This window comes from Dactylosporangium sp. CA-139114 (genome assembly GCF_050955725.1).
Lineage (GTDB): Bacteria > Actinomycetota > Actinomycetes > Mycobacteriales > Micromonosporaceae > Dactylosporangium.
This window is the reverse complement of record NZ_CP192080.1, coordinates 3,980,950-4,036,372: the sequence shown is the minus strand read 5'-3', so window position 1 is coordinate 4,036,372 and position 55,423 is coordinate 3,980,950. Positions and strand designations below refer to the sequence as shown.

The 55,423-nt window shown below is 74.0% G+C and carries 55 protein-coding genes (2 of these 55 running past the window's edge); 23 read left to right on the top strand and 32 right to left on the bottom strand.

Going from position 1 to position 55,423, the window contains the following annotated elements:
• Together ACQP2P_RS18385 and ACQP2P_RS18380 are read right to left on the bottom strand one after the other, a co-directional pair.
• On the bottom strand, nt 1-57 hold the beginning of the coding sequence (locus ACQP2P_RS18385; protein WP_433617574.1) for a hypothetical protein. It extends 216 nt beyond the left edge of the window; only the first 57 of its 273 coding nucleotides appear in the window; the start codon lies at nt 55-57; its stop codon lies beyond the left edge, outside the window.
• A gap of 43 nt (nt 58-100) precedes the next feature.
• Nucleotides 101-382 carry a hypothetical protein gene (locus ACQP2P_RS18380; RefSeq protein WP_433617572.1) on the bottom strand — a complete coding sequence of 94 codons (282 nt, stop codon included), beginning with the start codon at nt 380-382 and terminating at the stop codon, nt 101-103.
• 191 nt (nt 383-573) lie between these two features.
• Here ACQP2P_RS18380 and ACQP2P_RS18375 point away from each other — a divergent pair, with 191 nt between their 5' ends.
• Both ACQP2P_RS18375 and ACQP2P_RS18370 read left to right on the top strand, forming a co-directional pair.
• A complete protein-coding gene (locus tag ACQP2P_RS18375; RefSeq protein WP_433617571.1) occupies nt 574-1,134 on the top strand; it encodes a helix-turn-helix domain-containing protein in 561 nt (186 codons plus the stop codon).
• 11 nt (nt 1,135-1,145) lie between these two features.
• Nucleotides 1,146-1,664, top strand: coding sequence for an N-acetyltransferase family protein (locus ACQP2P_RS18370; RefSeq protein ID WP_433617570.1), 519 nt, complete (start codon nt 1,146-1,148; stop codon nt 1,662-1,664).
• Here the strand turns inward: ACQP2P_RS18370 and ACQP2P_RS18365 are convergent.
• The 4 genes from ACQP2P_RS18365 to ACQP2P_RS18350 all read right to left on the bottom strand — a co-directional run bounded on the left by ACQP2P_RS18365 (nt 1,648) and on the right by ACQP2P_RS18350 (nt 5,248).
• A complete protein-coding gene (locus ACQP2P_RS18365) occupies nt 1,648-2,205 on the bottom strand; it encodes a hypothetical protein (RefSeq protein ID WP_433617568.1) in 558 nt (185 codons plus the stop codon). The two genes, ACQP2P_RS18370 and ACQP2P_RS18365, sit on opposite strands and share 17 nt — an antisense overlap.
• Nucleotides 2,206-2,287: 82 nt before the next feature.
• Nucleotides 2,288-3,208: a serine hydrolase domain-containing protein gene (locus ACQP2P_RS18360; RefSeq protein ID WP_433617566.1), complete on the bottom strand. Its 921-nt coding sequence runs from the start codon at nt 3,206-3,208 to the stop codon at nt 2,288-2,290.
• 1 nt (nt 3,209) lies between these two features.
• Nucleotides 3,210-3,986 carry a hypothetical protein gene (locus ACQP2P_RS18355; protein WP_433617564.1) on the bottom strand — a complete coding sequence of 259 codons (777 nt, stop codon included), beginning with the start codon at nt 3,984-3,986 and terminating at the stop codon, nt 3,210-3,212.
• 83 nt (nt 3,987-4,069) lie between these two features.
• Nucleotides 4,070-5,248, bottom strand: coding sequence for an FAD-dependent monooxygenase (locus tag ACQP2P_RS18350; protein ID WP_433617562.1), 1,179 nt, complete (start codon nt 5,246-5,248; stop codon nt 4,070-4,072).
• 226 nt (nt 5,249-5,474) lie between these two features.
• Between ACQP2P_RS18350 and ACQP2P_RS18345 the strand changes: the two genes are divergently transcribed.
• From ACQP2P_RS18345 to ACQP2P_RS18335, 3 genes are all read left to right on the top strand, one after another.
• Entirely contained in the window at nt 5,475-7,379 is a 1,905-nt protein-coding gene (locus ACQP2P_RS18345) for a lytic polysaccharide monooxygenase (protein WP_433617561.1), read from the top strand.
• 144 nt (nt 7,380-7,523) lie between these two features.
• On the top strand, nt 7,524-8,027 hold the full coding sequence (locus ACQP2P_RS18340; RefSeq protein WP_433617559.1) for an FBP domain-containing protein: 504 nt from the start codon (nt 7,524-7,526) through the stop codon (nt 8,025-8,027).
• A 102-nt stretch (nt 8,028-8,129) separates the two neighbouring features.
• Entirely contained in the window at nt 8,130-8,534 is a 405-nt protein-coding gene (locus ACQP2P_RS18335; protein ID WP_433617557.1) for a hypothetical protein, read from the top strand.
• 22 nt (nt 8,535-8,556) lie between these two features.
• Here ACQP2P_RS18335 and ACQP2P_RS18330 read toward each other — a convergent pair whose 3' ends face one another.
• Both ACQP2P_RS18330 and ACQP2P_RS18325 read right to left on the bottom strand, forming a co-directional pair.
• Nucleotides 8,557-9,525, bottom strand: a complete 969-nt coding sequence (locus ACQP2P_RS18330) for a helix-turn-helix transcriptional regulator (protein WP_433617555.1) — start codon at nt 9,523-9,525, stop codon at nt 8,557-8,559.
• A 3-nt stretch (nt 9,526-9,528) separates the two neighbouring features.
• The gene (locus tag ACQP2P_RS18325) at nt 9,529-10,419 is read right to left on the bottom strand and encodes an SDR family oxidoreductase (protein ID WP_433617553.1); all 891 of its coding nucleotides are present in this window, start codon (nt 10,417-10,419) and stop codon (nt 9,529-9,531) included.
• A 153-nt stretch (nt 10,420-10,572) separates the two neighbouring features.
• Between ACQP2P_RS18325 and ACQP2P_RS18320 the strand changes: the two genes are divergently transcribed.
• The 3 genes from ACQP2P_RS18320 to ACQP2P_RS18310 all read left to right on the top strand — a co-directional run bounded on the left by ACQP2P_RS18320 (nt 10,573) and on the right by ACQP2P_RS18310 (nt 12,321).
• Nucleotides 10,573-10,911, top strand: a complete 339-nt coding sequence (locus ACQP2P_RS18320; protein ID WP_433617551.1) for a hypothetical protein — start codon at nt 10,573-10,575, stop codon at nt 10,909-10,911.
• Between the two features lie 65 nt (nt 10,912-10,976).
• Nucleotides 10,977-11,189 (top strand): hypothetical protein, encoded by a 213-nt coding sequence (locus ACQP2P_RS18315; protein ID WP_433075955.1) that lies wholly within the window; start codon nt 10,977-10,979, stop codon nt 11,187-11,189.
• A gap of 28 nt (nt 11,190-11,217) precedes the next feature.
• On the top strand, nt 11,218-12,321 hold the full coding sequence (locus ACQP2P_RS18310; protein WP_433617549.1) for a hypothetical protein: 1,104 nt from the start codon (nt 11,218-11,220) through the stop codon (nt 12,319-12,321).
• On the opposite strand, the gene ACQP2P_RS18305 is transcribed toward ACQP2P_RS18310, so the two are convergent.
• Nucleotides 12,306-13,553, bottom strand: coding sequence for an MFS transporter (locus tag ACQP2P_RS18305; RefSeq protein WP_433617547.1), 1,248 nt, complete (start codon nt 13,551-13,553; stop codon nt 12,306-12,308). The two genes, ACQP2P_RS18310 and ACQP2P_RS18305, sit on opposite strands and share 16 nt — an antisense overlap.
• A 42-nt stretch (nt 13,554-13,595) precedes the next feature.
• Between ACQP2P_RS18305 and ACQP2P_RS18300 the strand changes: the two genes are divergently transcribed.
• Nucleotides 13,596-14,699, top strand: a complete 1,104-nt coding sequence (locus ACQP2P_RS18300) for an ROK family protein (RefSeq protein WP_433617546.1) — start codon at nt 13,596-13,598, stop codon at nt 14,697-14,699.
• Here ACQP2P_RS18300 and ACQP2P_RS18295 read toward each other — a convergent pair.
• Nucleotides 14,676-15,056, bottom strand: a complete 381-nt coding sequence (locus ACQP2P_RS18295) for an STAS domain-containing protein (RefSeq protein WP_433617545.1) — start codon at nt 15,054-15,056, stop codon at nt 14,676-14,678. The genes ACQP2P_RS18300 and ACQP2P_RS18295 overlap by 24 nt on opposite strands.
• Before the next feature lie 64 nt (nt 15,057-15,120).
• On the bottom strand, nt 15,121-15,591 hold the full coding sequence (locus ACQP2P_RS18290) for an ATP-binding protein (RefSeq protein WP_433075963.1): 471 nt from the start codon (nt 15,589-15,591) through the stop codon (nt 15,121-15,123).
• A gap of 395 nt (nt 15,592-15,986) precedes the next feature.
• On the opposite strand from ACQP2P_RS18290, the gene ACQP2P_RS18285 reads away from it, so the two are divergent.
• Nucleotides 15,987-16,529 (top strand): DUF6939 family protein, encoded by a 543-nt coding sequence (locus ACQP2P_RS18285; protein ID WP_433617543.1) that lies wholly within the window; start codon nt 15,987-15,989, stop codon nt 16,527-16,529.
• Between the two features lie 133 nt (nt 16,530-16,662).
• On the opposite strand, the gene ACQP2P_RS18280 is transcribed toward ACQP2P_RS18285, so the two are convergent.
• The 6 genes from ACQP2P_RS18280 to ACQP2P_RS18255 form a co-directional block, all read right to left on the bottom strand.
• The gene (locus ACQP2P_RS18280; protein ID WP_433617541.1) at nt 16,663-18,045 is read right to left on the bottom strand and encodes a hypothetical protein; all 1,383 of its coding nucleotides are present in this window, start codon (nt 18,043-18,045) and stop codon (nt 16,663-16,665) included.
• 130 nt (nt 18,046-18,175) lie between these two features.
• A complete protein-coding gene (locus ACQP2P_RS18275) occupies nt 18,176-20,356 on the bottom strand; it encodes a heavy metal translocating P-type ATPase (protein WP_433617539.1) in 2,181 nt (726 codons plus the stop codon).
• The gene (locus ACQP2P_RS18270; protein WP_433617537.1) at nt 20,353-21,189 is read right to left on the bottom strand and encodes a hypothetical protein; all 837 of its coding nucleotides are present in this window, start codon (nt 21,187-21,189) and stop codon (nt 20,353-20,355) included. The genes ACQP2P_RS18275 and ACQP2P_RS18270 overlap by 4 nt, the downstream gene beginning before the upstream one ends.
• Nucleotides 21,190-21,192: 3 nt before the next feature.
• A complete protein-coding gene (locus tag ACQP2P_RS18265; protein WP_433075971.1) occupies nt 21,193-21,396 on the bottom strand; it encodes a heavy-metal-associated domain-containing protein in 204 nt (67 codons plus the stop codon).
• Between the two features lie 91 nt (nt 21,397-21,487).
• Nucleotides 21,488-22,558 carry an aminoglycoside phosphotransferase family protein gene (locus ACQP2P_RS18260; protein ID WP_433617535.1) on the bottom strand — a complete coding sequence of 357 codons (1,071 nt, stop codon included), beginning with the start codon at nt 22,556-22,558 and terminating at the stop codon, nt 21,488-21,490.
• Between the two features lie 23 nt (nt 22,559-22,581).
• Nucleotides 22,582-24,465, bottom strand: coding sequence for a SpoIIE family protein phosphatase (locus ACQP2P_RS18255; RefSeq protein WP_433617533.1), 1,884 nt, complete (start codon nt 24,463-24,465; stop codon nt 22,582-22,584).
• A gap of 137 nt (nt 24,466-24,602) precedes the next feature.
• Between ACQP2P_RS18255 and ACQP2P_RS18250 the strand changes: the two genes are divergently transcribed.
• From ACQP2P_RS18250 to ACQP2P_RS18235, 4 genes are all read left to right on the top strand, one after another.
• Complete coding sequence (locus tag ACQP2P_RS18250; RefSeq protein ID WP_433617532.1) at nt 24,603-24,815, top strand: PspC domain-containing protein; 213 nt, start codon at nt 24,603-24,605, stop codon at nt 24,813-24,815.
• Between the two features lie 13 nt (nt 24,816-24,828).
• Nucleotides 24,829-25,131 (top strand): hypothetical protein, encoded by a 303-nt coding sequence (locus ACQP2P_RS18245; RefSeq protein ID WP_433617530.1) that lies wholly within the window; start codon nt 24,829-24,831, stop codon nt 25,129-25,131.
• 435 nt (nt 25,132-25,566) lie between these two features.
• The gene (locus tag ACQP2P_RS18240; RefSeq protein WP_433617529.1) at nt 25,567-26,409 is read left to right on the top strand and encodes a YunG family protein; all 843 of its coding nucleotides are present in this window, start codon (nt 25,567-25,569) and stop codon (nt 26,407-26,409) included.
• Between the two features lie 917 nt (nt 26,410-27,326).
• Complete coding sequence (locus tag ACQP2P_RS18235; protein ID WP_433617528.1) at nt 27,327-29,183, top strand: DNA polymerase ligase N-terminal domain-containing protein; 1,857 nt, start codon at nt 27,327-27,329, stop codon at nt 29,181-29,183.
• A gap of 2 nt (nt 29,184-29,185) precedes the next feature.
• Here the strand turns inward: ACQP2P_RS18235 and ACQP2P_RS18230 are convergent, their stop codons facing one another.
• The 4 genes from ACQP2P_RS18230 to ACQP2P_RS18215 all read right to left on the bottom strand — a co-directional run bounded on the left by ACQP2P_RS18230 (nt 29,186) and on the right by ACQP2P_RS18215 (nt 34,340).
• On the bottom strand, nt 29,186-29,728 hold the full coding sequence (locus tag ACQP2P_RS18230; protein ID WP_433617526.1) for a GNAT family N-acetyltransferase: 543 nt from the start codon (nt 29,726-29,728) through the stop codon (nt 29,186-29,188).
• A 79-nt stretch (nt 29,729-29,807) separates the two neighbouring features.
• Nucleotides 29,808-30,086 (bottom strand): GlsB/YeaQ/YmgE family stress response membrane protein, encoded by a 279-nt coding sequence (locus ACQP2P_RS18225; protein WP_433617524.1) that lies wholly within the window; start codon nt 30,084-30,086, stop codon nt 29,808-29,810.
• Nucleotides 30,087-30,487: 401 nt separating this feature from the next.
• Nucleotides 30,488-32,392: an RICIN domain-containing protein gene (locus tag ACQP2P_RS18220; RefSeq protein WP_433617523.1), complete on the bottom strand. Its 1,905-nt coding sequence runs from the start codon at nt 32,390-32,392 to the stop codon at nt 30,488-30,490.
• Nucleotides 32,393-32,423: 31 nt separating this feature from the next.
• Nucleotides 32,424-34,340 (bottom strand): discoidin domain-containing protein, encoded by a 1,917-nt coding sequence (locus ACQP2P_RS18215; RefSeq protein WP_433617522.1) that lies wholly within the window; start codon nt 34,338-34,340, stop codon nt 32,424-32,426.
• A gap of 287 nt (nt 34,341-34,627) precedes the next feature.
• On the opposite strand from ACQP2P_RS18215, the gene ACQP2P_RS18210 reads away from it, so the two are divergent.
• Both ACQP2P_RS18210 and ACQP2P_RS18205 read left to right on the top strand, forming a co-directional pair.
• Entirely contained in the window at nt 34,628-35,287 is a 660-nt protein-coding gene (locus tag ACQP2P_RS18210) for a maleylpyruvate isomerase N-terminal domain-containing protein (RefSeq protein WP_433617520.1), read from the top strand.
• 13 nt (nt 35,288-35,300) lie between these two features.
• Entirely contained in the window at nt 35,301-35,534 is a 234-nt protein-coding gene (locus ACQP2P_RS18205) for an SCO4848 family membrane protein (RefSeq protein WP_433617518.1), read from the top strand.
• 47 nt (nt 35,535-35,581) lie between these two features.
• Here ACQP2P_RS18205 and ACQP2P_RS18200 read toward each other — a convergent pair whose 3' ends face one another.
• Nucleotides 35,582-36,121 (bottom strand): DUF4232 domain-containing protein, encoded by a 540-nt coding sequence (locus ACQP2P_RS18200; RefSeq protein WP_433617516.1) that lies wholly within the window; start codon nt 36,119-36,121, stop codon nt 35,582-35,584.
• Nucleotides 36,118-37,398 carry an alpha-hydroxy-acid oxidizing protein gene (locus ACQP2P_RS18195; protein WP_433617514.1) on the bottom strand — a complete coding sequence of 427 codons (1,281 nt, stop codon included), beginning with the start codon at nt 37,396-37,398 and terminating at the stop codon, nt 36,118-36,120. The genes ACQP2P_RS18200 and ACQP2P_RS18195 overlap by 4 nt, the downstream gene beginning before the upstream one ends.
• 24 nt (nt 37,399-37,422) lie before the next feature.
• Between ACQP2P_RS18195 and ACQP2P_RS18190 the strand changes: the two genes are divergently transcribed.
• From ACQP2P_RS18190 to ACQP2P_RS18180, 3 genes are read left to right on the top strand one after another with little or no spacing between them, the layout of a single operon-like run.
• Nucleotides 37,423-37,878 (top strand): hypothetical protein, encoded by a 456-nt coding sequence (locus ACQP2P_RS18190; RefSeq protein WP_433617513.1) that lies wholly within the window; start codon nt 37,423-37,425, stop codon nt 37,876-37,878.
• 42 nt (nt 37,879-37,920) lie between these two features.
• On the top strand, nt 37,921-38,322 hold the full coding sequence (locus ACQP2P_RS18185) for an HIT family protein (RefSeq protein ID WP_433617512.1): 402 nt from the start codon (nt 37,921-37,923) through the stop codon (nt 38,320-38,322).
• A gap of 33 nt (nt 38,323-38,355) precedes the next feature.
• Nucleotides 38,356-38,979 carry a hypothetical protein gene (locus tag ACQP2P_RS18180; RefSeq protein WP_433617510.1) on the top strand — a complete coding sequence of 208 codons (624 nt, stop codon included), beginning with the start codon at nt 38,356-38,358 and terminating at the stop codon, nt 38,977-38,979.
• A 118-nt stretch (nt 38,980-39,097) separates the two neighbouring features.
• Here the strand turns inward: ACQP2P_RS18180 and ACQP2P_RS18175 are convergent, their stop codons facing one another.
• The 4 genes from ACQP2P_RS18175 to ACQP2P_RS18160 form a co-directional block, all read right to left on the bottom strand.
• A complete protein-coding gene (locus tag ACQP2P_RS18175; protein ID WP_433617508.1) occupies nt 39,098-39,952 on the bottom strand; it encodes an alpha/beta hydrolase family protein in 855 nt (284 codons plus the stop codon).
• Between the two features lie 52 nt (nt 39,953-40,004).
• Entirely contained in the window at nt 40,005-41,444 is a 1,440-nt protein-coding gene (locus ACQP2P_RS18170) for a hypothetical protein (protein WP_433617506.1), read from the bottom strand.
• A gap of 1 nt (nt 41,445) precedes the next feature.
• Complete coding sequence (locus ACQP2P_RS18165) at nt 41,446-42,108, bottom strand: zinc ribbon domain-containing protein (RefSeq protein ID WP_433076014.1); 663 nt, start codon at nt 42,106-42,108, stop codon at nt 41,446-41,448.
• A 225-nt stretch (nt 42,109-42,333) separates the two neighbouring features.
• Complete coding sequence (locus ACQP2P_RS18160; RefSeq protein WP_433617505.1) at nt 42,334-42,498, bottom strand: hypothetical protein; 165 nt, start codon at nt 42,496-42,498, stop codon at nt 42,334-42,336.
• 65 nt (nt 42,499-42,563) lie between these two features.
• Here ACQP2P_RS18160 and ACQP2P_RS18155 point away from each other — a divergent pair, with 65 nt between their 5' ends.
• Complete coding sequence (locus ACQP2P_RS18155) at nt 42,564-43,607, top strand: LLM class flavin-dependent oxidoreductase (protein WP_433617503.1); 1,044 nt, start codon at nt 42,564-42,566, stop codon at nt 43,605-43,607.
• Between the two features lie 90 nt (nt 43,608-43,697).
• Here ACQP2P_RS18155 and ACQP2P_RS18150 read toward each other — a convergent pair whose 3' ends face one another.
• Nucleotides 43,698-44,357, bottom strand: a complete 660-nt coding sequence (locus ACQP2P_RS18150) for a methyltransferase (RefSeq protein WP_433619182.1) — start codon at nt 44,355-44,357, stop codon at nt 43,698-43,700.
• 184 nt (nt 44,358-44,541) lie between these two features.
• On the opposite strand from ACQP2P_RS18150, the gene ACQP2P_RS18145 reads away from it, so the two are divergent.
• Nucleotides 44,542-46,662: a hypothetical protein gene (locus ACQP2P_RS18145; RefSeq protein ID WP_433617502.1), complete on the top strand. Its 2,121-nt coding sequence runs from the start codon at nt 44,542-44,544 to the stop codon at nt 46,660-46,662.
• Nucleotides 46,663-47,119: 457 nt separating this feature from the next.
• Here the strand turns inward: ACQP2P_RS18145 and ACQP2P_RS18140 are convergent, their stop codons facing one another.
• On the bottom strand, nt 47,120-47,509 hold the full coding sequence (locus ACQP2P_RS18140) for a VOC family protein (RefSeq protein ID WP_433617500.1): 390 nt from the start codon (nt 47,507-47,509) through the stop codon (nt 47,120-47,122).
• Between the two features lie 748 nt (nt 47,510-48,257).
• Nucleotides 48,258-50,369, bottom strand: coding sequence for an NAD-dependent DNA ligase LigA (ligA, locus tag ACQP2P_RS18135; protein WP_433617498.1), 2,112 nt, complete (start codon nt 50,367-50,369; stop codon nt 48,258-48,260).
• A 331-nt stretch (nt 50,370-50,700) separates the two neighbouring features.
• Between ligA and ACQP2P_RS18130 the strand changes: the two genes are divergently transcribed.
• Entirely contained in the window at nt 50,701-51,801 is a 1,101-nt protein-coding gene (locus ACQP2P_RS18130) for a glycoside hydrolase family 53 protein (RefSeq protein ID WP_433617496.1), read from the top strand.
• Nucleotides 51,802-51,804: 3 nt separating this feature from the next.
• Here the strand turns inward: ACQP2P_RS18130 and ACQP2P_RS18125 are convergent, their stop codons facing one another.
• Nucleotides 51,805-52,371: a hypothetical protein gene (locus ACQP2P_RS18125; protein ID WP_433617495.1), complete on the bottom strand. Its 567-nt coding sequence runs from the start codon at nt 52,369-52,371 to the stop codon at nt 51,805-51,807.
• 99 nt (nt 52,372-52,470) lie between these two features.
• Nucleotides 52,471-54,402: a beta-galactosidase gene (locus tag ACQP2P_RS18120; RefSeq protein ID WP_433617494.1), complete on the bottom strand. Its 1,932-nt coding sequence runs from the start codon at nt 54,400-54,402 to the stop codon at nt 52,471-52,473.
• A gap of 199 nt (nt 54,403-54,601) precedes the next feature.
• On the opposite strand from ACQP2P_RS18120, the gene ACQP2P_RS18115 reads away from it, so the two are divergent.
• On the top strand, nt 54,602-55,423 hold the 5' portion of the coding sequence (locus tag ACQP2P_RS18115; protein ID WP_433617492.1) for a LacI family DNA-binding transcriptional regulator. The gene runs 213 nt beyond the window's last position; the window shows 822 of its 1,035 coding nt (coding positions 1-822); its start codon is at nt 54,602-54,604; its stop codon lies off the right edge, out of view.

The following is a 55,423-nucleotide window of genomic DNA, read 5'->3' as shown; positions in this document are numbered from 1 at the left end:
GCCGTGGGGCGCCCGGCCGGCGTCGTTGAGGATGTCGCGGATCAGCTCGTCGATCATGCCCTCGCCCGGCCCGTGACCCCCGTTCTCGTCGCCGGCCATCTCAGTGGCGCGCCAGCAGGGCCGCGAGCAGCAGCGGGTTCTCGATCCCCTCGTGCTCCTCGTCGCGGCGGTTCATGAGCATCGCCAGCAGCAGCGGGTGCTCGATGCCGGAGCGCCGGCCGCGGCGGCGGCGGGCGAGCGCGGCGAGCATCAGCGGGTGCTCGATCATGCTCTCGTGCTCGTCGCGGCGGGACATGAGCGCGGCGAGCACCAGCGGGTGCTCGATGCCCTGGCCGTGATGCTCGGTGCCGATGTCCTGGCGCTCGTCGGTCGCACTGGTCATGGAAGTCTCCTCGCGTCGGCGTGTGTCCCGGCTGCTGCCGGTACGAGATCCACGCTCGCCGGGGCGGGCGTGAGGCGCCGTCACCCGCACGGCGTGAACGAGCCGGGCGCCGGCGGCGGCGCGATCCCACCGCCGATGTCACGCCGCGGTCACACTGGCTTGCGTCCCAGATATGAGATACTGTCCCGGACATGGGAGACGAGCTGGAGGCGCGGCTGGCCGGCCGCCTGGCCGAGCTGCGCGCCGAGCGGGGCTGGTCGCTCGACGATCTCGCCGGGCGGGCCGGGGTGAGCCGCTCGACGCTGTCGCGGCTCGAACGCGGCGAGATCAGCCCGACGGCGGCGCTGCTGGGCCGGCTGTGCTCGGCGTACGGCCGGCCGATGTCCCGCCTGCTCGCCGAGGTCGAGCCGGAGCCCCCGCAGCTCGTGCGGGCCGCCGCCCAGCCGGTGTGGCGGGACCGGGCGACCGGGTTCACCCGCCGCTCGGTCTCCCCGCCGCACCCGGGGCTGCGGGGCGAGGTGGTCGAGGCGGTGCTGGAGCCCGGGGCCGACATCGCCTACGAGGAGCCGCCGGTCGCGGGCCTCGAACACCACCTGTGGGTGCTCGAGGGCGGCCTCGAGCTCGGCGTCGGCGGCGCCGTGCACGCCGTCGGGGCCGGGGACTGCCTGCGGTACCGCCTGTGGGGCCCGTCCCGCTTCGTCAACCCGGGGCCGGCGGCGGCCCGCTACGTCCTGCTCATCGTCCTGCCCTGAGGATGGCTGCGATGCCCACGATCACGCGACTGACCCCGCCGGCGTACCCCGGCCACGTCGACGCCCTCGCCGAGGTCCTCGCCGACGCCGTCGCGCACGGCGCCTCGGTCGGCTTCCGCTCCCCGTTCGGCCCCGCCGAGGCCGCCGCGTGGTGGCGCACCCGCGAGCCGGCCGTGCGCGACGGCTCGCTGCACGTCTGGGCGGCGGTTGCCGAGGACGCCGTCATCGGGACCGTCAGCCTCGCGCTGGAACCCAAGCCGAACGGCCGGCACCGGGCCGAGGTGCTCAAGCTCATGGTGCACAGCCGGGCGCGCGGCCGCGGCCTGGGCCGCGCGCTGCTGGCCACCGCCGAGTCGGCGGCCGCCGGCTCCGGCGCGACGCTGCTGCTGCTCGACACCGCTACCGGGAGCCCCGCCGAGCGGCTCTACGCGTCGGCGGGCTGGACGCGCTACGGCGTCGTCCCCGGCTATGCCACCGACCCGGCCGGGACCTTGGAGGACTGCAGCTTCTTCTTCAAGCGGCTGCGCTGAGCCGCGCCCGGCCGCCGGCCAGCGGCAGCAGGCCGGCGAACAGCAGCACCGCGGCGGCCGGGATCAGGTCGAGGCTCACCGGGATCAGCAGGAACGCGAACAGCACCGCGACCGGGCTCCAGGCGGGCAGCCGGTGCGCGCGGACGAGCTGGACCAGCAGGGTCAGCAGGCCCAGCACGAAGACCGCGTTGCCGGCGACCGGCAGCGGGCCGGGCAGCGGGGCGGCGTCGGCGAACGACGGCACGAGGTCGCCGGCGATGACCCACAGGAACGCGGCCACCCCGGCGAGCGCCCCGACGACGGCCAGGTTGGCGGCCAGCCGGTTGCCGAAGTCGCGCGACGGCAGCATCCGGCGGGCGCCGACGGCGAGCGCGCCGAGCAGCACCATCGCGGCGAAGAACATGACGTGGCCGGCGTTCCACATCCAGGCGCCCTTGTCGCGGTGCCCGTCGAGACCGTCGATGAGCCGCAGCACGCCGTAGCCGAACAGCAGCACCGGCGCCGTGACGGCCGCGGTGCGCACGAGCGGGGAGGAGGTCATGCCACGAGCGTGGCCGCCCGGGCCGACCCGGACATCCGGGCGAAACCCGGACGCGACCCGGAACCGGCACCCCGAGGACGGTTCAGCGCGGGCCGGCGGCGGCCCGGGTGCACAGTTCGTCGCACCACCGCGCGAACGGGCGGCGGTCCCCGCGGGCCGGGTGGACGCGGTTGCTGAGCACGACCAGGCCGTAGCCGCGCGACGGCTCGAACCAGATCCGGTTGCCGACGAACCCGGAGGCGCCGTAGCCGTCCGGCCCGGCGCCGGGGCCGCCGATGCCCCGCGCCGGGTGCAGCCACCACCCGGCCGCGAACCGCTCCCCCGCCGGGTTCGCGGCCAGGCACGGCGGCGTGGGCCCGAAGGCGGCGCGGGCCGCGGCGGTCACCAGCTCGAGGGTGCCGAACGCGCCCGCGTGGCCGCCGTGGCCGCCCATCGCCGCCGCGTTCTCGTCGTGCACCTCCCCGCAGACGAGCCGGCCCCGCCACGGGCAGCGCTCGGTGGCGACCGCGGGCTCGACCGGGCCGCCGAGGCGCAGGCCGCCGCCGTCGAGCGGGCGTCCCGTGAGGTCCTCGACGAGGGCGCCGAGGATGATGTACCCGAGGTCGCTGTAGACCGGATGCGGCTCGCACGGCTCGGTGGCAAGGGCCGCGTCGACGATCGCGGGCCCGCGCAGGGTCTCGTAGAAGCGCACCGTGGCGGGCAGGCCGGCGCGGTGCGCGAGCAGGTCGTCGATGCTCGCCCGGCCCGCCGGCGTCCCCGCGGCGCGCGGCCACAGCCGGCCGATCGGCCGGTCCCGGGGCAGCCCGAGCGCGAGCACGGCGGGCAGGGTGACGAGCACCTTGGTGAGGCTCGCGAGGTCCCACCAGCACTCGGGCGTGGCCGGGCGCCCGGTGCCCAGGTCGGCGATCCCGTGCACGGCCTGCGCAAGGACGCGGTCGCGGTCGAAGACGGCGACCGCGACGGCCGGCATCGGCGCCCGGGCGGCCAGGTCGTCGAGCCACATCTCAGGCGACCGCGGCGTGCAGGGCGCGGGCGGCGCGGATCGCGGAGCGGATCTCCTGCAGGCAGCGGTCCGGGCCCGCGGCTCCGGGCGGCTGCGGGGTGCTCGCGCGGTGCGGGTCGAAGCCGACGGTGTCGATGCCGCAGCGGTAGCGCAGCCCGAGGATCCGGATCGCGTCGCAGTGCTGGAACGGCACGTAGAGCGGCGAGGTGACGACGAGGATGCGCTCCTGCGCGCGCGGCCGGGCGGCGGCCGCCCAGTGCTCGTAGGTGTCCGCGGTGTTCGCCCGGGGCGCGGCCGGGTCCCGCGGCGGGGCGACGAGCACGGGGACGCCGGTGCCGAAGGCGGCCCGGGCCCCGGCGGCGAGCGCGTCCGCCTCCGTCCGGCAGCCCTCGACGCCGGGGACGGCTCGCTCCTCGGGGCCGAGCGGCCGCAGGCTGCCCAGGGCCGCGACCGAGCCCACCCGGCGCGTGGCCGCGAGGCGGGCGGCGTGCTCGGTGCGCTGCAGGCAGGCGCGGGCGAGGCCGCCGAGGATGAGCACGTGCGCGTAGTCGTCGTGCGGCGGCTCGGTGCTGTCCGTCAGCCCGAGCGCGGCGGCCGCCGTCTCGGCCGCGGCCGCGAGCCGCACCGGCAGGTCGACGCGGATCCGGTCCCGCTCGACGCCGCCGAGGCGGCCGCGGAAGTTCCAGTGGGCGTCGGAGAACGCGTCGAGCCAGGCGAGCAGCTCGCCGGTCGGCGCGGAAGGGACCTCGCCGCCGAACGCCGCGACGAGGTCTCGCATGGCCTGCGAGCCCGCCCAGCGGTGCAGCCGGGCGGGCAGCGTGCCGGGGTCGAGCCCCGGCGGGCACTCGGGGAGTCCGGGGTCTACTTCGTCTCCCGCAGGTCCGCGAAGATGTCGTAGCCGTGGATCCAGGCCACGTTGTCCGGCAGCGACTGCAGGCGGGCGTTGCGCTCGTCGGCCGGCGGGCCGTCGGGCACCTGGAAGCAGGCCGCGTTGCCGCGCGAGCCCATCTGGATCTGGCGGGTGCGGGCCTTGCGCAGCTGCTCGTAGCGCTGCAGCCCCTCGGCGACGGAGAGCCCGTCCGCGGACAGGTAGTGCGCGAGGGCGGCCGCGTCCTCGATGGCCTGGTTGCTGCCCTGCCCGGCGTGCGGCAGCATCGGGTGGGCGGCGTCGCCGAGCAGCGTGACCCGGTCGGTGCTCCACTTGCGCAGCGGCTCGCGGTCGTAGAGCGCCCAGCGGCCGACCTCCTCCACGTTGGACAGCATCGACACGACGGTGTCGTTCCAGCCGTCGAACGCCGCGACGGCCTCGGCCGGCTCGCTCCTGGACGACCACGACTCGAGGGTCCATTCGGGGTCCGGCACGTACGCCACGAAGTTGACGAGCTCGCCGCCGCGGACCGGGTAGATCACCAGGTGCCGGCCCGGGCCGAGCATGAAGGTCAGGCCCATCGACTCGGAGCCGGGGACCTTCTGCGCCGGGACGAGCCCGCGGAAGCAGCTCATCGCCGAGAACACGGCCTCGTCGGGCCCGGCGACGTGGTGGCGGACCGCGGAGCGCAGCCCGTCGGCGCCGACGACGACGTCGGCGGAGACCTTGGTGCCGTCGGCGAACTCGATCTCGGCGCCGTCCGGCGCCTCGTGCACGGCGGCGGCGCGGCGGCCCAGGTGCGGGGTGCCCTGGTAGGCGTCGAGCAGGACCTGGTGCATGTCGGCGCGGTGGATGCCCAGGAACGGGCCGCCCATGCGCTCGTCGTACCAGTCGCCCATGGGGTGCTCGTAGAAGATCTCGCCCGAGCGCCAGTGGTGGAACTGGATGCGCTGCAGGTTGCTCGCCACGTCCCGGGCGGCCCGGCCGACGCCGAGGTCGTCCAGGACGCGCATGCCGTTGCCGCCGAGCGCGATGCCGGCGCCGATCGCGCTCAGCTCGCCCGCCTGGTCGTATACCTCGACCTCGTGCCCCTTGGCCTGCAGGGCGATCGCGGCGGCGAGCCCGCCGATGCCGGAACCGACGATGGCGACGCGCAGCGGTGACGAACCCATCGAGTACTCCACGTGTACGAGATATCGACAATGTGACACGGACAAATGGCCCACGGGGCGACGGAAGCCTATCCATCCGCACGTGCAGGATTCCAGCGTCCGGTGATGAATCTTTCATCGCATTTGCCAGCACTCGCGTGCGAAACCTGTTTCGTAATTGTCAATCCGCTGGTCAGCGGCCTTCAATCCGGTCAATGGACTGCCCTCGATGGGATGGAAGGTGGGCATGAACCGACGAAGAAGGCTCGCGCTGTGGTTTGCCGCGGTCCTGGCCGGAACCGGCTCGGTCGCGGTGTTCGCGGCCCCGGCCTCCGCGCACGGTGCGATGATGCAGCCGGGCAGCCGCCAGTACCTGTGCTGGAAGGACGGCCTGACCTCCACGGGCCAGATCGTGCCGAAGAACCCGGCGTGTGCCGCGGCCGTGGCGCAGATGGGCCCGAACGCGCTCTACAACTGGTTCGCGATGCTGCGCTCCGACGGGGCCGGGCGCACGTCCGGCTTCATCCCGGACGGGAAGCTGTGCAGCGCCGACGCCAAGGTGTACGACTTCTCGGGCTACGACCTCGTCCGCACCGACTGGCCGCTGACCCACCTGACCGCGGGCGCGTCGATGGAGTTCGACTACAGCAACTGGGCGGCCCACCCGGGCACGTTCTCGCTGTACGTCACCAAGGACGGCTTCGACCCGAGCAAGCAGATCACCTGGTCCGACCTCGAGTCGACGCCGTTCCTGCAGGTGACCAACCCGCCGCAGGTGGGCTCGCCGGGCACCGCCGACGGGCACTACTACTGGACCGGGAAGCTGCCGACGGCCAAGTCCGGCCGGCACATCATCTACTCGGTCTGGGCCCGCTCGGACAGCCAGGAGACCTTCTACGGCTGCTCCGACGTCACCTTCGACGGCGGCAACGGCCAGGTCACCGGGGTCGGCGACGGCACCGGCGGCGGCCCGACGGGCGGCCCCACGTCCAGCGGCCCGACCTCGAGGCCGCCGTCGAACCCGTCGAGCCCGTCGGCGTCGGCGTCGAACCCCGGCAACGGCGGCGGCGGCAACGGCGGCTGCACGGCGACGTACACGGTCACCAGCAGCTGGCAGGGCGGGTTCCAGGCCGACGTGAAGGTCACCAACCCGGGCACCGCGCCGATCTCCTCCTGGAAGGTCGGGTGGAACTACACCGGGGGCCAGACCGTCACCCAGGGCTGGAACGCCACCGTCACCCAGACCGGCACCGCGGTCTCGGCCGCGAGCGTCTCCTGGAACGGGACCGTCCCGGCCGGCGGCAGCACGAACTTCGGCCTGCTCGGCAACGGCAGCGCGGGCACCGCGCCCACGCTGTCCTGCGCCGCGAACGGCGGCAGCCCGGCCTCACCGAGCGCCGGCACCTCGTCGTCGCCGTCGCGCTCCTCGTCGCCCTCGTCCTCGCCCTCGGGCCCGGGCGGCGGCACGGCGTGCACCGGGGCCGCGTTCTGTGACGGGTTCGAGAACCAGAGCGGCACCACCGTCTCCGGCGACTGGACCACGTCGTTCGCCAACTGCCAGGGCTCCGGCACCGCCACCGTCGACACGTCCGTCGCGCACAGCGGCGGCAAGTCGGTGCGCGTCAACGGCCAGGCCGGCTACTGCAACCATGTCCTGGTCAAGCCGACCAAGGACCTCAGCGGCCTGGGATCCGTGTGGTACGGCCGGTTCTACGTGCGCCACACCACCGCCCTGCCGACCCAGCACGTCGCGTTCGCGGCGCTGAAGGACAACGGCGACGGCGGCAAGGACCTGCGCATGGGCGGGCAGAACGGCGCCCTGCAGTGGAACCGCGAGTCGGACGACGCCACCCTGCCGGCGCAGAGCCCGGCCGGCGTGGCCCAGTCCAGGCCGCTGCCCGTGAACTCCTGGAACTGCGTGGAGTTCATGGTCGACGGCCGCGGCCTGCTCTCGACGTGGCTCAACGGGACGGCCGTGCCCGGCCTGACCGCGGACGGCACGCCGACGGCGGACATCGACCAGCAGTGGCTGGCGCGCTCGTGGAGGCCGCAGGTGACCGACCTGCGCCTCGGCTGGGAGGCCTACGGCGACGGCGCGGACACCCTCTGGTACGACGACGTGGCGATCGGCGCCTCGCGCATCGGCTGCTGACGTCGCTGGTACCGCGCCCGGCCCGTCGGAACCGCCACGCCGACGGGCCGGGCGCTCCCGCCCGGCTCGCCGGCGTGGCGGTTCCGGGTGCCTAAGCGCTTTAATGCTTTGCCTAAGAGCATTAGGGGGTCGTACCGTCGAGGCGTGGAACCCATCACCGAACCCGACCTCCGGGCCGCCTTCGTCAACTGCTCCAAGGGCGAGGCCCAGCGCGCGCACGTGCCGCGCGACCTCGCCGAGCGGCGGTGGGACGACCTCGACTTCCTCGGCTGGCGCGACCCGGGCGCGCCCGACCGCTCATACCTCGCCGCCGAGCACGGCGGCCGCCTCGTCGCCGTGTCGCTGCGCGTGGCGCAACAGCAGCGGCGATACCTCGCGCGCGGCATGTGCTCGCTGTGCCTCACCGTGCATCCGGGCAATGGCGTTTCGCTCATGACCGGGCGCCGGACGGGCAAGGCCGGCCGCAACGGCGACTCCGTGGGCGTGTACCTGTGCACGGATCTCGGCTGCTCGCTCTACGTGCGCGGGCTGCGCAAGCCGAGCACCGGCGGCCGGCTGGACGAGACGCTCACCGTCGAGGAGCAGGTCGAGCGCCTCAACGGCAAGCTCACGGCCTTCCTCGACCGCATCACCGACGCGGCCGCATAGGTCCGGCTTGCCGTGGTCCGGCGCGCAGGCGCCGGGCCGGCGACTGAGGAGATCCACAGGTTTCCTCAGGCTGGTCACATCGAGGCGGCGGAACCTGAGCGTATGGCGATCGGGGAAGCATCGAGGATCGTGCGCTGGTATGCGTACGCGGGCTGCCTGGCGGTTGTGCCCTTCGTCGTGGCCGGGTTCCGGCTGCCCTGGTACGGCACGGCGGTCGTGCTCGGCGCGGCCATGGCGGCGTGGGCGCTGCTGCTCACCCTGGTCCGGCCCACCGCGGCAGCCGTTGCGTTGCCGGCGGTGTGGGCCGCGGCCGGCCTGCTCACGGTGTACGGCACGGGCATGCTCCTGCTGCACGGCACGGTCACCGCGGGGGCGCTCGCGGCCGGCGGATACGGATGGGCGCTGCTCGTCGCGGTGCTGTCGCATCAGCGCCGGCGCAATGCCGCGGCGCACCAGCGCGTGCCGCACCCGGGCGCGGCACGCGCGACGCCGCACGCGCGGGTCTGACGCCCCGGCAGGAGCACGGGCGTCAGCCGCGGTACAACGCGACCGTGCGCGCGGCCGCCTCGGCCAGCCGCGCCCGCAGCGACACCGGCGTCAGGACCTCCGCGTCCGGGCCCAGGGAGAGCAGCTGGGAGTAGGCGACGTCGGCCGACTCGGCCGGCAGTGCCACGACGACCCAGCCCGCCGCGTCGGGCGGGCCGGCGCCGTCCACCGCCGCGCGGTACGCCACCGCCTCGACGGCGAAGCGCAGCATCCGCAGCCCGTGCGGGCTCAGCCGCACCGTGACCGTCTCCGCCAGCAACCCCCGCTCGAATTCCGCCGCCCGCTCGGCCCAGAACGCCGCGAGGTCGAACCCGTCGTCGCGATCGAAGGGCGCCTCGGTGACCGTCGCCGAGCGGATGCGATCCACGCGATAGGTGCGCGGGCCGGCGTCGGCGCGGCCCACGAGGTACCAGATCCCGTTCTTGAGCACGAGCCCGAGCGGCGCGACGGTGCGGCTCACCTCGCCCTTGCGCCCGGCGTAGGTGACCTGCACGCGGCGGTCCTCCCACACGGCGCGGGCCAGCTCGGCCAGCAGCGGCGGCGGTGACGCGTCGCGGAACCAGCCGGGCGCGTCGAGGTGGAAGCGCTGCCGCGCGCGGGACGAGGCCTCGCGCAGCGGGTCGGGCAGCGCCGCGGCGACCTTCAGCTGCGCGGCCGCCAGCGCCTCGCCGAGGCCCATGTCGCGCGCCGGGCCGGGCAGCCCGGACAGGAACAGGGCCTCAGCCTCGGCGCGGCTCAGGCCGTTGAGCCGCGTGCGGTACCCGTCCAGCAGCCGGTACCCGCCGGCCCGGCCCTGCTCGGCGTAGACGGGCACGCCCGCGGCCGAGAGGGCCAGGATGTCGCGGTAGATCGTGCGCTCGGAGACCTCGAGCTGCGCGGCGAGCTCGGCGGCCGTGCGCGAACCGCCCGACTGCAGCAGCAGCACGAGCGAGATGAGCCGGGAGACGCGCACCGGCTAACGGTAGTCCTCGGGGCGGGTGAAGCCGCCCTGCTCGTAGGCCCAGAAGTCCGGCGCGCTGCCGTCCGCGTCGGTGATCCCGTACTGCTTCGCGAGCTCCGCGCTCGACAGCGACGCGCCGTTGCAGCGCGCCTTGTCCGGGTCGTGGGCGAGGGCGGCGACCCCGCGCCCGACGTACACCGGCGACTCGGACATCGCGAAGTGCGCGTCCTTGGCGATGCCGTCGCGCCAGGTCGCCTCGGTGACCCCGAAGTGGTCGAGCATGAGCTCGGAGCGCAGAAAGCCGGGCGTGACCGACACCGCGGTGCCGCCGACGGACCGCAGCTCCTCGGAGAGCGCGAACGCCATCCGGTTCACCGAGGCCTTCGCCAGGTCGTAGAAGAACGAGACACGGTACCGGCGGTGGTTGTACTCGGCCGTGCCGTCGGTCATCTCCACCACGAGGCCGCCCGGGGCGCGCACGAGCAGCGGCAGCGCCGCGTGGCTGGTGATGATGTGGGTGTCGACGGCCAGGCGCAGCAGCCGCAGCCCGCGTTCGAGGTCGTCCTCCCACAGCCTCTTGTCCCAGGCGAACATGCCCTCGGCGCCCCAGATGTCGTTGACGAGCACGTCGAGCCGCCCGTGCTCGGCGTCGATGCGCTCCACGACCGCGCGGACCTGGGCCGGGTCGAGGTGATCGGCCTGGATCGCGATGCCGGTGCCGCCCGCGGCGGTGACGAGCTCGGCGGTCTCCTCGATGGTCTCGGGCCGCCCGTATTCGGAGGCCTGCGCGCGCGTGGTGCGGCCGGTGCAGTAGACGGTCGCGCCGAGGGCGCCGAGCTGGACGGCGATCTGGCGCCCGGCGCCGCGGGTGGCCCCGGCGACGAGCGCGATGCGGTTCTGCGTCATGCCCTCAACCTCGCAGGAAAACCTGACAGGGTGCGTCCGACTTTCCCGGCGCGGATCGGACCGGCCGGCGCCGCGGCGGCCGGCACGCGGGCGCGACCCTCGACGCGCAGCAGCCGAGGTAGCACGTCGCCGCCGAGGTTAAGCTCGACGGTGATGAGTGTCATCGACCTCGACGCGGTGCCGGGCCCGCAGGACTCGCGGCCGGCGGCGGCTCGCGTGCCGGTCAGCCGGCGCACCCCCGCCGTGCGGGCGCTGGTGCTGCTGGCCCTGGCCCTGGCCGTCGGGCTGCCGCAGGGCACGGCGCCGGTGCCGGTGAGCGGGGGCCGTCCGCTGCCGCTGCCGAGCTACTGCACCGGCATCCCGCGCCCCGGCGGCCGGCTGAACATCGTGCGGAACGACACGTACGTCCTGCTCGACGCCACCACCGGCACCGTGCTGAGCACCGGCCGCTGCCCGCGCGGCACCGGGACCCGCTCGAACACCGGGAACTGAAATTACACCGGCGTAGTTGCCGCGTCGGCCTTTGTGCAGCTCAGGCCGCGAAGTAGCCTCGCTGCGTGAAGGTCATCGGCGCGATGCAGACGCCCGGCGGCGCCTGGCGCGTCGAGGTCGTGCGGCACGGGAGCGGCTCCCGGTGGTACCGCCTCATCCACGGCGAGAACATCGTCGACTTTTTGACCATCGGGCGGGTCGCGGAGCTGTTGGCGCAGGCCGGGGTCGACATGGGCGAGCTCACGGAGGTGGACACCCCGTCCGCGCGAGCGAGCTGAGGTGGCCGTCAGGCGTTACCTTGTGGTGGTGTCCGATCCGCCGCAGCCCGGTTTCCTGACGCGCCTGCGCGCGGGGCTGGCGGGCGAGCGGGACACGGTCTACCTCGAGGCCCTGCGCTCGGCCGGGCGGGTGGCCTATGACGAGATCCTGGCCGCCGACACGCTGCGCGACCAGCTGCCGAGCCTGTGGAACGCGCCCCCGGCCGCGGCCGGCCAGCTGCTCGCGGCGTGGAACGCGTTCGTGCTGCAGACCCTCGGCGAGACGTTCCTCGACGCGGACTACGCGGCGCGCCCGGGCACCGCCGGCTACGTGCCGCCGGTCACCTACGACCAGGCGGCCGCCTGGCTGCACGCGGTCGGCGACTGGGTGTCGCGGGCCCGGCAGGCGCGGGCCAACCCGGAGTACGACATCGCCATGCACACGGTCCTGCCCGCGCCGCTGCCGGCGTGGGCCGAGGGGTTCACCTGCCCGCCGGAGCACCTCACGGCGCTGCAGGCCGCGGTGACGCCGGTGCGCGAGCACGTCGAGGTGACCCTGCACGCGCTGGTCAAGACCGGAGTGCCGCCGCAGTACGAGTCCGCCGTCAACCGGCTGCACCAGGACACGGCGGCGGCGTCGGCGGCGGTGGACTACGCGGCCGGGCTGCGCACCGGGCGCCACCACGCCGGGCTGCACGAGCTCATCGAGCAGAACCTCAAGCGCGCCCTGGAACTGTGGTTCCGGGTCGGCCAGCTCGCGGCGATGCCGTCGCTGCTGGCCGGGCCGCGCTTCGACGTGTGGTGCATGACCGACCGGGCCACGCTGACCCGCTGGAAGCAGGACCCGCACGCCCGCCACGCCCTCGTCGAGATGTGGCGCACCGACCCGAACCCGGCCGCGACGCTGGCGATCCAGGCCCAGATCGACACGTGCCTGCAGACCGGCGATCTGTGGTACCACGTGCCGAAGGTCGGCGACACCTGCTACTTCGAGCCGCCGTTCTCGCCGCTCTACGAGGTCCGCCGCCCGGTGCGCATCTACGGCATCGCGATGCGGCCCGGCGCGCAGTTCGCGGTCCGCGGCGGGGCGGACCGGGGCCTGGTCCTGGGCCCGTTCCGCCCGACGCGGCGCGTGCGCTACCGCACCCGCTGAAGCTGCGGCTCCGGCGCCCCGGCGCACGCGCGGCGGGACGAGCGCGCCTCCAGGCCGAAGCTCACCGCGGCCAGGCCGAGCCCGAGCACGCCCAGGCCGACCCCGACCCAGCTCGGCGCGACGTACCCCCAGCCGGCCGCGATCACCAGGCCGCCCAGCGCCGCACCGAGGCTGTTGGCGATGTTCATCGCCGACTGGTTCACCGCGGCGCCCATGAGCTGCGCGCCCGGCGCGACCCCGATGAGCCGCGACTGCATCGCCGGGCCGAGGAACAGCCCGGCGGCGCCGATGAGGAAGGCGCCGGCGAAGAGCGTGTACCGGCTGTGGGCGAGCACCGCGAACGCCGCCATGCTCACGATGAACACGACGAACCCGGACAGCAGGCTGCGGCGCAGGTTGCGGTCCGACGCCCAGCCGCCGAGGGCGTTGCCGACCGTCATGCCGAGGCCGACCGCGACCAGCACCCAGGGCACGGAGCTCTCGCCGAGCCCGGCGACGTGCGTGGTCACCGGCGCGATGTAGCTGTCGATGGCGAAGAACCCGCCGAAGCCGAGGGCCGCGGTGACCGCCACGAGCCACACCTGCGGCTTGCGGAACGCGCGCAGCTCGGCGCGCGGCGATCCGGCCGGGTCGGCGGGCTGGCGGGGCACGGTGAGGGCGACGAACACGAGCGTGAGGGCGAACATGGCGGCGATCGCGAGGTACGCCTGCCGCCAGCCGGCCGCCTGGCCCAGCCGCGTGACGAGCGGGACGCCGAAGACGTTCGCGGCGGTGAGCCCGCCGAGGACCGCGGCGAAGCCCTTGGCCTGGCTGCCCGGGCCGAGGATGGCCGCCGCGAGGAGCCCGGCCGCGCCGAAGTAGGCGCCGTGGGGCAGGGCGGCCACGAACCGCGCGAGCAGCACCAGGCCGAACCCGGGAGCGAGCGCGGAGGCCACGGTACCGAACGTGAAGAGCCCGAGCAGCCCGACGACCAGGGTCTTGCGGGGCAGCCGCGCGGTCAGGGCCGCGATCGTGGGAGCGCCCACGACCACGCCCAGCGCGTACGCGGTGATCATCCAGCCGCCGTGCGCCACGGCCTTGGCGGGCGATTCGGAGTACAGCCGCGGCAGGAGATCCCGCGAGATGTCGGGCAGCAGGCCCATGGCCACGAACTCGGTCAGGCCGATGCCGAAGCCGCCCAGGGACAGGGCCGCCAGTGCGGTATAGCGGCGCACCGCGGTCAGGTCATCCACGCCGGACAGTTTAGCAACGCTGTTGCGTTATAGGCTGTGGTCGTGGACACGCCCGGCGCCGGCCTCGGCTATCTGCGCGAGTACAACGACGCGCTGGTGGTCGGCCTCGCCCGGACCCGGCCCGAGTTCGACCGCGCGTCCGTCGCCGCCGCGACCGGCCTCACCCCCCAGGCGGTCTCGAAGGTGCTCGCGCGGCTGGTCGCCGAGGGGCTGATCGAGCCGGGCGGGGTGCGCCGCCGCGGGGTCGGCAAGCCGGCGACCATCTACCGGATCGTCGCCGCGAGCCGCTTCGCGATCGGCGTGCACGTGGCCCGGACCCGCGTGCGGCTCGTCCTCACCGACCTGCTCGGCTCGGTGCTGGCCGGCTCGTCGCAGCCGTTGCCGCCCGACTTCACGCCCGACGAGCTGCTGGACGCCGTCGGCTCGGCGCGCGCGCGGCTGCTGCGGCGCCACCCCGTCGACCCGGCGCGCATCGCCGGGCTGGGGCTCGGGATGGTGGGGCCGCTCGACCACGCCAACGGGATCGTGCGGGACGCGCACCGGCTGCGGCACTGGCACGACGTTGCGCTGCGGGAGCTGGCGGCGGCGCGGCTGGGATCGGCGGTGCACCTCGACAAGGACGTGACCGCGGGCGTGACGGCGGAGGCCTGGCGCCGCGGCCGCGACTTCCGCGACGGCGTGCTCATCATGGTCGAGTCCGGCATCGGGGCCGGGCTGTGGCTGGGCGGGGCCGCGTATCGCGGGGCCCACACGAACGCGGGCGAGTTCGGGCACACCGTCGTGCAGTTCGACGGGCCGCGCTGCGTGTGCGGGCGGTCCGGGTGCCTCGAAGTGCTGCACGACGCGGCCGTGGCCGGCGGCGACGTGCCCCTCGCCGCCCGGCTGCTCGGCGTCGGGGTCGTCAACCTGTTGCAGACGACCGATGTCGGGCACGTGGTGCTGGCGGGCGCGGACCTGCTCCGCCATCGTGCGGTCTACCTGTCCGCGGTCGGCTCGGCCGTACGGTCCCAGGTGCCGCGCGCCGACTGGCTCACGGTGACCGTGTCCGTGTCGGCGCTGGGCGGGGACGTGATCGCGGCCGGGGCGGCGATGCAGGTGCTCAACGCCGCCTACGGCCCGCCGTCACTGGGCAGCGGCTCCGGTTAGGGAGCTGTGGATGGTGAACACCCGGTCGAGCCCGGTGATCTGGAAGATGCGCAGCAGCCGCGCGTGCGGGATGACCAGCTCGACCACGCCGCCGGACTCGGCCAGCCGCTTGTGCACGCTGATGAGCACGCCGAGCGTGGTGGAGTCGAGGAATCCGACGTCGCTGAGGTCGACGACCAGCGTGGTAACGCCGTCGTCGACCACCTTGTGCAGGTAGGCGCGCAGCTCCGGGGCGGTGGCGACGTCCAGCTCGCCGCTGGCCGTGACCACGGCGCGCGACCCCTCGACCGTCGAGGTGACCTGCATCGGCGTCCCGCCCCTTCTCCACGCCCCGTTCCCGGGGACATCATCCGTCACGATTATGTGCACTATCCGTAGTGTTCGGCCGTTCGTCCGGGCAAGCATACGTCCGGACGTCGGATTACTCTCGTCCAGACGGGTCCCACTGGAGGTGTTTGCTGAATCGCACCAGCGTGCCGGTGTCCTCCACGGAGACCACGTCGAGCTTCTCGACCACGGCGGCGAGCACGTGCAGCCCACGGCCGTGCTCCTCCAGCCGCCCCGGCTCCGTCTCCGGCCGGACGGGCTCGGCGACCGGGGCCCGCGCCGGGTCGAACCCGCCGCCGTCGTCGGTGACCTCGATCACGCACTCGCCGCCCTCGACCGTCACGTCGATGTGATAGTCGCTGGCGAGACTGGCGTGGGACACGACGTTTCCGCACGCCTCGGTGAGGGCGAGCCGGATGTCGTCGCGGCACTCCTGGGTCACACCGGCCCCGGCGAGGGCGCCGTCGAGCGTCCGGCGGGCGTCGCGGACCAGAGCGGCGTCACGCGGGAGTTCGAGCGAGAACTGCAGGCGCATGTCGTGCTGCGGCACATCTTCCTCCTTCATCGCGTCCACGGCGTACCCACCACACGCGCGCCGAAAACCGCACCCGCTTGCGGGCCGTCCCCGTCCCGCTCCCCGAGCGTTCCCACTCGCGCTCGCGCGCGCGTTTCCGAGCTGTGCGCGGGCAATGGTCCCGAGCGGTCACGGGTGCACTCGGCGACGGTGTCCGGCCTTGCTCGGCGGCGGCTCTCGCGCGCTCTCCAGCGGCGGTCTCCGGCCATGCTCTCAGGCGCTCGCACACGCTCCCCGGCGGGCGGTCCCCGGCCTTGCACTGCGGCGGCTCTCGCGCGCTCTCCGACGGCTCTCGCGCGCTCTCCCGCGGTTCCCGGCCGTGCGTCGGGCGGCCGCGGCGCTCCGCGGCCGGGAAAATGTCGTACCCCTGGGGCAGGATGCGGGTCATGGAGATCCGGGTCGTGCACCATGGCCGCCACGCCACCGCCGCGGCCACCGCCACCGTCGTCGACGTCACCTCACGCGGCCCGCACCCGTGGGTCCGGTTCAGCCCGTTCTACCCCCACGGCGGCATCCCGGTCCCCCTGACCCCGGGCGCGACCGGCACCTCCGTCGAGGCGATCTGGCAGGCCCTGAAGGTCTTCGAGTCCGCCGACGTGGACCGCGCCCTGCTGCAGGCGACCCGCATGACCGGCCTGAAGCGCACCGTGCGCCGCCACGGCCCCGTGCTCGGCCACCGCGCCGGCCTGGACGGCGCCGACCTGCTGGATTACGAGACCGCCCGCCGGCGCATCTACCTGCCCGCCTACCGCCACGTCCTCGCCCACAACCTCACCGCCGAGCTGACCCAGCTGCGCCGCTTGGCCGCCGCCGGCCCGGTCGCCCTGCTGGACTACACCACCAACGGCGACGTGTCCGACCTGTCCAAGCCGCTGTCCCACGCGGCCCTGATCCGCCTGCACCTCCTGGACGAGTGGCCCGGCGGGTGACACTCCACCACGCCACGCGTGCTCAGGGCTGACCGGGCGCGCGCATCGGGACGACCAGGTAACGAAGCCCCGACACCGCCGCACCCAGGTCCGAGGCGCGCAACGCCGCCAGAACGCGCACCATCACGCACGCTCAGCCCTGACCCGGCGCACGCATCGGGACGACCAGGTAACGAAGCCCCGACTCAGGCGCGCTCAGTTCCGTGGCGCGCAGCGCCGCCTGGATGCGCACGGTCACCGTCGCGCCGGCGAAGGCGTGCAGCGCCTCGGCCAGCAGCCGGGCCTGATAGGCGCGGGTGGCCTGCCCCGAGCGCACCGCGGCCTTGACGCTCTCCTCCGACTCGCCCCGCAGCGGATCGGCGGCCCCGACCAGCACCGCCCCCTCGATGCTCTGCAGCGTCACCCGCCCGTGCTCACCGGCATAGCCCGCGGCCCGCTCGACGGCGGCGGCGAGGGAGTCGGCGTCGAGCTCGAGCACGCACTCGGGTTCCACGTCGAGGAGCCGCTCGAACTGGGCATCGGGGTACGCGTCGCCGAGGGTCGGGGTGACCACACTGCCGCCGGGCCAGGACAGGGCGAACAGGTCGCCGGTGGCGTGCAGGGCGACGGAGCCGGCGCGACCCAGGACCGGGGCGACGCGGGTCAGGAGGGAGGCGGGGACCAGGGCCTCGAACGGGGTGGAGACGGCCGGGACGGTCGCCACCGCCAGGCGGTAGCGATCCGTGGCCAGCAGGGTCAGGGTCTCGCCGGTGGCACGGAACCGCACGCCGGTGAAGATGGGCAAGGCGTGCTCGCGTGAGGCGGCCCCGGCCACGGCGGCGGCGGCCGCGCGCAGTGACGGGCCGTCGACGCGACCCGCCTCGGGCGGCAGCGCCGCCGCCGAGGACCAGGCGCCGCGCCGGGCCAGACCACCACCCGAACCCAGGCCACCACCCGAACCCAAGCCACCACCCGAACCCAAGCCACCACCCGAAGCCCGGCCACCGTCCGGCGCCCAGCCACCGCCAAGGGCTCGGCCACCGCCCGCACCCGAGCCGGCACCCGACGCCAAACCGTCACCGGGGATCGGGCCACCGCCCGAGGCCGGGCCACTGTCCGCAGGCGAGTCACCGCCCGAGGCCGGGTCACCGGTCGCCGGCGGGGCCGGTGCGGACGTGGCCGGGGACTCGGCGGTGGTGGCGAGGATCGGGAGCGCGAAGCGGGCGCCCGGGACCTTCACGGCCAGGCGGGAGCCTTCGGCTACGAGCCGGGACTCCGGGGACGGCAGCGCGGTCAGCGTCTCGGCCAGGCCCCGGCGGGAGACCAGGGCCCGGCCCGGGGTGTGCACCGCGGCCTCGACCTCCAGGTGGACGGTCAGGGAGCCGTCCGTTGCCGTCAGGGTCAGGGTCGTGCCGGCGGCGTGGAGCAGGACGGCGGCGTGGACCGGCTGCGGGGAGCGGGCGGTCAGCAGGCGCACGGCCAGGGCGGCGGCATCGGCGAGCGGGCGGACCGCAGCGGTCACGTCGAGGGCGTCCATGGCGGCACCTTAGCCACGGGGTACGACAAAAAACCGCGCCCGCACACCCATCGGCCGAACCACGGCCCGCGACCGATCGCCGCGCCCACCGGCGATGGGGCAGATACGAGGCCGGGACAGGCGGCGGCGGTCAGGCGGCGATCGAGCGGAAGGCACGCAGCCGCAGGCTGTTGGCCACCACGAACACCGACGACAGCGCCATCGCCGCGCCGGCCAGCATCGGGTTCAGCAGGCCGAGTGCCGCCACCGGCAGGCCGATCACGTTGTACGCGAAGGCCCAGAAGAGGTTGCCGCGGATGGTGCCCAGCGTCGCGCGGGCGAGGCGGATGGCGTCGACGGCCGCGAGCAGGTCCGGCCGCACCAGGGTCAGGTCGGCCGCCTCGATGGCCGCGTCGGCGCCCGTGGCCATCGCGAGGCCGAGGTCGGCCTGGGCCAGGGCCGCGGCGTCGTTGACCCCGTCACCGGCCATGGCCACGACCCGGCCGCGGGCCTGCAGGTCGCGCACCGCGGCGACCTTGCCCTCGGGCAGCACCCCGGCGATGACCTCGTCGATGCCCACCTCGGCGGCGACCGACCGGGCCACCTCGGGCGCGTCGCCGGTGAGCAGGACGGGGGTGAGTCCCAGGCCCCGCAGCCGCCGTACGGCCTCCGCGCTCGTCGGCTTCACGGCGTCCGCGACGCGCAGGCCGCCCCGCACGGCGCCGTCCCACGCGACGAGGATGCCCTCGGTGTCGATGTCGATGCCGTGGGAGCGCAGCAGACCGGCGCGCCCGACGAGGACCGTGCGGCCGTCGACGGTTCCCTGCACCCCGAGGCCGGGGACGTTGCGGAAGTCGGTGACGGCGGGCAGTACCGAGGCCTCGGAAGCCGCTCGGGCCACCGCGCGGGCCACCGGGTGCTCCGACGCGTGCTCGACCGCGCCGGCCCGCCGCAGGATCTCGGCCGCGTCCTCGCCGGGGCGGGGGTCGACGGCCAGCAGCGTGAGGCGGCCGGTGGTGACGGTGCCGGTCTTGTCCAGCACGATCGTGTCCACGCGCCGGGTCTGCTCCAGCACCTCGGGGCCCTTGATGAGCACGCCGAGCTGGGCGCCGCGGCCGGTGCCGACGAGCAGCGCGGTCGGCGTGGCCAGGCCGAGCGCGCACGGGCAGGCGATGATGAGCACGGCGACGGCGGCGGTGAACGCGGCCGTGGCGCCGGCGCCGGTGCCGAGCCGGAAGCCGAGCGTGGCCACGGCGAGCGCGATGACGACGGGCACGAACACGCCGGAGATGCGGTCGGCGAGGCGCTGCACGGCGGCCTTGCCGCTCTGGGCCTGCCGGACGAGCTCGGCCATGCGGGCGAGCTGGGTGTCGGCGCCGACGCGGGTGGCCCGCACGAGCAGGCGGCCGCCGGCGTTGACGGTCGCGCCGGTGACGGCGGCGCCCGGGCCGACCTCGACCGGCACCGACTCGCCGGTGAGCAGGCTCGCGTCGACCGCGGAGCTGCCCTCCTCGACGACGCCGTCGGTGGCGATCTTCTCCCCCGGCCGCACCACGAACCGGTCCCCGACCCGCAGCCGCGCGACCGGCACGCGGTGCTCGGCGCCGTCGCGCAGCACCGCGGCGTCCTTGGCCCCGAGCTCGAGCACCATGCGCAGCGCGGAGCCGGCGCGGCGCTTGGCGCGGGCCTCGAAATACCGCCCGGCGAGCAGGAACAGGGTCACGCCCGCGGCGGCCTCGAGGTAGATGTCGCCGCTGCCGTCGGTGCGCCCGATCGCGAACGTGAACGGGTGGGTCATCCCGGGCTCGCCCGCGCTGCCGAAGAACAGTGCCCACAGCGACCAGCCGAAGGCGGCCACGGTACCGACGGAGACCAGCGTGTCCATCGTGGCGGCCCCGTGCCGCAGGTTCACGAGCGCGGCCCGGTGGAAGGGCAGGCCGCCGTAGACGACGACGGGCGCGGCGAGCGTGAGCGAGGCCCACTGCCAGAAGGTGAACTGCCACGCGGGCACCATCGCCAGCACGATGACCGGGATGCTGAGCGCCGCGGTGACGAGCAGGCGGGTCCGCAGGTCGTCGAGCTCGTCGCGCGGCTCGGCGGCCGGCTCCGCGGCCGGCTCGGCGAACGCGGCCGTGTAGCCGGTCCGCTCGACCGTCGCGACCAGGTCGGCCGGCGTGACCGTCGCCGGGTACTGCACGCTCGCCGTCTCGGTCGCGTAGTTCACCGAGGCCGTGACCCCGTCGAGGCGGTTGAGCTTCTTCTCGATCCGCGACGCGCACGAGGCGCAGGTCATGCCGCCGATCGACAGCTCGATGCGCTGCACGGTGTTCATCTCGCCTCCGCGGTGAACTCGGCGGTGTGCACGGTCCCGCCGTGCTGGAAGTCCAGGTAGAGCCGGTACCGCCCGGGCGAGGGCACCTCCGCGGTGAAGCCGACCTCGGGCCCGGCCGCGCCCGCCTCGGGGTGCACGTGCAGGTAGGCGAGGTCGCCCTGGCGGAGTGCGACGAGGTGCCCGTAGGCGCCCAGGTACGGCTCCAGGTCGGTGACCGGCGCCCCGCCGCGCTCGACGCGCAGGGCGAGCGGGGACGCGGCCCCGGGGTGCAGGTCACCGGTGAGCGTGACCGTGTACCCGTCGACGCTCGCGGTCCGGGCCGGCGCCGGCAGCGGCACGGGCCGGTAGTCGCCGGGCGCGTCGACGTCGGCGCCGAGCGTGAGCCCCTCGGCGCGGCCGGCGGGCACGAAGTCGGCGAAGGCGCGGTACGGCCCGGCCCCGGCGAGCGGCACCGGCGCGCTCCACACCCCGCTCGCGTCGCGCACGGGGTGCAGGTGCCGGAAGCCGGTCAGGTCGCGGCGCACCACGATGAGGTGCAGCTCCTTGCCGTGCGCGGTGGTGTAGGCGGTGACCGGCCGCCCGTCGGGCCCGTCGACGCGGAAGCGGAACTCGTCGCGCAGCTCGGACACCAGCGGCACGAGCGTGTAGCCGTCCTCGGCGATCTGCAGGCCCGCGGGCAGGCCGGCGGCGTGCGGCCGCATGTCGGCGTGCGCCGGGGCGGGCGGCGGCGCGACGGGTCCGGCCAGGTGGCCCGCGCCGAACGCGACCGCGAACAGTCCCGCCAGCCCGGCGGTGTACGCGCCGAGCCGTGCCGGTGCGCTCAGGCTGGGCACGGCTCAGCCCGCCACCGCGTAGCCGGCCTCGTCGACGGCCTCGCGCACCGCCGCCGGGTCGAGCGGGCGGTCGCTGGTCACCGTCACGGCGCCGGTCGGCAGGTCGACCGCGACGGCGGAGACGCCCTCGAGGCGCCCGAGCTCCTCGGTCACCGCGTTGACGCAGTGCGAACAGGTCATCCCGGTCACGGTGTAGGTCGTCAGCATCGCGCGCTCCTCGTGTCGTGTACCCCCTGGGGGTACCTCCAGCCTACGCCACAATAAACCCCAGGGGGGTATCAGGCGCAAGCGAGGTACGTCACGACAGCCGGGGCCGCAGGAGCGTGGCGACGTCGAGCGCGCGGCTCGCCGGGGTCCACGCGTCGCCCGGGCTCCACCGCTCGGCCATCCACACGTCCGACAGCACGGCCTTGACGAAGCCCCACGCCACCAGGCGGTCCAGCGGCTGCCCGAGCCGGTCGGCGAGCCGTTCGAGGCGGCCGGGCACCAGGGCCAGCAGCGCCGGGTCGCGGTCGCCGGGGTCGGGGTTGAACAGCCAGGAGCCGATCTCGTACGCCGGGTCGCCGCTCAACCCGTGCGGGTCGATCGCCAGCCAGGGGGCCCGCCGCGCGGACAGCAGGTTGTCGTGGTGCAGGTCACCGTGCAGGAGCACCCGGGACGGGGCCGACGCGCACAGCTCGCGCATGAGCCCGGCCGCGGCGGACACGAACGCGCGCGGCAACGGGTCGTCGCCGGGGAACCGGGCCAGGTGGGCGTCGAACGCGCGCACCTGCCTGAGCACGTCCGGCAGCACGGGCGCCGCCGCGCCCGGCACCGGCGCGGGCGCGTGCGGGGCGCGCACGGCATCGGCCGCGATCGCCGGACGGCCGGGCGCCGGACGGTCCGGTACGGGCACGTGCGGGGCGCGCACGGCATCGGCCACGGCCGCGACCGCCGCACGGCCGGGCGCCGGACGGTCGGATACGGGCACGTGCAGGGCGCGCATGGCATCGGCCACGGCCGCGGTCGCCTCGGCGTCGGGCAGGTCGCGGGCCCGCACGCCCGGCTCGGCGCGCTCGATCAGCAGGGCGCCGCGCTCCAGATCCGAGCGCAGCAGGCGTACCGCGCCCCGCCCGCCGAACGCCGCGAGCGCCCGCGACTCCTCCTCCAGCGACCCGCCGCCCGGCACCCCGAGCTTGAGCACCGCCGGCTCGCCGCCGGCGGTGGTGGCCGCCACGACGTAGTGGTACGACAGGTCGAACGGCGCCCCGACGCTCAGCCCCCAGTCGCGCGCCACGGCGGCGACGGTCTCGGGCAGCGCGTCGAGCCAGCGGGCGCCGGGCTCCCCCCACGTGGCGGTGACGTTGCGCCGCAGCGCGGGCGTGATCATACGTACCTCCGGCGCGGGAGCGGTCAGGTGTGCGGGAGCGCGACCAGGGCCAGCACGTGCCGGGCCGGGCTGCCGGGCGGGGCGAGCAGCGTGAGCGCGGTGTCGTGGGCGCGGTGCCGGGCCGCGATCGCGTGCAGGGCCGCGACCCCGGCGCTGGCCAGGTGGGTCACGCCGGACAGGTCGGCGGTCAGCGGCACCGTGCCGCCGCGCGAGCGGTACAGCAGCTCGTGCTGCAGCCGCTCGGCCGTCGCGGCGTCGACCGGACCGGCGACGAGGACCGTCGCGGCGTCCTCGGAGTCCACAATGGACATCAACTCGTCCGGCTCCGCGACGTCGGCGGGCCCGGGTCCGGCCGCGCCGAGCAGGGCGGCGGGGCGGGTGACGCGGTGGCGGAGCGTCGCCACGGTACCGCGGCCGGAACGATCCATCGTGAGCTCGTCCACGAGCTGCGAGGACAGGGCCAGGCCGCGGCCGCGCTCGGAGACCCTCCGCGGTTCGCGCCACGGCCCCGGGCCCGCCACCGTGATCTCGGCGACCCCGAGCGGCGTGAGGCGGGCGGTGACCGCGACGCTGCCGCCGGGCGGGGCGTGCTCGACCGCGTTCGTGGCCAGCTCGCCGACGGCGTGCTGGATGGCGAACGCGTCCTCCCCCGTCACCGCGACGGTCTCGAGCCAGGAGCCGAGCGTCTTGCGCAGGGCGCCGAGGTGGGTCAGGTCGGCGGGGACGTCGGTGTGCATCGGCTCGACGGGGGCCGAGCGCTGCGCGGCGAACAGCGTGATGTCGTCGCGGTAGCCGGTGGTCCGCACGAGCAGCTCGACGGTCTGGGTGCAGGCGCGCTCGGCCGGGGACACGTCGGGCGCGTGCAGGGCGCGCCCGGCGACGGCGGCGGCCGCGACCCGGGCGAACTCGCCGGAGGCGGCCGCGACCGTGCGGCCGGGGCGCTCGATGATGCCGTCGCTGTACAGCAGCAGCACGTCGCCGACGTCCAGCCGCTCGGTGGCGACGGGGAAGGTGCCGCCCGTGCCGAGCGGACCGGCGCCGGACGGGGCCAGGAAGCGCGGCTCCCCGGCGGCGGTGACGAGCAGCGGGGGCGGGTGGCCGGCGGTGCAGTACTCCACGGCGCCGCTGCCGAGGTCCAGCACCGCGACGCAGACGGTCGCGGCCCGGGCCCCGGGCACCCGGCGCGCGAACCGGTCGGCGGCGGCAAGGGCCTCGGCCGGGCCGGCGCCGTCGTCGAGGCGGTCCTGGAGCACGGCCCGCAGCTGGCCCATCACGCCCGAGGCGGTGACCCCGTGGCCGACCACGTCGCCGACGACGAGCGCGAGGGTGCCGCTCGCGCGCGGCACCGCGTCGAACCAGTCGCCGCCGGCGGCCGTCCCGGCGCCGGCCAGCAGGTAGCTCGCCGCGACCCGGGCGCCCGGGAGCAGGGGCAGCCCGCGGGGCAGCAGGGCCTGCTGGAGCGCGTCGACGACGTCGCGGGCCTGACGGTACTGTTCCCGCAGGTCATCCGCGTCCCGCTCGGCCTCCAGGCGAGCCTGGACGATCTCGGTGACGTCGATGCCGCCGGCGATCACGCCACGGACCGTGCCGTCCGGCTCCAGCCACGGGTTGATGCTGAAATCGGCGTAGAACTCGCGGACCGAGCCGTCCGGCTGGGCCAGATGGGCCCGCCAGCGCTGGCCGGCGACGGGGACGCCGGTGCGGTACACCTCGTCGTAGGCGTCGAGCCAGCCCTGCCCGGCGAGATCGGACAGCGCCTCGCGCAGCGGACGGCCGATGACGTCCCGCTCGCCGGTCATCGCCAGCGCGGCCCGGCTGACGCCGAGAATCCGCAGCTGGGGACCCTCGGCGACGAGCAGGACGAAGGGCGCCTGCTCGACGGCGGAACGGATCGGATCGGGGCCCATACCGCCCATCCTGTCAGGCGTGCGGCGGTCGATACATCTGGACCGTTGTCAGGGGCTTGCCGGGGCTGTCCCCTGATGCGGCTGGGGTGCCGGCGCGGCGACGCTGGTAGTACCCCGATCGCGATAGGAGAACGACAATGGACAGCGTGTACGGCTCGATGCGCCGGCAGGGTCTCGTCCGGCCGATGCACGGCCGGCTCCTCGGCGGCGTGTGCGCGGGCCTCGGCCGGCGCTTCGGCCTGGACCCGTGGGTGGCGCGCCTGCTCTTCGTCCTGGCGCTGCTGGTCATCCCCGGCAGCCAGATCCTGGTCTACCCGATCCTGTGGATCCTCATGCCGTCCGAGGTGTGACTACGCTGCCGGCGTGACTGATCGCGCCCATCCTCCGGCCGGCCCGTACGAGATCGGCTCCACAACCTGGCCGGGCCTGGCCAAACTGGCCGAGGAGGCCGGCGAGCTCGTGCAGATCCTGGCGAAGCTCGTCGGCGCCTCGGGCCGCGAGACCTACTACGACGGCACCGACCTGCGGGCGCGGCTCATCGAGGAGTGCGCGGACGTGATCGCGGCCGTTACCTTCTTCACGGAGACGAATGCGCTGGGGCCGGCGGTGGACGAGCGGGCCGGCGAGAAGCTGGCGCTGTTTCGCCGCTGGCACGCCGAGGGCTGATCTTTCGCCACGGTTCGCGTGCGACCGGCGCTTCGTCGCTGGGTGCCGGCGGGCGCCGGCCTTCCTCCACCTCGGTCGGCTCAGCACGTTCATGGGGCAGCTGACACTCCCCCGCCTTGGTTGGCACTCAGCGCCTTCGGTTGGGCAACTGACATTCCTCCGCCTTGGTCGGCTCAACACGTTCGATGGGCAACTGACACTCCCCCACCTTGGTTGGCACTCAGCGCCTTCGGTTGGGCAACTGACATTCCTCCGCCTTGGTCGGCTCAACACGTTCGATGGGCAACTGACATTCCTCGACCTTGATTGCCGAAAAGTCCGACACTTCGTGATCGGACTTTTCGGATTTATACCCCGACAGGGGATTTGTCGGCTTGATAGCCTCCTGAGCTGCGGCGATGCATTTTTGTCGTACCCCTCCGGCATGATGCGGCCATGTTGCTCCCCCTCCTGCTGCGCTCCTGGGGTCCCGAGACATGCGACCCGTCCGACCTCGCCGACTGGCACCCCGGCAACCCGTCCCGCGGCCAGTGCGGCACAACCGCCCTGGTCGTGCGCGAGGTCCTCGGCGGCGACCTGCTCCTCGGCCGGGTCACGGCCGGCGGGGAACCGGCCGGCGTCCACTACTGGAACCGCCTCCCCGACGGCACCGAGCTCGACCTGACCCGCGACCAGTTCCGCCCCGGCGAACTCGTCACCCCGGGCACCGTCGTGGTCCCGCCCGAGGGCCCGCCGAACCGCTGCCGGGGCCAGCACGCGATCCTGCGCCATCGCGTGCTCACCGCCCTGGGCCGCCTCCCGGCCCCCGACCCGGCCGCGCCACCCCTCCGGCTGGCCATGGCGCTGCTGGTCGATCCGGCGGGTGCGGTGCTGCTCCGCCGCCGCTCCCCCACCGCCGCCTTCGAGCCCGGCCAGTGGGCGCCCCCGGTCGCGCGCATCCAGCCCGCCGACCCCGCCACCAACGCCTTCACCCGCCGCGGCCTGGCGGAGGAGGCCGCGCGGCGCGCCCTGGCGGAGGAGGCCGGCATCGAATACACGGACCGCCTCCACCACCACTGGCACGGCACCCTGCCGGACGTGACGGGCCGGGCGCCCCACGTGGAGATGACGGTCCTGGCGGGCCGCCACGACCTGGGCGACGCGGGCATCCTGGCCGACGACCTGTCCGCGACCGACCTGTCCCCGACGGCGGCCGTGTGCCTGCAGGCGCTGATCAAAAGCAGCCGCGCGAGCCCGGTCCGAGCCGAGACCGCCACCCGCCGCACGACTTCAGCCTGACGCAATCCGACGACGGCGCGCCAACGGGAGCTGATCAAAAGCCGCCGGGCGCGCCGCCCCGCACGCCGCTCGACAGGCGGCGGAGCCATCCGCCGCCACGGCCCGGAGAGCGCGCCCAGCCCGTGGCGCGCCAGCCCGTGGGCCGCCTTCACGTGGGCCGCCGGCACGTGGGCCGCCGACACATGGCGCGCCAGCCCGTGCCGTGGAGCACCGGGCCTTGGCGCCGACGGCCGCTACGAGCGCGGCGAGACGCCGTCCTTGGGACACGCCCGCCGCCGCGGCCCAACCACACCCGCGACCGCCGCGCGCACGGGAAGCCGCCGCACGGGCCCCGCCCACACCGCCACCGCTGCCCACACTGCGACCGCCGCGCGCACGGCCACCGCCGCGAGCAGCCGCCGCACGAGCCGCCCACACCGCCACACGGCACGAGCACGGTGAGCCGCCACACCGCCACCGCCGCGCGCACCGCGAGCAGCCGCCGCACGAGCCGCCCACACCGCACACGGCACGAGCACGGTGAGCCGCCGCACGGCCCGCCCACACCGCGACCGGCGCGAGCACGGTCAGCCGCCACGCCGCCACCGCCGCACGCACCGCCACCGCCGCACGCACCGCCACCGCCGGGCGCACCGCCACCGCCGGGCGCACCGCCACCGCCGCACGGGCCGCTCACACCGCCACACGGCACGAGCGCGGGGAGCCGCCGCACGGCCCGCCCACACCGCGACCGGCACGAGGACGGTCAGCCGCCACACCGCCACCGCTGCCCACACTGCCGCCCGGGCCGCTCACACCGCAGACCGGCACGAGCGCAGAGAGCCACCACCCGCCGCGCACCTCCCGTCGTTCACGACCGCCCGTCGCGCGACCGGGTTACGAGCAGGGCGAAGGGCCAGGTGCGCGACACTGGGAGGGTGTCCGAATTGCGGTTCGTGGTGCAGCTGCACCGAGCCCGGCGGTTGCACTACGACTTCCGGCTCGAGGTCGGCGGGGTGCTCGTCAGCTGGGCGGTGCCCAAGGGCCCGACCCTCGACCCGAAGGTGCGCCGGGCGGCGTTCAAGGTCGGGGACCATCCGATGGAGTACGTCGCGTTCGAGGGTGTGATCCCGGCCGGCACGTACGGCGGCGGAGACGTGATCGTGTGGGACACCGGCGCGTGGGTGCCGTACAAGGACCCGGATCCGGGGGCCGCGCTCGACGCCGGGGAGCTGCACGTCGAGCTCTTCGGGGAGAAGCTGCGCGGCCGGTTCGTCATGGTGCGTACCCGCCGCGACGAGTGGCTGCTGCTCAAGAAGCGCGACGAGCACGCGGTCGCCGGGTGGGAGCCGGGCGAGCATCCGCTCTCCGTCCTCAGTGGACGCTCCAGCGACGAGGTGAAGGCCGATCCCGAGTGGGAGTGGCGCTCCGAACTGCCCGCCGAACGCGCGGCCCTCCGGCTCAAGGCCGAGGACGAGCGAACGCGCAAAGCCGAAGACGAGCGAACGCGCAAAGCCGAGGACGAGCGAACGCGCAAAGCCGAGGACGAGCGAACGCGCAAAGCCGAGCACGCGAACGATACCGAGCACGCGAACAAGACCGACCACACGAACAAGACCGAGCACGCGAACAAGACCGGCCACACGAACGAAGCCGAGCACACGAACAAGGCCGAGCGCTCGAACGCCCGAGCACGCAAGAGCGCGGACAAGCACGCCACCACGCGTGAGCGAATGGGCGAGGGCGCTCGCGCAAGCGTGCACGAGCGCGGGGGTGCGGACGCCGGCGCACCAGGACCTGAGCGCGAACACACACGCGCGGATGAGCGCGAACGCGCGGCAGAGAGTGCGATCGGGGGGCTCGAATCGCTCCGCAACGAGGCCGGGCTCGACGCGATCGGCGAGAACGGCACGTGGGAGGTGTACGGGCGCCGGCTTCGGGTCACCAATCTCGGCAAGGTGCTCTTCCCCGGGCGTGGCGACGAGGAGGCGGTCACGAAGCGGGAGCTGCTGCGGTACACGGCGAGGATCGCGCCGACCGTGGTGCCCTATCTCGCCGGGCGCGCGCTCAACCTGCACCGGTTCCCGAACGGTTCGCACGCGCCCGGGTTCTGGCAGAAGGCGCTCCCGGCGCACGCGCCGCAGTGGCTGACGCGGTGGCGCGAGCCGGGGTCCGGCACCGAGTACCTGGTGGCGGACGAGCCCGCCGCGCTCGTGTGGGCGGCGAACTACGGCGGCCTCGAGTGGCACCCGTGGACGTCCACAGTGGACCATCCAGACCGCCCGTCGTACGCCCTCGTCGACCTCGATCCCGGTGACGGCACCGCTTGGGAGGACCTGCTCGTGCTGGCCCGGCTGCACCGCACCGCGTTCGAGCATCTCGGGGTCGAGGCCGGGGCGAAGGTCACCGGGCAACGCGGGATCCAGATCTGGGTACCGATCTCACGGGGGCCCGGGTTCGCCGAGACGCGAGCGTGGGTCGAGGGGCTGTCGCGCTCGATCGGCGCGGTGGTGCCCGACCTCGTGAGCTGGGCGTGGGAGAAGGCCGAGCGGGGCGGCCGGGCGCGGCTGGACTTCACGCAGAACGCGGTCAACAAGACGCTCGTGGCGCCCTACAGCCCGCGCCCCGCCCCGGGCGCGCCGGTCTCCGCGCCGATCACGTGGGACGAGCTCGACGATCCCGCCCTGCGCCCGGACGCGTTCACCATCCGCACCATCGGCGAGCGGCTGTCCACCCATGGCGATCTCTTCTCGCCCGTCCTGCACACACAGCAGTCGCTGCCGCCCCTCACGTAGCCCTAATCGGGGTCGGTGCGCAGCTTCGCGTGCAGGTGCTCGTCGTGGCGATCGCCGTCGCCGTAGCGGTACGACTGGCGCAGCACGCCCTCCAGGGGGAAGCCCGCGCTCTCGGCCACCCGGCACGAGCCCGGGTTGTCCACCGCGTGGCACAGTTCGATCCGGTGCAGGCCGACCGTGTCGAAGGCGAACCGCGACGCGGCGCGCACGGCCCGGGTGGCGATGCCCCGGCCCCTGGCCTCGGGGACCGTCCAGTAGCCGATCATGCCGTGGTCCATCGCGGCGTCCACGCGCACCGAGACCGTTGCCAGCACCGGGCCGTCGCCGGGGTCGGACACCACCCAGCCGACCCTCGTGCCGCTCGACCAGTCCGCGCGCTGCCGAATCCAGGTCAGCACGTCGGTGCCGGGCGGGGGTGGGCTCCACTGCAGCAGGGGCGGATCGGTGAACGCCGCGGCGATCGCCGGCTCGTCGGCGTCCACGGGTGCGCGCAGCACCAGGTCCGCGAGTTCGATGCGCACCGGACGCGGCGGGACGGTGGCCATACCGCGCACTGTACGCAGACGCAACGATCTCCGGCCCGTGCGGGCCGGAGATCGTGAGGTTCGCGTCAGGCGATACTCGTTACAGAGCCCGGCGGCCGCGGCCGCTCAGGCCGGCGACGAGCGCCACACCGACCGCCGCGAGCACGACCTGGACCAGCAGCTCGCCCCAGTCGACACCCGGGGTGTCGGTGGAGATGCCGATGGCGTTGGCGAGCACGGTGCCCAGCAGCGCGGCGATGACACCGACGACCATCGTGACCAGGATCGACATGCTCTGCCGGCCGGGAACCACCAGCCGACCCAGCGCACCGACGATCAGACCGACGATGAGCGCCGTGATGATTCCGGTGACAGTCACTGCTCCTCCTCGAAGACTCTTCGTGTTCCGGTCGACTCATTGATGCCCCTCGGCCGGGCGCACCAAACACGACATCGATCGGGTGGCTTCGTGGAAAATCGGCGGTGTGCCGGGAGCCGCCTGCTGAGACTGGTGGTACCGGAAGCGAAGCACGCGATCGCACAAGCTCACCGGCAGCCAGGTGACCTCCCCCGGTGGCCGCGGGGGACGGCACGACACGGCGGTATGGCGCCGGCCGCATCCACGGCCCGCGACCGGCGCCATGCCCGCACTGCCGCACCAGAGTCCGACACATACCCCGACCGGCGAACCATCCGATGGCCGACGGCCGGGCTGGTCGCCGGCCGGACCGAGCCGGCCGCCGCGCCGTTGTGGCGCGGCGGCCGCTGTGCCGATGCGACTTAGGGCTGGGCGACCAGCCGGAACGACTGGGCCGGGCCGCCGGTGCACGACCACTGCTGCACCTGCGCCCCGTCAGCCGTCGACACGTCCTTCACGTCGAGGCACTTGCCGCTGTTGCGGGCGATGAAACGGTACGACCCGTCGGCGTTCGCGACCGCCTGCCACTGCTGGTTCGTGGCGCCGCCGTAGGACCACAGGTGCACCTGCGCCCCGTCGCCGGTCGCGCCGGTGCCGCCGGCGACGTCCCACGACAGGCCGGTCGCGTAGCGGTTCACGACGTTGTAGGAGCCGCCGCCGACCGAGCGGAACTGCCACTGCTGGTTCGTCGCGGCCGGGCTGCTGCACGACCACTGCTGCAGCGCGGTGCCGTTGGCGGTGCCCCAGCCGGTGTCGTCGAGGCACTTGCCGCTGTTGGTGTTGATCACCTGGTACCACGCGCTGGTGCTGGGCTGGCCGCCCCCGCCGCCGCCCGTGGTGGGCGGGTTCGAGGTCGGGGTGACGGTGCCGCCCGGCCACGTGAAGGTGGCCATGGCCCCGGCCGGGAGGTTCGTGCCGAACGAGGAGCCGCCGAAGGAGACCTGGAAGTTCTGCGCCCCGCCGGAGTTGACCGCCACGAGCACGATCGAGCCGTCCGGGTTGCGGAAGGCGACGTTCTCGATGCCGCCCTGGCCCTGGTTCGTCGAGTCGATGCGGACCGCGCCCGGCTTGACGAACTTCGCGAGGTGCCCGAGCACGTAGTACTCGGCGTTGTACGTGATGGTGCCGCCGTTGACGGTCACCACGCCCATGCAGTTGGTGCACGAGCCGATGACCGGGCCGTGGTTGGTGTCCAGGGCCATGTTCCACGTCGTGACCGTCCTGGCCCAGTTGCGGGTCGCGCCGATCGCGAGGTTGCGGCCCTGCCACAGCAGCGAGTCCGCGAACGTGTTGCCCGACTCGGTGCCGGAGCACTCGGTGAAGAAGACGTCCTTGCTCGGGTACGCGTTGTGCACGGTCGTCTGCCCGCTCGGGGTGCCGCCGTAGCAGTGCCACGCGGTGCCCGCCACGTTGTTGCCGGCGCCGGCGAGCACCTGCTGCGGGAACGACGTGTTGTCCCAGTTGTGGTCCCAGGCCAGGATCTTCGTGCCCGTCCCGGCCGCGGCCAGCTTCGGGGCGAGCGAGTTGATGATGCGGACCTGCTGGTCGGACTGCATGAGCATGCCGGGGTAGCCGGGCGGGGAGAACTGCGGCTCGTTCTGGATCGACAGGTACTGGATCGGCACCCCGGCCGCCTGGTACGCCTGGACCGACTTGACCAGGTAGTCGCCGAACGCGCCCTCGTAGCCGGTCGACAGCGAGCCGCCGACCAGGTTGCCGCTGGTCTTCATCCAGCCCGGCGCGCTCCACGGCACGCCCATGACCTGCACCTGCGGGTTGATCGACTTCGCCTGCGTGAGCAGGGGCAGGATGTAGGCCTGGTCGTGCGAGACGGAGAAGCGCGACAGGCTCGGGTCGGCCGACCCGTCGTCGTAGCTGTAGAAGCTGCGCGAGAAGTCGGAGGCGCCCAACGGCTGCCGCAGCCAGTTCAGCCCGATGCCGGAGGACGGGCTGAACAGGTTGTTCATGACGGTGTTGCGGGCCGGGGAGTTGTAGATGAGGTAGGCGCTGGCGTCGGTCAGCGAGGCGCCGAAGCCGACCATCGACTGGTAGGTGGTGTTCGGGTTCACCGTGATGACGGCGCCGCTGCCCGCGGTACCGAATGGGATGGCGCTCTTCTGGGACAGCAGGTTGGCACGGTCCGGGGTCGTCAGCCACACGCTCGCCGAGGTGGCGGCGAGCGCGGGGGCGGGTTGGGCGACGACGTAGGCCACGCCGGCGGCGAGCACGGTGGCGGCCGTGCTCATCGCCAGCAGACGCAGGCGCATGGCGGTGCTCCTTCGGTGTGGTGGGGCGGAACTAGGCGTACAGGCGGATGTCGGCGAGGCTCCACCAGTTCCCGGTCGCGGCGGTCGAGGTGATCCGCAGGTACCGGGCCGTCGTGGGGCGAACGTCCACATTGGTCAGCTGTCCGGCCCCGGCGCCCTGGGCGAGGGTCGTCCAGTGGGTGCCGTCGGCGCTGGTGGACAGCTGCCAGCCGTGGGCGTAGTCGCCGGCGCTCGCGCCGCTGTCGATGGCGACCCGGCGGAAGGTGCGTGCCGAGCCGAGGTCGACCTGGAGGTACTGCCCCGGCTCCTGCGCCGTGCCGCTGGACCAGCGGGTCGTGGCGTCCTCGTCGACGGCGAGGGCGGCGTCGGGGCTCGCGGGCGACGACGACGCCGTCGCGCCCGCGATGGGCAGCAGCCGCAGGCCGTCGTCGAGCACCTTGCTCTTCGGCCAGGTGAACGTGGCGAGCGAGCCGCCGGGCAGGGTGTAGTCGAACGAGTGGCCGCCGACCGCGACCGTGAACGTTCTCGGCGCGTCGTTCTCGTTGTGGGCCACCAGGACCGTGGACCCGTCCGGGTTGCGGAAGGCCACGTCGGTGACCTCGCCGTTCCAGGCGGGGTTGCCGAAGCTGGTGCTGGCGATGCGGACCGCGCCGGGCTTCACGAACTTGGACAGGTGCCCGATGGTGTAGTACTCGGCGTCAGTGGTCCAAGAGCCGTCGGGTTGGACCGTGATGAGGCCGGTGCAGGTGCCGCAGCCGCCGAGGTGCGGGCCGCCGGCCGAGTCCAGGGCCAGGTTCCAGGTGACCGCCGACTTGGCCCAGTTGCGGGTGACGCCGACGGTGATGGTGCGCGCGTGCCACTTCAGGGTGTCGGTGAAGTACTGCGCCGGGGTGTCGTTCGCGCCGTGCGAGCCGGAGCACTCGGTGAACCAGATGCCCTTGCCGGGGTCGGCGTTGTGCAGGGCGGTCATCGCGCTCGGGTCGCCGTAGTAGCAGTGGTACGCCGTGCCCGCGAGCCAGCGGCTCGCCGGGTTCTGCAGCAGCCGGTACGGGTAGTCGGCCTCCGGGTCCTGCCCGGGCGGGGTGTTGGCGATGTCGTTCGGGTGGGTCTGCCAGTTGTGGTCGTAGCCGAGGATCTTCGTGCGCGGGCTCACCAGGCGCAGCAGCGGCCCGAGGATCTCGATGACCTTCCCGGCCTGGGTGGTGTTGAGCCCCATCACCGGCCCGCCGCCCGCGTCGCGGTTCTGCGGCTCGTTCTGGATCGTGATGTAGTCCACGGGCACGCCGGCCGCCGAGTAGGCCAGGACGAACCTGGTCAGGTAGAAGGCGTAGCCGGCGTACACCTTCGGGTCGTCCTTGAGCTCCCCGCCGGCGAGGGACTCACCGGTCTTCATCCACGCCGGCGGGCTCCACGGCGTCGCCATGATCTTCAGCTGCGGGTTGAGCCGCCTGGCCTCCCGCAGCAGGGGCAGGATCTGCGCCTGGTCGTGCGCGATGCTGAAGCGGGTGAGCAGGTAGTCCGTCTGCCCCGGCGGCATGTCGTCGTACGTGTAGTGCTCGGGCTGCGCCGTGAAGTCCGACGCCCCGATCGGCTGCCGCAGGAAGCTCACGCCGACGCCCTTGGCCGGGTCGAAGAGCGCCTGCATCGCCTCGGCCCGCTTGGCGGGCGAGAGCCGGTAGAGCACGGCCGCCGACGAGTCCGTGATCGAGGCGCCGAAGCCGTCCATGCTCTGGTACGTGCGGCTCGGGTCGACCGTGACCGTCGTGCGGCTGCTCGCGTTCGTGGTGAACGCGACGGCGGCCCGCTCGTGCATCAGCTCGGCGCGGTCGATCGTGGTGACCCAGACCCGGGCCGAGGGCGCGGCGCTCGCCTCGGCCGCGGTGGCCCCGGTGAGACCGGCCGCGACCGCCGCGCCGGCCGCGACGAGACAGAACACCCTGCGCTGCATACGCATCTCCCGCGTGTAACAGATGAAACAAGAATGTAACGTGCTGCGTGAAGCACAGCATCGGCTTCGACTGATGTCAAGAAATTGCCGGGCGCTCGTGCGGGGGCCGCTGCTACGGTCATCGGCGGCGCGAGCCGGGGGCCCGGTGCGCAGGTATCGGATACTTCGTCATCCAGGTGTCGCGGGTTCGAGTCCCGCCCGCCGCGCACGCGGCGGTAGCTCAGACGGCAGAGCATTGGGCAATCACCGGTGCCGCCCGGAACTCGGGCCCCCTTTACCGTGTCGGCATGACCGTTGATCCGCTGGACGCGTGGGCCGCCGAGACCGGGCGGCTCGTCGAGGCGCTGCGGGACGTGCCCGAGCCGGACTGGGCGCGGCCGAGCCCCTGCCCGCCCTGGAACGCCGCGGAGCTGCTCGGGCACGTCGTGGCCGGCGTCGTGCGGGTGCCGGGCATGCTCGACGTCCCCGCGCCCGAGCGGGCCGAGATCGACGCCGCCGGGTACTTCCGGGCGGACGAGCGGTTCTCCGGCGGTACCGATGCCGAACGGATCGACTCGGGCCGGCGGGCCGCGGCCGAGGCGGGCGGCCCCGAACTGGTGCGCCGGCTCGCCACCGCGCGCGAGGACGCGATCGGGCGCTGCCGCCGCGAGCCGGCCGGGCGGGTCGTGCGCACCCGGCACGGCGACGCGATGCTGCTCACGGACTTCCTGGTCACGCGCGTGCTGGAGGCCGGCATCCACGGGCTGGACCTCGCCGACGCGCTCGGCCGGGAGCCGTGGCTGACCGCACCCGCGGCGCGGCTGCTCGCCGGGCTGTACGGCGGCGCGGAGCTGGGCTGGGCGCCGCTCACGCTGCTGCGGGTCGCGACCGGGCGGGCCGCGCCGACCCCGGAGCAGGCCGCCGACCTCGAGCGGCACGGGGTGCGCCGGCTCACGCTCGGGCGGTAGGCATACTTCGAGGGTGGTGTTGTCGCGTCGCTGGTCGGTGTTGCTCGTGCTCGTCGGGGTCTGGACCTGGGTCATCTGGCCCCGGTTCCTCGTCGCCATCTGGCAGGACGACCGGGCCTGGGACGCCGCCGGGCACCCCACCGCCTTCTTCACCGTTCACGCGGTGCTCATCGCCGTCTCCCTGATCCTCGGCACCGCCGTCGGCGTGCTGGGCGTCCGCGGGTGGCGGGCGAGCCGCAGGTCGTAGACGCAGCAGCATGTCGGCCGGCGCCGGTATCCGCACAGGGCGCCACCCTAGAGCCACACGCTGACCTCCAGCTTCCCCGTCGAGCCGAGATCCAGCGGGACGGGGGGCTGCAGGATCTGCCGCGCGGCGCCGGGCGTCGGCGTCACGGCGAGATAGACGCCGCTCACGGGCGGCTTGCTGATGTCGTCGTACGTGTTGCGCCACGCCAGCACCGCCACCGTGCTCTGCCCCGGGGCCAGGGCGACGGGGTGCGCCGACTCGCTGTGCCGCCGGCCGGGCACGATCGCGACGTCCTGCGGGTCGCGGTCCTTGCCGAGCACGACGACCTCGGGCCGCCCGCTGACGGTCACCGGCCGGTCGCCACAGTTCTGCAGGTGCAGGCCTGTCTCGCGGTAGCCCATGGCCGCGTCGCCCCGATCCACCCAGAGCCGCAGCCCGCCGTCGGGGCAGGCCGCGGACTCGGCGGACGGGGTCACGCTCGGGCGGGCCGATGTCGTGGTCGGCAGCGTGTTCTGCGGCTCCAGGCCGGGCCGTGCGCAGCCGGCGAGCAGCAGCAGCGCCAGCAGTGGTACCCCCGTGATCCTCATGCGTCGATCCTGCCCTCAGGCGCGGGCCGCAGCACGTCCGGAGTCAGCCCGGCGAGATTCGCCACGCCGGTCAGGGCCATCGTCAGGTCCAGCTCCGCGAGCACGTTCTCGATCACCTGGCGGACGCCGTCGGCGCCGGCGAGCGCGAGGCCGTACAGGTGCGGGCGGCCGAGCAGGCACGCGTCGGCGCCGAGGGCCAGGGCGAGGAACACGTCCGCGCCGGTGCGGATGCCGCTGTCGAACAGCAGCGTGGGCCCGGCGCCGACGGCGCAGCGGATCGCGACCAGGGCGTCGAGGGCGGCCACGGCGTGGTCGACCTGGCGGCCGCCGTGGTTGGACACGATGATCCCGTCGACGCCGGCGTCCAGGGCGCGCCGGGCGTCGGCCGGGTCCAGGATGCCCTTGAGCAGGATCGGCAGCCGGGTCCGGCCGCGCAGCGTCGCGAGGTGCTCCCAGCTCAGCCCCGGGTTGGAGTAGATGTCGAGGAACGTCTCGACGGCCGCGCGCGGCTCCCGGGCCCGCAGGTTGGCCCACGTGCTGCCGGGGTGCTCGCGGGCGATCGACAGCAGCGTGCGCAGGGCGCCGAGGGTGACCTGGGCCTTGGCCGCCGGAGCCTGTGCACGCTCCCGGACGATCTCCATGAACCGCGGATCCGAGGTGTACTGCGCGATGCCCTGCCCCCGCGCGAACGGCAGCGAGCCGAGGTTGAGGTCCTGCGGCCGCCAGCCGAGCATGGTGGTGTCGAGGGTGACGACGAGCGCCCGGGCCCCGCACGCCTCGGCCCGCCCGACCATGGAGTCGACGAGCCGCTCGTCGGTGGACCAGTAGAGCTGGTACCAGAACGGCGTCTCGCCCATCGCCTCGGCGGTGCGCTCCATCGGGCTGCAGCCCTGGTTGGACAGCACGTACGGCACCCCGGCCGCCGCCGCCCCGCGCGCGATGAGCACGTCGGAGTCCCGCCGCACGAGCGCCCCCGCGCCGACGGGCGCGAGCAGCAGCGGCGCGGCCAGGGGCGTGCCGCAGACCTCGGTGCGCAGGTCGCGCTCGGTGACGCCGTGCAGCATCCGCGGGCGGATCCGCCAGCGCTCGAACGCGGCCCGGTTGTGCCGCATCGTCGCGCCCTCGCCGGCGCCGCCGGCCACGTAGGCCCAGGCCCGCCGGGACATCCGCCGGTGCGCCGCCCGTTCCAGCTCGGCGGCGTCGGTGGGCACCGCGGGCCGCCGCCCGAGCGCCCCCTGCCGGTACACCACGCCCTGCCGGGCCCGCCCGATACTCATGGCGCGGACGGTACCCTGAGCCCGATGCCCCTGCCGAGCGAGGACGAGCTGCGGGACGCGACCTGCGTGGCCTGCCCCGGCCAGTCCCTGCCCCTCGGCGCGTTCGACGTGGCGGAGCGCCCCGGCCCCGGCATCCCCTACGACGCGGCGCTCGGCTACCGGGTGCACGCGGTCACGGGCACCCCGACGTGCGTGCACCCGTACCGCGTGGGCGTGCCCCCGGCCCGGTACGCCTCGGCCGGCACGCCCCTGCCGCCGCGGCCCGCGCCCGCCCCGCCGCCCCCGGCCGACCCGGAGCTCCCGGCCGACCCGACCCTGCTGGAGGCCTGGCTGATCGCCGTCGCCCGCGGGTCCGAGCCGGCGACCCTGGGCGCGGCGCTGCGCCGGGCCGAGGCGCGGGCCCTGACCCGCTTCCCGCCCGGGGACGTCGTCGCGGCCCTGCGCCGGGTTCTGACGGTGGAGCTGGCCCGCCGCCGGTGACGAGGGCGCCCGGCCCCCGCGCGGCCAGTAGGGTGGGGGTTCATGAGCAGCGTCTTCTCGAAGATCCTCGCCGGTGAGCTTCCCGGCCGATTCGTGTGGCAGGACGACGACGTCGCCGCGTTCCTCAGCATCGCGCCGCTGCGGCCCGGCCACACGCTGGTCGTCCCACGCCGGGAGGTGGACCAGTGGACCGCCGCCGACCCTGACCTGTTCGCGAAGTGCGCCGCGGTCGCGCAGACCATCGGCCGGGCCGTCCAGCGCGCCTTCGACGCCCCGCGCGCCGGGCTCGTCGTGGCCGGGTTCGAGGTGCCGCACCTGCACATCCACGTCTTCCCCACGTGGGGCATGGACGACTTCGACTTCGCCCGGGCCGACCAGCACCCGGACCCCGCGGCGCTGGACGACGCCGCCGAGCGCATCCGCGCGGCCCTCGCCGAACGGTAGGGATCCACGGCGCCCGCGGGGTATGGGGATCACGTGCGCGTGCGCTTCGACGGGTGGATCGCCGGGATCGGGACGGGCAGCGGGACGCGGCTCGTGCTCGGGCACTGGCCGCGCTCGCCGTTCGGGCCGGTCAGCGACGTGATGGTGGAGCACCCCGGCGGCCACCGGGTGCTGCTGGCCCAGACACCGCAGCTGGCGGCGTTCGTGGCCGCCACCTACGTCTTCGACGAGGTGCGGGTCGTGGACGTTGGCGTGGCCGTGGGCGAGAGCGCCGGGCGGGGCTGGCGGGTCGAGGCGGGGCCGTTGCGGCTGGAGTTCGCCGTGGGCCGCCGGGGCGCGCTGGGATGGCTGCTGCGGGCGGTGCCGTCGGGACTGGCGCGACACCCGGGCTGGGTGCGCCTCGTGGATCTGCCGGCGCGCCTGGCGCTGCGGGGCGTGCGCACGCACGGCAGCGCGGGCAACGGGCGGCGGGAGTGGTACGGCGTGCGGGACCTCCACCCCGTCGCCGCCGCCACCGCCACGTGGGACGGGCGCGACCTCGGGCCGCTGACCGGCGTGGAGCCGCCGGTGCGCTTCGGGTTCGCCTCGACGCCGCGCCACCCGTCGCTGGCCCGGATCACGACCACCGTCGAAGTCCCGGACACCCGCGCGCCCTAGCCCCGGCCGGGCCGGCGTGGGACAGCGGCGATCCCCGCGAGGTGGCCGGGCGGCTGCCGCGGATGGTCCCGCGTATCGGCGGGGTGCGCGAGGCGCGGGACCATCCACGGCACGTCACCTAGCAGGCGTTGCTGCGGAAGCTCGACACCGCCGCGCCCGTGAACCCGCAGGTGAACGGGGTGAAGCGCGAGTCCTGGCTGACCCACCGCTTGAACCAGGAGACCATCGCCCGCGACACGGTCGGGTTCGTGGTCTGCGGGAAGAAGTGGCTGGCGCCCGTCAGCTCGACGTACGTCTTGGGACCGGCCAGGGTGTTGTAGAACGGGATGGCGTGGCTCGCCGGCGGGGCGACCGTGTCCGACTGGCCGCCGACGATGAGCACCGGCTCGCTCACGGTGTTCCAGGTCTTGTCGGTGTTCCAGGGCGCGAGCGGGACGCCGGCCTTGACCAGCCCCGTCGTGTCGGCGGCGAGCGCCTCGAGGGTGCCGCCGCCGCCCATGGAGTGCCCGGCCACGCCGCGGCGGCTGCCGTCGACGTGGGAACGCACCGCCGTCGGCGACGAGCCGACGGCCCAGTTGAGCGCGGCGAGGAGCTGGCTGCCGCGGCTGGCCGGCTGGTCGTAGATCGAGTTCGTCTCGATCCCGACCACCACGAAGCCCCACGAGGACAGGCGGGGGCCGATCCAGGCGAGGCTGGACCAGGTGGCGGTGTACCCGGGCGAGATGGCGATCACCGGGTACTGCCCGGCGGCGGTCGGGTAGTACACGCGGCCGCCGCCGAAGCCGCTGACCGTGCTGGGGATGCTCGCCGAGGTGGTGGCGAAGCTGCCGTTGCCGGTGATGTTGGACGCGGTCGGCGCCTGGCCGATCTCGTCCGCCAGGGCCGGGGGCGCGACCGCGGCGACGGCCGAGCCCATGAGGGTGAGGAGCAGCCCGACGCGCAGCGCGAGCCGGATGGCGGGGGTGTTTCGCACCGTTGTCTCCCGGTTGAGGAGGGTAACTTCGATGCGCGTCAGTGTGTCCAGGTCAGGCGGGGCCCGGGATCCGTGAAATCGCCAGTTTCAGCTGTTCGGTCCAGCCGTCGGTGTGGAGCACGCGTCCGGCGAAGCGCTCCCGCAGGACCCGCAGGGCCGGCAGGCGCTCGGCGGTCTTGCGGTACTGCGAGGCCGCCGAGGTCGCGTCGGCGTGGATTCCCTCGACGCGGAAGCCGAGCAGGTCCAGGGCCCGGTTGAGCTGGGCCGCCTGGTCGGCGTCGCGGCAGGTGAACACGTAGGTGGCGTGGTCGGCCGCGTTGAGCACCTCGTGGACCAGGTGCCCGGACGGGGTCAGGACCAGCAGGAACGCGAGCACCGCGGGGTCCGCCGCGTCCGTGAGCGCCGCGTGGTCGGTGGACGCGGGGGTGACGGACTCGTGCGGGAAGACCGAACGGGGCAGATGGGGGCCGGCGGCGTTGCCGCTCTGGAAGCCGCCCATGGTGCCGAGCATGCCGTAGGCGAGCCCGGGGCCGTAGGCGTCGAACGGGCCGTCGAAGCCCGACCCCGCGCCCGAGACCAAGCCCGCGGCGAGCATCCCGGGCAGGCCCGAGCCGAAGTAGCCCGCCCGCCCGTCGTGGTCGAGGACCGGCGGCCGGGCGGAGTCGCGCCACGGGCCGGCGCCGGAGCCCTCCCGCCGCACGGACACCGTCTGCTTGAACCCCAGCCACACCCGCCCCAGGCCGAGCAGGTGCTGGGTGCTCGCGACCCGCTCGGGCCGGGTGGCCGCGTTGATCAGGGCCGCGAACACGCCGGCCTCGACCGCCTCGAGGCCCTCGCGCGGGGCGGCGAGCCCGTCGCGCAGCTGCGCCGCGACCGAGCGCAGCGCGACCGGGCCGAGGCCGGGCAGCAGGGCGGCGAGGAAGTGGCTGGTGCGCCCGGACGCGGCGGCGGTGCGGGCGCGCAGCAGGTCGAGGAACTCGCCGGTGCGGCGGGCGAGCCGGCCGACGGCGATCGGGGGGCGCCCCGGGACGTCGATGCCGATGGTGTACCCGCTGCTGTCGGTCGTCACGCCCTTGATGAACGCGTACGGGAGCTTCTCGGCGAGCCCGGCGTCGGGGACGATCACGAGCGCGTCGTCGTAGAGCCGCAGCTCGGCCGGGGAGCCGTCGGCCCACCCGGGGAACGCCTCGGCCGAGCCGACGCCGTCGAGGAGCAGCACCCGCTCGGTGTCGGCGACCCGCGCCTCGGACAGCTCCGCGAGCAGCTGGGTGCGCATCGCGCCGAGGCGGCTCAGCTCGAGCCGGGCGCCGTCGGCGAGGGTGAGCAGCACGACGTACGGCTGCGGCTCCTGGATCTCGACGACGTCCCCGGGCGCGACCCGCAGGACGGCACCCTGCTCGGGGGTCACGACCAGCGCGCCGCCGGCCATCTCGGCGGTGCCGCCGCCCTCGTCGAGCAGGGCACCACCGTCGGCGATGAGGCGGTAGTGCACGTCAGGCCGTCGACTGGCCGCATTCGGCGCAGAACATCGCGCCCGGGCTCGTCGGCGTGCCGCAGTTGCCGCAGAACTTCTTCTGCTGCGCCGGGGCCGCCGCCAGCGGGGTGCCGCAGTGCTGGCAGAACTTGCCGCCGCCGGTCTCGTTCATGCAGGAGGGGCACCGGCCCACGGCCTGGTCGCGGTAGTTGACGCCCTGGGTCCAGTTGACCTGGTTGATCTGCTCGTGCAGCTGGTTGACCTGGGCGGCCGCCTGCATGCCGGCGATCTCCTGGTCGAGGCGCGGGGCGCAGCTCGTGCACAGGCCGCGCTCGTGGTTCCAGCAGACCTGCTGGCACACCCACTGGCCGCAGCGGTGGCACTGGGTGAAGTGGACCTGCATCTCCTCGGCCGCCTTGGCCAGGGCCTTGTCGCGGGTCGAGCCGCGCACGCCGTCGCGCATCCACTCCGCGTCCCAGCCGATCTGGGAGGCCTTGTTGCCGATCTCCCCGCCGAGCAGGTCGCCGCCGATGCGCAGCAGACGACCGCCGAAGCCGGTGACGGAGTGCTGGAACGAGGAGGAGTACCCGTTTCCGCACCGCATGCAGTTGAACTCGAACTGGTACCCCTCGCGGGTCGAGTGGTCCGAGTAGTTGTTGGTGAACGGCACCATGCCAGCCATCGGCGACAAACCCCTATTCGAGAGCAACCGGCGTACCTGCCTGTTGTACCTGTTGCTCGCCGGGGACATGATCGGCAAGTCGTTCATATGACATCGCCTGATCGGCTCCGACCTGCGCAACGGCACGTAGCACTGCACGGTTGCGGTCGATGCCCCGAACGCGTTCGGGCGCCGGGGCGGGGTGGCGCCGCGGCCGCCGGGCGGGGCGGCCGGGCGCCGCCCGGCTCAGGCCGTGATCGTCGGCCAGGCGAAGGCCAGCAGCGCGCAGGCGGCCGCGAGGCAGGCGAGGTTCACACCCCGCACGGGCACGGGCAGCGCGGCGACGACGAGCAGGACAATGGCGATGATGTAGAGCACGGCCTGAGCCGACACGACGGCCTCCGGGGTCAAGGGGTTCGGAATGGTCGATCCATACCCCCGGCACCGTCCACATGAAACACTCCAGGAGCACGCACATGCCCGCACCCGACAAGCCCCTGCGCAGGCTGGGTTTCCTCACCATCGGCCTGTTCGACCCGCAGCATCCGGCGGCCGGGCACGAGTCCACGCTCGAGGTCATCGCGCTCGGCGAGCGGCTCGGCTTCGACAGCGCGTGGCTGCGCCACCGGCACCTGCAGCACGGGATCAGCTCGCCGCTGACGGTGATCGCGGCGGCGTCGCAGCGCACCGCCCGGATCGAGCTGGGCACCGCCGTGACGCCGCTGGGCTGGGAGAACCCGCTGCGCTTGGCCGAGGACCTCGCGACCGTCGACCTGCTCAGCGGCGGCCGGCTCAACCCGGGCATCAGCGTCGGGCCGCCGATGCACTACGACCGCGTCCGCGCCGCGCTGTATCCGGACACCGCGGACGCCGAGGACTTCACGTACGCGCGGGTCGAGCGGCTCCTGTCGTTCGTCGCGGGCGAGGCGGCCAGCGACTTCGAGGGCATCGAGGGGTTCGAGGTCTTCTCGCGGCGCGTGGAGCCGCACTCGCCGGGGCTGCGGTCGCGGATGTGGTACGGCGGCGGCAGTCTCCGCTCGGCGCAGTGGACCGGCGAGCACGGCATGAACCTGCTCACGAGCAGCGTCGTGAAGGCCGAGGACCCCGAGGATCCCGCCCCGGACTTCGCCGCCATCCAGCTCGCCCACGTGCGGGCGTTCCGCGCGGCCCACCCGGACGGCGCCGCGGCGCGCGTGTCGCAGGGCCTCGTCGTCATCCCGACCGACAGCGCGACGCCGGCGCAGCGGGAGAAGTATGCCGAGTACGCCGCCCGGCGCACCCCGCGCACGGCCACGCCGCAGGGGCCGGCGCGCCTGATGTTCGCCCCGGACCTCGTCGGCCCGGCGCAGGAGATCGCCGAGCGGCTCTACGCGCACGCCGCCTTCCGCGAGATCGACGAGGTCGCCTTCGCGCTGCCGTTCACCTTCGAGCACGACGACTACGTGCAGATCCTGACCGACATCGCGACCCGGCTGGGGCCGGCCCTGGGCTGGGCGCCGTCGTCCCGCGCGGGGTCGTGACGGCTGCTGGTCGGCGCCCCGGGACGCGGCGGCAAACGCACATCGCCCCAGGGCCCGATGGGCCCTGGGGCGATGTGCGAAGCGCCGGGGTCAGCCCTGCAGCGGGCGACGGCCGATCGAGATGACCGACTGGCCGAAGGGCGGCCGGAAGGCGCGCTCCATGAACCGGGTCATCGGGGCGACCGTGGTGTCGTAGAACTTGACCATCGGGCCGGGGCCGGGCATCTGCTTGAGCAGGCACGTCGACACGTAGTACCCGATCAGGCCGAGCGAGTTGGCATAGTGCAGCTTGACGACCTCGAGGTCGGCCGCGTGCATGGCCGCCCGCATCGTCTTCTTGGTGTAGCGCCGCACGTGACCGGTGGCGATGTCGGCCGGCCCCATGGCGAACGGGAACGCCGGGACCACGTTGATCACGTAGCCGCCGGGGCGGACCAGCGAGCGCATGGTGCGCAGGCCGCCGATGTCGTCGTCGATGTGCTCGAGCACGTTGTACGAGATCGCGGCGCTGTGGTCCGCGCTCACGTCACTGGGCAGCAGCAGCTCGCGCACGCTGACGCCCGGGTGGTCGGCGAAGCGCTCCTTGAGTGCGACGATGCGGCTGTGCTCCGCCTCGGTCAGCGTCATCTTGCCGGTGTGCTCGAGCCACTCCGCGGCGTAGTCACCGAGACCGGCCGAGACCTCGATCGGATGATCTCCGAGGTATGGCGTCGCGAACGCCACGAACCACTTGCGGTGGTTCTTCGCCATCGCCAGGCCTTCGAGCACCTCCGACTGGATGGCCTGGTCTCCGAGGATTGCCGCGTCCGGATTCGGCACTCTGCACCCCTACGTGAATACTGATCATGTCTGCCAGAACTGGCGTAGTGTATCGGCGTTGATAGTCCCCCGCCAGCCCCTGCGGCGCACTTCCGGCGGCAACTATGGTGTCACCGTGAAATTCGGGGAGAAGACCCGCGAGGTCCGGGCCGCGGCCGTTGCGCTGCTCACATATGTCGTGTGTGCCGTGCTGGTGCTCCAGCATCTGTGGGCCGATCCACAGGGGCGGATGTTTGCCGACAACACCCAGGATCAGATCTTCTTCGAGTGGGTGTTGACGCATGCGGCACGCTTCTTCACGCACGGTGACAATCCGTTCTTCACGGATCAGTTGAATGCACCGGTGGGCGTCAATCTGATGGCGAACACCTCCGTTCTCGGACTTGCATTACCCTTAGCGCCGATCACGTTACTGTTCGGCGCAGGCGTCACGTTCGTGCTCATCGACACCATCGCTCTCGCCGGCACCGCGGCCGCCTGGTATTTCATTCTTTCCCGCCATGTTGTCACGTCCCGCGCCGCGGCGTGGGTCGGCGGGCTCTTCTGCGGGTTCGCCCCCTCGATGATCTCGCAGAGCACCGGGCACCCGAACATCGCCGGGCAGTTCCTGATCCCGTTCATCGTGTGGAACGTGCTGCGCCTGCGCGAGCCCGGCCCGGTGCTGCGCCGGGGCCTGGTGCTCGGCGCTGTCGTGCTCTACCAGTGCTTCATCAACGAGGAGGTCCTCTTCCTCACCGCGGTCGCAATGGCGGTGTTCCTGCTGGTGTACCTGCACCCGCGCGACTACCTCCCGGCGATCCGCAGCGCGCTGCCGGCCGTGCTGGTCGGCGCCGTGGCCGCCGGCGTGCTGCTGGCCGTGCCGCTCTACCACCAGTTCTTCGGCCCGCAGGCCTACCGCGGTCTGCCCGATTTCGTGCACGGCTTCTCCAGCGACCTCGGCTCGTTCCAGGCATTCAGCCGCCGTTCCATTCTCGCGCCGGACGATCTCGGGGTGATCGGGAAAATGGGCGGCGCGACGGAGGAAAACACCTTCTTCGGCCTGCCGCTGCTCGGCCTGACGCTCGCGGCGACCGTGGCACTGTGGCGGCAGCGGGCGGCCCGGGCGCTGTTCGCCACGGCGCTGGTGTTCGCGGTGCTGTCGCTGGGCACGGTGGTGAGGTACAACGGCGAGGAGACGTCCTGGCACGGGCCCTGGAAGTGGGTCCACGAGCTGCCGCTGTTCGACTCCGTGGTGCCGACGCGGCTGGGCCTGGTGATCGCCCCGCTGCTGGGTGTGCTGCTCGCGATGGTGGTCGAGCGCTTCGTCGTCGGCGTCCCGGCGCTCGCCACCGCCGGAGCCGCCCAGTCCTCCGGCGCCGAGCACGGCGCCGGCGCGGCCGCCCGCGACGAGCGGCCCGCACCGGACGGCACGCACGACGCCGCCTCCCCGCTCACGGCCGCCGGCGTGACCGGTGTGCACGACGCCGCCTCCCCGCTCACGGCCGCCGGCGTGGTCGGTGTGCACGACGCCGACGCTCCGCGCGACGACGCCGCTCCCGACGCCCCGAACGGCACCGGCGGCGCGCCCGAGTCCGACGACGGCTCGGCCGCGACGGGCGATCGGCCTGCCCGCAGCGGCGTGCTCGTCGCCGAGACCTCCGCGGCACCGGGAAAGTCGGATGGCGCAGTGGGTGTCAAAACCGACATTCGCCCCGGGTCCGAGGACACGACCCCGGTGGCTCGCTGGCTGTGGGCGGTGGCCCTGGTGATCGCCCTCGTACCGCTCATCCCCACGCCCCAGCCGGCCTCCCCCCGCCCCCCGATTCCCGCCTTCTTCAGCTCCGACGCCTGGCGCGCCGAGATCCCGGAGAACTCGATCGTCGTGGCCGTGCCGCTGGGCTGGTTCGAGGGCCTGGACGCGATGCGCTGGAGCACCGCGGCCGGCCTGGACTTCCGCATCGCGGGCGGCTACTTCCTCATCCCAAACCCGGACGACCCGAGGAAGGTCGCCACGTTCAGCGCTCCGACGCGCCCGACCATGCAGATCATGAACGACGCGGCGAACGACGGCACGGTGCCCCGGATCACCCCGGACCAGCTGGCCCAGTCGAAGGTGGACCTGGCCTTCTGGCAGGCCGACTACATCGTGCTGCCCGACCAGCACAACAACAGCGAGGCCGTACGCCAGACCGCCGACCAGCTCTTCGGCACCGGCAAACACGTCGCCGACGTCTGGGTGTGGAAGGTGAACCACTGACCACACCCGGCGAGCGCGAGTGCCGCCACCGCTGAAGGCGGCACTCGCGAGCGGCCCGCGCAATCTCGGGCCGCCGCGCTGGACGAACCGGCCACCCGACCCGCAAGCCGCGGCGTCGTCGGACAGCCTCGCCCAGGTCGGCCCCCGAATCCGGCGATGTGGTGAAGCTGCGACCCGGCCCGCCGAAACGCCCGGCCGCTGTTCCGACACCTCCGCGCTCTCACCCCGGCCTGACGCCCGCCACAGCGACGGCGCGACGGATCACCCCGACGACCTTCGCGCTTTCATCTCCGCCTGACGCCCGCCACAGCGATGGCCCGACGGACCGCCCCGACCCTGCGCGCTCTCATCTCCGCCTGACGCCCGCCACAGCGACGGCGCGACGGACCACCCCGGCATCACGCGCCGAGCGAGCACGGGTGCCGCCGCCGCGACGACGGCACCCGTGCTCGGCCGATCAGCCGCCCTGCGTACCGTTCCAGTCGACGAGCTGCACGATGACGCCGTTGGGGTCACGCACCTGGAACGCCCGCTCGCCCCACTCCTCCTCGGTGAGCGGCATCGTGATCGCGACCCCCGCCCGCTCGAGCCGCTCCAGCTCCCCCTCGAGATCGTCGACGACGAACGCGAGGATGACGCCGGCCGTGTGGACGCCCCGCTGATCCTCCGGCAGCGTGGCCAGCCCGCAGCGCAGGAAGACGACGTGCATCCCGACGTCCTCGCGGGTCAGCGACACGAACCCGTCGGCCGACATCGCCTCGGCGAACCCGAAGTGCTCCCGCAGAAACGCGCTGGACGCGACCGGCTCGGCGACGTTGAACGACACCGCAGACGAACTCACCCGCACTGGCAACCTCCCATGTCGAAAAATCTCTCTACAGAGTAGAGAGATCTGCGGCGAGCGCCAACCGCGCACGTCAGGGGGGTGACAGCACCGACGACCGGGTCCGACCGGAAGCTCAGCGACGGCCCTCAGAGCGCGGCCCGCCGTGGACGGCAGCCGGACGCGGCCCGGCAACGGCCCCGCGAGCACGGCCACACCGGGCGAGCAGGCCGTCCGGAGCGTCCCGGGCACGGACGGGATCGGCGGGCGGGACGACGGTCGCAAGCCGACGTGCGAAAGGTGGTGTGCGGTGCACGGCCAACGAGCAACGAGCAACGAGGGCAGGCGAGCGCTCGGCCTTCCTCGCCGGTTACGAGGAAGCCACCGCGGCGGCCCCCACACGAAGCCGAAGCCACCACCCCGCGCGGGACCGAAGCCGCCAACCCGCGCGAGACCGAAGCCGCCAACCCGCACGGGACCGAAACCGCAAGCCGCACGAGGCCGAAGCCGCCAACCCGCGCGAGACCGAAGCCGCAAGCCGCACGAGGAAGCCGCCAACCCGCGCGAGACCCGGCGCTGCGACTGGCGGCCAAGACGACGACCGACGCCGACCGCCGGCATCCCGAAAGTCGAACGAGCCGCGACGACGAACGGGAACGGCGGACGGCAACAGCGAACAATGAACAGCGAACAGCGAACAGCAACGGGGAACAGCGAACAGCGAGCGGCACCGAAAGGCGAACACCGAACGGCGAGCAGCTGCGCCGAGTGGTCAGACGCCCGCGGTGCGCAGGAGCTCGGCGAAGGCCTCCGCCGGCATGATCTCGACCCCCAGCTCCTCGGCCTTCGCCGCCTTCGACCCCGCCCCCTCGCCCACCACCACCAGGTCCGTCTTCTTCGACACCGAGCCCGAAGACCGGCCGCCCAGCCGTTCGACCGCCTCGTTGCCCTCGTTGCGCGTCAGCCCCGGCACCGAGCCGGTCACGACGACCGTCATCGGGGTCCCATCCTCCTTCTGCAGCGGCAGCCGGACCAGCGCGGCGTCCGAGGACGAGGCGCCCGCGGACAAGGCGTCCGGCGACAAGGCGTCCGGCGATGAGGCGTCCGATGAGGTGGCGCCCGCGGACAAGGCGTCCACGGACGAGGCGGCGGCGCGCGGGCGGAAGCCGGGCTCGGTCATGTTCACGCCGCGGGCCGCGAGACGGTCGATGACCGGGCGCAGCTCGACCAGCTCCGCGGCGATGGTCACCGCGCGCTCCGGGCCGACCGCCTCGACCTCCTGCAGCTCCAGCGGGGTCGCGGCCAGCAGCGCGTCCATGGTGCCGAAGTGCGCGGCCAGGCGGCGGGACATGGAGCGGCCCGTCATGCGCACGCCGAGGCCGGTCAGCACGCGGCCGAGGGGCTGGGCCTTGGACGCCTGGATGGCGGCGACGAGCTTGCCCGCGGAGGTCTCGCCCATGCGCTCGAAGGTCAGCAGCGTGGGGACGTCGAGGTCGTAGAGGTCCGCGGGGTCGGTGACGCGGCCGGCGGCGATGAGCATGTCGATGATCTTGCCGCCGAGGCCCTCGATGTCGAGGCAGTCGCGGCTGGCGTAGTAGGACAGGGCCTCGCGGGCGCCGCACGCGCGGCCGGTGGTGCAGCGCCAGCGCTTCTGGCTGCGGTCGATCTCGCCGCCGCAGCGGGGGCACACGACCGGCGGCTCGAAGGGCTCGGCGTCGGCGGGGCGCTCGTCGAGCTTGGCCCCGGTGATCTCGGGGATGACGTCGCCGGCGCGGCGGACGAAGACGGTGTCGCCGGGGCGGACGTTGCGCCGCACGAGGTCGTCGAAGTTGTGCAGGGTGGCCGAGGTGACGATGACGCCGCTGATCTGCACCGGCTCGAGCACGGCGACCGGCGTGATGACGCCGGTGCGGCCGATCTGCACCTCGATCGCCTTCAGCCGGGTGGTGCGGGTGTCGGCCGGGAACTTGTAGGCGATCCCCCACCGCGGCGCCCGGCTGCCCGACCCGGCGAGCTCCCGGTCGGCGGGGTCGTCGGCCTTGATGACGGCGCCGTCGATGCCGTAGCCGAGGGTGGCGCGGTTCTCGTTGAGCTCCTTCACCGCGACCAGGATCTCGCCGATGCTCGCGCACACCGGCATCCCGGCGGTGGAGGCGACGCCGAGCCGGCCCAGGTGCGCCATCGCGGCCGAGTGCGGCCCGTCGCCGAGCCCGCGCACACCGTAGGCCAGGAACGACATCGGCGCGTCGTAGGTGCGGTCCTGGGCGCGCAGGGTGCCGGCCGCGGCGCTGCGCGGGTGGGCGAACGGCGGCTCCCCGGTCGCGGTGCGCATGGCGTTGGCGACCTCGAAGTCGGCGTCGGTCATGAACACCTCGCCGCGCACCTCGATCGTCACCGGCTCGGTGAGCGTCTCCGGCAGTCCGGCGGCCCGCCGGGCCTGGCCGGTGACGTCCTCGCCGGCCCGCCCGTCGCCGCGGGTCGCGACCTGCACGAGCCGCCCGGCCTCGTAGCGGGCGGCGATGGCCAGCCCGTCGATCTTCGGCTCGACGGTGTAGCCGGCGGCCGGGCGCCCGAGCAGCTTGTCGAGCCGGGCCGCCCACCTGGTGAGCGACTCGGCGTCGAAGACGTTGTCGAGGCTCAGCATCGGCTCGCTGTGCACCACGTCGCCGACGACACCCTCGCCGGCCGCCACGACCTCCGTCGGGGAGTCCTCGGGCTTCCAGTCCGGGTGCGCCTGCTCCGTCGCCGCGACGCGCCGCATGAGCTCGTCGTAGTCCGCGTCGTCCATCGCCAGGTCGGGGCCGCTGTAATACGCCGCGGCGGCCTGCCTGATCTGCTCGATCGCGCAGCGGTACTCGGAAACGGTGTCGAACGCCTCGGCCATGTCCGCAGCGTACCGACGGGGTACGACAAAATCGGGGAGTGACCGAGGGCGAGTACGTGGAACCGGCCCACCGCGTCAACCGCGCCGACATGCATCCTGCCGCCGTCCGCGGGCGGCGGCGACGCTCGGCGTCATGCACCTCATGGGCGGCGACGTCGAGGTGGACGCGCGGCGCGCCGCCGAGTGGCCGGACCGCGCCCGCAGCTCGGCCTCGAACGGCCGTGAACGATCCCGGAATCCATCACCATCTGCCACCGGGTTGACACGGCAGCGACGGGGTTCGAACACTGGGAGCGCTCACAGCAGCAGCCCGGCCAGCGAAGGAGAGCCCGTGCGAAGAACCGCCATCGTCGCCGTCGTGGCACTCGGCGCCGCGATCGCCGTCAGCAACGCCGCCCCCGCCGCGGCGGCCACCCTCAGCATGCGCGGCGCCGACGTGTCGTCGCTGCAGCGCAGCCTCGACCTCGGCGCCAAGTACTACAACGCGGCCGGCACCGCCGCCGATCCGCTCGACATCCTCAAGGGCGTCGGCGTCAACTACGTGCGCCTGCGCATCTGGAACAACCCGGCCAGCGGCTACAACAACCTCGCCAAGGTCCTGGTCCAGGCCCGGGCGGCGAAGGCCAAGGGCCTCCAGCTCATGATCGACTTCCACTACTCGGACACCTGGGCCGACCCGGGCAAGCAGTACAAGCCCGCCGCCTGGGCCTCGCACACCATCTCGGCCCTGCAGACCGACGTCTACAACTCCACCCTGTCGGTCTGCAACGCGCTGAAGGCGCAGGGCACGACGCCGGACAGCGTCCAGATCGGCAACGAGATCAACGTCGGCATGCTGTGGAACGACGGCAAGGTCGTCAACAACGACTTCACGAACCTGAGCCTGCTGCTCAAGTCCGGGTACAACGCGACCAAGGCCTGCAACAACGGCACCCAGGTCATCATCCACACCGCGGACGCCGACAGCGACGCCAACGCCCGCTGGTTCTACGACGGCATCCGGGCCAAGGGCGTGACCTGGGACATCACGGGCCTGTCGTACTACTGCATGTGGCACGGCACCCTGGCCAACCTGTCCGCGGTGATCGGTGACGTGCGCACCCGCTACGGCAAGCCGGTCATCCTCGCCGAGACCGCCTACCCGTTCACCGCCGCGAACGCCGACGCGGAGGCGAACGCCGTCGGCGGCTCGGCCCCGTGCTCCGGCTACCCGGCCACGTGGCAGGGCCAGGGCGCGCAGTTCACCGCGGTGCAGAACACGGCCCGCTCGGCCGGCGCGGTCGGGGTCTTCTACTGGGAGCCGACCTGGTACGCCGTCAAGGGCAACGGCTGGGACCCGGCGAACATCAACGGCACCGGCGACCAGTGGGACAACATGGCGCTGTTCGACTGGACCGGGCACATCAACCCGAACGTCGCCTGGACGGCGTGACCCCTACGACGGGCCGGTGTGCACCGCACCGGCCCGCAGCCACGCCACGTACGGGTCGTCCGGCTCGACGTACGACATCCGGTTGATGATGCCCGGCAGCGCCGGCGGCGGCCCGAACGCCGCGACGGCCTCCCCGTCGGCGAACGCCCGCTCCAGGGCCGCGTCGAGCTCGAGGTAGCGCTCGATCCCGGGCACGACGACGTCGCCGAGCAGCCGGGCGATCTCCTCGCCGTAGCCGGGCGCGTCGGCGGCCGTGCGCAGGTTCCAGTCGTCGCTGCCGCGATGGAAGCCGAACCCGGCCGGCGGCGCGACCCGCCCCCAGATCTGGGCCAGCTCGTCGGCGCCGGTCTCGCGCGCGTACGACACCCATCGCCCGGTCGCGGCCCGCACCTCGACCGCGAAGGCGACCTGCCCGGGGAACGTGGCCCGCTCGCCCGCGAACCCGATCGCGATGGTCCCCTCGCCGGGCCGGTCGCGCCGTAAGTCCGCGCCGAATCCGAGGTCTCGCAGCCGCGGCACGACCTGCGCGGCGAGCATCTCCTCATAGGCGGCACGGACGTCGGACGACATGAACTCCATCATATGGTGAAGAAACGGTCACTACAGCGTGATCCGCCGACGTGCCCGGTGCGCTGCCGGGCGGCGGCCAGGATCTCGGCCCGGCGCAGCTCATTGATCACGCAGCACCACCACCTCCCCGGCCGGCACGGCCGTCCCACGCACCTCGGCCGGCTCGGTGCCGTGGTTGATGGCGAAGAGATGGGGCGGCCGGGACACGAGCTCCACAGTGGACGGTACGGCGGGCCGCGCCCCCAGCCCCGCGTCGGCGTACACCTGCTCCAGCAGCCGGCCCAGGTCGGCGTCGGCCAGGCGGGTCGAGACGTACCAGGCCACCCCGCCGCCCCGCTCGTGCCGGGTGACCGCCGGCCCGCCCGGCGCCGGCCCGTCCACGTACGCCAGCACCGGGACCGCTCCCGCCGGCCGCACGTCCTCGGCCCACACGCCGGCGGACGAGCCGTCGCTGAGCCGGACGTGCTCGCCCGCGCGCAGCGGCAGGAACTCCTCCACCGTCACGCCGAGGACGTCGCGCAGTGAGCCCGGGTACGGCCCGTCGGGCACGGTGTCGTTGGCGTCCACGACCCCGGAGAAGTACGACACCACGAGCGTCCCGCCGCCCGAGACGTAGGCGTCGAGGTTCTTGGCGGCCGCGGCGGTGGTGAGGTACAGCGACGGCACCACGACGAGCGGGTAGCGCCCGAGGTCCGCCTCGGGGTGCACGAAGTCGGCGGTGAGATGGGCTTCCCACAGCCGGGCGTAGTAGGCCTCGACCCGCTCGCGGAACGTCACGTCGGCCGACGGGCGCCACTCCAGCTCCAGCGCCCACCACGCCTCCCAGTCCCAGACGACCGCGACGTCGGCCGCGACCCGGCTGCCGCGCAGCGCGCCGAGCCCGGCCAGCCGCTCGCCCAGGCCGGTGACCTCGCGCCAGATCCGGGTCCCGGTGCCGGCCTGGGGCAGCATCGCCGAGTGGAACTTCTCGGCGCCGAAGCGCGAGGCCCGCCACTGGAAGAACATCACGCCGTCGGCGCCGCGGGCCACGTGGGCGAGGCTGTTGCGGGCCAGCTCCCCGGGGCGCTTGGCGATGTTGCGCGGCTGCCAGTTCACCGCGCTCGTGGAGTGCTCCATGAGCAGCCAGGGGGCGCCCCCGGCGAGGCCGCGGGTCAGGTCGGCGCACATCGCGAGCTCGATGTGGCGGTCGTGGCGCTCGGCGGCGAGGTAGTGGTCGTTGGCCACGACGTCGACCTCGCCGGCCCACTTCCAGTAGTCGAGCCACTTGCAGTTCGCGATCATGAAGTTGGTCGTGATCGGTACCGCCGGCGAGTGCGCCCGCAGCACGTCGCGCTCGCGCCGGAAGTTGGCCAGGTGGTTGTCGGAGCAGAAGCGCAGGAAGTCCAGCTGCTGGGCCGGGTTCACGGCGGTCGGGGCGAGCCGCGGCGGCTCGATCTCGTCCCACTCCCCGTAGCGCTGGCCCCAGAAGGTGGTGCCCCAGGCCGCGTTCAGCGTGGCCAGGTCGCCGTGGCGGCCCCGCAGCCAGCCGCGGAACGCCCCGGCGCACGTGTCGCAGTAGCAGTGCGCGTTGACCCCGGCGAACTCGTTGTGCACGTGCCACAGGACCAGGGCCGGGTGGTCGCCGTAGCGGCGGCCGAGCTGCTCGGCGATGCCGGCGGCGGCCGCGGCGTACTCGGGCGCGCTCGGGCAGAAGCTCTGCCGCCCGCCCTGGCCGAGCACGTGCCCGGCCCGGTCGACGAGCCGGGCGCCCGGGTGGCGCCGGGCGAACCATGGCGGCGGCGCGGCGGTGGGCGTGCCCAGGTCGACCCGGATGCCGGCCCCGTGCAGCAGGTCGAGCACGCGGTCGAGCCAACCGAAGGTGTACTCCCCCGGCGTCGGCTCCAGCAGCGCCCAGCTGAAGATGCCGACGCTGACCAGGTTGACGCCCGCCTGGCGCATGAGCGCGACGTCCTCGGCCCACACCTCCTCGGGCCACTGCTCGGGGGCGTAGTCCCCGCCGTAGGCGAGGCCGTCGAGCCGCAGATCCGCCACCGTCGTGCTCCTGCCGTGAACGTTCCCAGCGCCCGTCTCCGGACTATATCCCGCTTGACCCGATGTTCGAGGAAGCCAGGACTGTGAACGCTCCCGGTCGGCCCCGCGGCGCTCCTGGCGCGTCGACCTGCGCTCGCGCGCCGTCAAGGGCCGACGCTGGAGCGCCGTCGGGGGCCGGCGCTGGGGCAGAATGGCGAGCGTGCCAGAACCTCGCGAGACCCGGCGACGCCCCGCCCGCCGCCCCACGATCAACGACGTGGCCGCGGCGGCCGGGGTGAGCCGGGGCACGGTCTCGCGGGTGCTCAACGGCGGCCACGACGTCAGCGACGCGGCCCAGGAGGCGGTCGAGCGCGCCATGCGCAAGACCGGCTACGTCGTCAACCAGCACGCGCGGAGCCTGGTCACCCAGCGCTCCCAGTCCGTGGCGTTCATCCTGTCCGAGCCGCAGGAGCGGCTCTTCGAGGACCCGAACTTCAACGTGCTGCTGCACAGCTGCACCCAGGCCCTCGCCGAGCACGACATCACGCTGCTGCTGACGCTCGCGAGCAGCCTCGAGGACCGCAAGCGGCTCGGGCGGTACCTCACCGGCGGCCACGTCGACGGCGCGCTGCTGGTCTCCACGCACAGCGGCAACCCCCTCATCCCGCAGCTGCTCGCCCGCGGCCTGCCCGTGGTCGCCTGCGGCAAGCCCATCGGCTACGAGCGCCAGGCCGCCTACGTGGCCGCCGACGACCGCGACGGGGCCCGGCAGATGGTCACCTACCTGCGCGAGTCGGGCCGCCGCCGGATCGCCACCATCACCGGCCCGCTGGACACCTCCGGCGGCGTCGAGCGGCTGGCCGGCTACCGCGAGGCGCTGGCGCTGGACACCCCGGACCCCCTCGACCTCGTCGCGCACGGCGACTACACCCGGGCCGGCGGCGAGGCGGCGATGCGGCGGCTGCTGGAGGCCGCCCCCGACCTCGACGCCGTGTTCGTCGCCTCCGACCTGATGGCCGCGGGCGCGCTGCGCGCCCTGCAC

Bases quoted from the DNA above. Each gene is read 5' to 3' on its own strand.
- ACQP2P_RS18380 (WP_433617572.1), bottom strand. From the start codon at position 382: ATGACCAGTGCGACCGACGAGCGCCAGGACATCGGCACCGAGCATCAC.
- ACQP2P_RS18375 (WP_433617571.1), top strand. From the start codon at position 574: ATGGGAGACGAGCTGGAGGCGCGGCTGGCCGGCCGCCTGGCCGAGCTG.
- ACQP2P_RS18370 (WP_433617570.1), top strand. From the start codon at position 1,146: ATGCCCACGATCACGCGACTGACCCCGCCGGCGTACCCCGGCCACGTC.
- ACQP2P_RS18365 (WP_433617568.1), bottom strand. From the start codon at position 2,205: ATGACCTCCTCCCCGCTCGTGCGCACCGCGGCCGTCACGGCGCCGGTG.
- ACQP2P_RS18360 (WP_433617566.1), bottom strand. From the start codon at position 3,208: ATGTGGCTCGACGACCTGGCCGCCCGGGCGCCGATGCCGGCCGTCGCG.
- ACQP2P_RS18355 (WP_433617564.1), bottom strand. From the start codon at position 3,986: ATGCGAGACCTCGTCGCGGCGTTCGGCGGCGAGGTCCCTTCCGCGCCG.
- ACQP2P_RS18350 (WP_433617562.1), bottom strand. From the start codon at position 5,248: ATGGGTTCGTCACCGCTGCGCGTCGCCATCGTCGGTTCCGGCATCGGC.
- ACQP2P_RS18345 (WP_433617561.1), top strand. From the start codon at position 5,475: ATGAACCGACGAAGAAGGCTCGCGCTGTGGTTTGCCGCGGTCCTGGCC.
- ACQP2P_RS18335 (WP_433617557.1), top strand. From the start codon at position 8,130: ATGGCGATCGGGGAAGCATCGAGGATCGTGCGCTGGTATGCGTACGCG.
- ACQP2P_RS18325 (WP_433617553.1), bottom strand. From the start codon at position 10,419: ATGACGCAGAACCGCATCGCGCTCGTCGCCGGGGCCACCCGCGGCGCC.
- ACQP2P_RS18320 (WP_433617551.1), top strand. From the start codon at position 10,573: ATGAGTGTCATCGACCTCGACGCGGTGCCGGGCCCGCAGGACTCGCGG.
- ACQP2P_RS18290 (WP_433075963.1), bottom strand. From the start codon at position 15,591: ATGAAGGAGGAAGATGTGCCGCAGCACGACATGCGCCTGCAGTTCTCG.
- ACQP2P_RS18285 (WP_433617543.1), top strand. From the start codon at position 15,987: ATGGAGATCCGGGTCGTGCACCATGGCCGCCACGCCACCGCCGCGGCC.
- ACQP2P_RS18280 (WP_433617541.1), bottom strand. From the start codon at position 18,045: ATGGACGCCCTCGACGTGACCGCTGCGGTCCGCCCGCTCGCCGATGCC.
- ACQP2P_RS18275 (WP_433617539.1), bottom strand. From the start codon at position 20,356: ATGAACACCGTGCAGCGCATCGAGCTGTCGATCGGCGGCATGACCTGC.
- ACQP2P_RS18265 (WP_433075971.1), bottom strand. From the start codon at position 21,396: ATGCTGACGACCTACACCGTGACCGGGATGACCTGTTCGCACTGCGTC.
- ACQP2P_RS18260 (WP_433617535.1), bottom strand. From the start codon at position 22,558: ATGATCACGCCCGCGCTGCGGCGCAACGTCACCGCCACGTGGGGGGAG.
- ACQP2P_RS18255 (WP_433617533.1), bottom strand. From the start codon at position 24,465: ATGGGCCCCGATCCGATCCGTTCCGCCGTCGAGCAGGCGCCCTTCGTC.
- ACQP2P_RS18250 (WP_433617532.1), top strand. From the start codon at position 24,603: ATGGACAGCGTGTACGGCTCGATGCGCCGGCAGGGTCTCGTCCGGCCG.
- ACQP2P_RS18240 (WP_433617529.1), top strand. From the start codon at position 25,567: ATGTTGCTCCCCCTCCTGCTGCGCTCCTGGGGTCCCGAGACATGCGAC.
- ACQP2P_RS18230 (WP_433617526.1), bottom strand. From the start codon at position 29,728: ATGGCCACCGTCCCGCCGCGTCCGGTGCGCATCGAACTCGCGGACCTG.
- ACQP2P_RS18220 (WP_433617523.1), bottom strand. From the start codon at position 32,392: ATGCGCCTGCGTCTGCTGGCGATGAGCACGGCCGCCACCGTGCTCGCC.
- ACQP2P_RS18215 (WP_433617522.1), bottom strand. From the start codon at position 34,340: ATGCAGCGCAGGGTGTTCTGTCTCGTCGCGGCCGGCGCGGCGGTCGCG.
- ACQP2P_RS18210 (WP_433617520.1), top strand. From the start codon at position 34,628: ATGACCGTTGATCCGCTGGACGCGTGGGCCGCCGAGACCGGGCGGCTC.
- ACQP2P_RS18200 (WP_433617516.1), bottom strand. From the start codon at position 36,121: ATGAGGATCACGGGGGTACCACTGCTGGCGCTGCTGCTGCTCGCCGGC.
- ACQP2P_RS18195 (WP_433617514.1), bottom strand. From the start codon at position 37,398: ATGAGTATCGGGCGGGCCCGGCAGGGCGTGGTGTACCGGCAGGGGGCG.
- ACQP2P_RS18190 (WP_433617513.1), top strand. From the start codon at position 37,423: ATGCCCCTGCCGAGCGAGGACGAGCTGCGGGACGCGACCTGCGTGGCC.
- ACQP2P_RS18185 (WP_433617512.1), top strand. From the start codon at position 37,921: ATGAGCAGCGTCTTCTCGAAGATCCTCGCCGGTGAGCTTCCCGGCCGA.
- ACQP2P_RS18165 (WP_433076014.1), bottom strand. From the start codon at position 42,108: ATGGCTGGCATGGTGCCGTTCACCAACAACTACTCGGACCACTCGACC.
- ACQP2P_RS18155 (WP_433617503.1), top strand. From the start codon at position 42,564: ATGCCCGCACCCGACAAGCCCCTGCGCAGGCTGGGTTTCCTCACCATC.
- ACQP2P_RS18150 (WP_433619182.1), bottom strand. From the start codon at position 44,357: ATGGCGAAGAACCACCGCAAGTGGTTCGTGGCGTTCGCGACGCCATAC.
- ligA (WP_433617498.1), bottom strand. From the start codon at position 50,369: ATGGCCGAGGCGTTCGACACCGTTTCCGAGTACCGCTGCGCGATCGAG.
- ACQP2P_RS18125 (WP_433617495.1), bottom strand. From the start codon at position 52,371: ATGTCGTCCGACGTCCGTGCCGCCTATGAGGAGATGCTCGCCGCGCAG.